The following is a 56,403-nucleotide window of genomic DNA, read 5'->3' on the forward strand; positions in this document are numbered from 1 at the left end:
CGACGAAAGAAAGTCTGGATTGCCGGGTCAAGCCCGGCAATGACAGGCGAGAGATAATTCAAGCCGGCGAAAGACTATTGGCGTCGGCCAAAGACCATCCGAGCAGAAGAGTGAGCAGCGCGACATGACCCTCCCCCGCCCCTATTGGCACGAAATGCAGGCCCCGGACTTTCTTGGTGGCGAGAAGAACTGGATCGCCGTCCTTCCCGTCTGCGCCATCGAGCAGCATGGACCGCATCTCCCCGTCTATACCGATCATTGCATCGGCGAAGGCATGGTGAAGCGCACGGTCGAGCTGCTGCCAGAAGGGCTGCCGGTGACGTTCCTGCCGATCCAGCCGATCGGCAAGTCGAACGAGCACATCGCGTCGCCCGGAACCATCACCTTCTCCTGGGAAACGGCGCTTCGCATCTGGATGGAAATCGGCGATTCGATCGCCCGCGCCGGTGTCCGCAAGCTCGTCATCGTCACCTCGCATGGCGGCAATGTTCCCGTCGCCGATATCCTGGCCCGCGAACTGCGCATCAAGCATAGCATGGTCGCGGTCTCGACCGGCTGGGCCGGTGCGGGTGAGCCGGCCGGCCTCGTGCCGCCCGAGGAAGACCTCTACGGCATCCATGGCGGCGATGTCGAAACCTCGATCATGCTGCATTTCAGGCCCGACCTCGTAAAGATGGACAAGGCCGAGGACTTCCGCTCGCAGCAGCTCGATCTCCTCAAGGAGTTCAAGCGGCTGCGCTTCCACATGGCGCCCGCGCGCATCGGCTGGCAGGCGCAGGATTTGAACCCCGCCGGAGCCGTCGGCAACGCGGCTCGCGCCACGGCAGAGCGCGGCCGCCTGATCGTCGATCATCAGGCCAGAGCGTTCATCGAACTGCTGGAAGAACTGGCGCGCTTCGACCGCTCACGCCTCTGGCATGCCGTGATCTGATACCGTTCAGCAGACCCCTCCACTCGAAGCGCTTTGGATGAACCGGGCGCGCGGCAAGTTTTAACTTGCTTTCGGTCGCCGCCTCGGCTCGATTTGAAGGTGATCGCCCGTTCGAGATCCACGACAGATGGATCCGATGCAGGGGCGAGACCGGATCGCGCCGTGTCGGCGCCCGCGTGAGGGGACTTTTGCGATGAAAAGACTGATGGGCCTTCTGGCTGCGACCATGCTGGTTGGCGGCCTCGCCGCAGGGGCAGAAGCGAAAACTCTGGTCTACTGCGCCGAGGGCAGCCCCGAGAATTTCAATCCGCAGATCAACACCACCGGAACCTCGTTCGACGCCGCGCGGCCGGCCTTCAACCAGTTGGTCGAGTTCGAACCGGGCACCACCAATGTCATTCCGGGCCTCGCCGAATCCTGGGACGTCTCGCCAGACGGGCTTGAGGTGACCTTCCATCTGCGCAAGGGCGTCAAGTTCCATTCGGTGAAAGGCTTCACGCCGACGCGCGACTTCAACGCCGACGACGTGCTGTTCTCGTTCAACCGCATGTGGAAGGAAGACAGTCCCTATCACAAGGTTTCCGGCGGCGCTTATGACTACTTCAACGACATGGGCATGCCGGATTTGCTGAAGTCGATCGACAAGGTCGACGACTACACCGTCAAGTTCACGCTGACCCGTCCCGAGGCGCCGTTCCTGGCCAATCTCGCTATGGACTTCGCCACGATCCTCTCGGGCGAATATGCCGATGCGATGCTGAAGGCCGGCACGCCCGAGCAGGTCGACCAGGTGCCGGTCGGCACCGGGCCGTTCGAATTCGTCGCCTACCAGAAGGACGCGGTCATCCGCTACAAGGCGTTCCCCGAATATTGGGGCGGCGCGCCGAAGATCGACCTCGTCTTCGCGATCACCAAGGACGCGACACAGCGCTGGTCGAAGGTTCAGAAGGGCGAGTGCCAGGTCATGCCCTATCCGAACCCGGCCGACCTCGAAGCGATCGGCAAGGATCCGAACGTCAACCTGATGCAGCAGGCCGGCCTCAATATCGGCTACATGGCCTTCAACGTCACCAAGAAGCCGTTTGACGACAAGCGCGTCCGCCTCGCCATCACCTATGCGATCGACAAGGACGCGATCCTCAAGGACGTCTATCTCGGCGCCGGCCAGCCGGCCAAGAACTTCATCCCGCCGACGATCTGGAGCTACAACGACGCGATCGTCGATTATCCGCATGACGTCGACAAGGCCAAGGAACTCCTGAAGGAGGCCGGGCTGGAGAAGGGTTTCGAAACCGACATCTGGTGGATGCCGGTGCAGCGCCCCTACAACCCGAACGCCAAGCGCGTCGCCGAGATCATCCAGTCCGATCTCGAAAAGGTCGGCATCAAGGCCAATCTCGTTTCCTATGAATGGGGCGAATATCGCAAGCGCATGCAGGCGGGCGAGCACCAGATGGGCCAGCTCGGCTGGACGGGCGACAATGGCGATCCCGACAACTTCTTCTTCCTGCTCGGCTGCGACGCGGCCCGCGACGGCGGCCAGAATATCTCGAAGTGGTGCAACAAGGACTTCGACGACAAGCTGAAGAAGGCCAAGAGCATCACCGACAAGGCCGAGCGCACCAAGCTCTATGAGGAGATGCAGGTCATCGCCCATGACGAGGTGCCGGTGTTCAACATCGCCCATTCGGTCGTGTTCGAACCGGTCCGCAAGGAAGTCGTCGGCTACAAGGTCAGCCCGCTCGGCCGGCACGAATTCGCCGCGGTCGACCTGAAATAGGCACGCGCGCGACGGCGGGGAGACGACTGCCCCGCCGCCGCCGCCGGTCACGCCCATGTTCGGATTCATCGTCCGGCGAACGCTTCTGGTCATCCCGACCTTCCTTGCGATCGCCTTCCTGACCTTCGTCGCGATCCGCCTCGTTCCGGGCGATCCCATCGAGGTGCGCACCGGCGAGCGTGGCATCTCGCCCGAGCGCCTGGCGGAGTTTCGTCATCAGCTCGGCCTCGACCAGCCGGTCTGGAAGCAGTTCATCGACTATCTCTGGCAGATCGCCCATGGCGATCTCGGCACGTCGATCTCGACACATGCGCCGGTGCTCCAGGAATTCCTGACGCTGTTCCCGGCAACGATTGAACTCGCCCTCTGCGCGATGATCTTCGCGGTCGTGCTCGGCATCCCCGCCGGCGTCATCGCCGCGACACGGCGCGGCACCTTCATCGACTATTCCGTCATGGGCGTCGCGCTCACCGGCTATTCGATGCCGATCTTCTGGTGGGGCTTGCTGCTGATCCTGTTCTTCTCGGTCCAGCTCGACCTGACGCCGGTCTCCGGCCGCATCGACCTGCTCTATTATTTCGAGCCGGTCACCGGCTTCATGCTCATCGACAGCCTGCTGTCCGACCAGGACGGCGCGTTCCTTTCGGCGCTCTCGCATCTCATCCTGCCGACCATCGTGCTCGGCACCATTCCGCTCGCCACCATTGCCCGCATGACGCGCTCGACGATGCTGGAAGTGCTCGGCGAAGATTATGTCCGCACGGCACGGGCCAAGGGCCTCTCGCCGTTCCGCGTCGTCGGCATCCATGCGCTGCGCAATGCGCTGATCCCGGTCGTCACCGTCATCGGCCTGCAAATCGGCAGCCTGATGGCCGGTGCCGTGCTGACGGAATACATCTTCTCCTGGCCCGGCATCGGCACATGGCTGATCGAATCCATCCAGCGCCGTGACTACCCGGTGCTGCAGGGCGGCATCCTGCTGGTCTCGGGCATGGTCATCCTGGTCAACATCTTCGTCGACGTCCTCTATGGCGTGCTGAACCCGAGGATCCGTCATGGCCGCTGATCGATCCCCCGCAGCCGATGCGGCCGTCGCCGCGGTCAAGCCGCCGCCCGGCGCCTTTGCCCCCTTCTTCCGCGACTTCTCCGAGAACCGTGCCGCGCTGATCGGTTTCATACTGCTCGGCCTGCTCGTCTTCATCGCCGTCTTCGCCAACTTCCTCGCGCCTTACGGACCGAGCGAACAGTTCCGCGACTTCGTGCGCGTGCCGCCGATGTGGGTCGAAGGCGGCACGGCCGCCTTCCCGCTCGGCACCGACGAGGTCGGCCGCGACATGCTTTCGCGGCTGATGTTCGGCGCCCGGCTGTCGCTGTTCATCGGCGTCGCGGTGGTCATCGCCTCGATGTTCGCCGGCATCGCGCTCGGTCTCGTGGCGGCGTTCGCGCCGGGCTGGCCGTCGATCGTCATCATGCGGGCGATGGACGTCATCCTGTCGGTGCCGAGCCTGCTGCTCGCCATCGTCATCGTCGCGATCATCGGCCCGAGTCTCACCAACACCATCGTCGCGATCACCGTCGTCTACCTGCCGAATTATGTCCGCCTCGTGCGCGCCTCGGCGCTCAGCGAGAAATCGCGCGACTATGTGATCGCGGCACGGGTCGCCGGCGCCGGCACGCTGCGCATCATGTTCCTGACGGTGCTGCCCAATTGCATGGCGCCGATCATCGTGCAGGCGGCGCTGACCATTTCCAACGCCATCCTCGAAGCCGCCGCGCTCGGCTTCCTCGGCCTCGGCGCGCAGCCGCCCTCACCGGAATGGGGCGCGATGCTCGCCTCGGCGCGCGAGTTCCTGCAGTCGGCGTCCTGGATCGTCACGGAGCCGGGCCTGGCGATCCTCATCACCGTCCTCTCGATCAATCTCGTCGGCGACGGTCTTCGCGACGCCCTCGACCCGAAGATGCGGAGGAGCTGATGGCGCTTCTGGAAATCAACGATCTCTCGGTCGATTTCGCCACCGCCTCCGGGCAATTCCGCGCCGTCGACGGCGTTTCGCTCAGCGTCGATGCCGGCGAGATCCTGGCGATCGTCGGCGAATCCGGTTCCGGCAAATCGGTCGCGATGCTGGCGGTCATGGGGCTGCTGCCCTGGAGCGCGACCGTGACGGCAAAGCGGCTCGCCTTCGACGGCCGCGATCTGCTGACGCTGACGTCGCGCGAGCGGCGGAAGCTCGTCGGCAAGGACATGGCGATGATCTTCCAGGAGCCGATGTCGAGCCTCAACCCGTGCTTCACGGTCGGCTTCCAGATCGGCGAGGCATTGAAAGTGCATCTCGGCCTCGACAAGGCCCAGCGCCGACAGCGGACGATCGAGCTTCTGGCGGCGGTCGGCATTCCCGATCCGGAGCGGCGGCTCACCGCCTTCCCGCACCAGCTTTCAGGCGGCATCAGCCAGCGCGTGATGATCGCCATGGCGCTCGCCTGCCGGCCGAAACTCATCATCGCCGACGAGCCGACGACGGCGCTCGACGTCACCATCCAGGCACAGATCCTCGATCTCCTGATCGCCCTGCAGCGGGAGACAGGTACCGGCCTTGTGTTGATCACCCATGACATGGGCGTCGTCGCCGAAACCGCCGAGCGTGTATCGGTGCACTATGCCGGACAGAAGATCGAGGAACAGCCGGTCCGGCCGCTGTTCGACGATCCGCATCATCCTTATACCGCCGCCCTCCTCGCCGCGCTGCCGGAACGCGCCAAAGGCCGCTTCCTGCCATCGATTCCTGGCACCGTTCCGGGTCAGTTCGACAGGCCGCCGGCCTGCCTGTTCGAGCCGCGCTGCCGCTTCGCCACTGATCGCTGCCGGGAAAAAGTGCCGCCGCGCCAGGGCGCCATCGCCGGTTTCGCGCTCTGCCACTACCCGCTTGTCCACGGCCGGCCGCTCGGCCATCCCCGGCCGGAAGGGCGCGAGGTGGCGGCATGAACACGGTGATGAACGATGACCGCACGGTCCTGACGGCGCAACACCTGGCGCGCCATTACGAAGTCGGAGGCGGCGCTTTCCGCAAGGGGGCGACGATAAAGGCGCTTGCCGATGCGAGCTTCACGCTGGAGGCCGGGCGAACGCTGGCCGTCGTCGGCGAATCCGGCTGCGGCAAGTCGACCCTCGCCCGCCTCGTCACGATGATCGAGCCGCCGACGGCCGGCTCGCTCACCATTGCCGGCGTCGATATCGTCGGCGCCGACCGCGCGGCGCTCGCCCGCCTGCGCTCACGCGTGCAGATCGTATTCCAGAACCCCTATGGCTCACTCAACCCGCGGCAAAAGATCGGCGCGGCGCTGGCCGAGCCGCTCGTCATCAACCGCAAGGACATGAGCGCGGACGACCGGCGCACCGCCGTGCTTGAGATCCTGCGGCTGGTCGGCCTGCGTCCGGAGCATGCCGATCGCTATCCGCACATGTTCTCGGGCGGCCAGCGCCAGCGTATCGCCATTGCCCGGGCGCTGATGCTGCGTCCGGATATCCTCGTCCTCGACGAGCCTGTGTCAGCGCTCGACGTGTCCGTGCAGGCGCAGGTGCTCAATCTGCTGGTCAAGCTGCAGGAGAGCCTCGGCCTCGCTTATCTCTTCATCAGCCACGGCCTCTCGGTCGTCCGGCACATGGCCGATGAGATCGTCGTCATGTATCTCGGTCGGATCGTTGAGCAGGCGCCGCGCGACGTCCTGTTCGCCGGCCCGCTTCATCCCTATAGCCGCGCGCTCCTCTCGGCGACGCCGGTCGCCGATCCGGCGCGGGAGCGCGAGCGCGTGCCGCTGAAGGGCGAATTGCCCTCGCCTTTCAATCCGCCGCGCGGTTGTGCCTTCCACACGCGCTGCCCGCTCGCTTTCGACCGCTGCCGTGTCGAGCGCCCGGAACTCACCTGGCACGGCGAGACCAAGGTCGCCTGCTGGGCCGTCGAGCGCGACGACGCCTAGCGGGCCGGCACGAACATGCGCCGGAGCGTGCCGTCCTTCAGCCAGAGCTGGTGATAGAGCGCGCCGAGCACATGCAGCGCAATCAGCACGATGAAGGCCGGCTTGCCGAGCTCATGAATTTCGCCGACCTCTGGCCAGACATAGACCGCGAGCAGGCCGGTGACAGGCATGGCGACGAGCAGGATATAGAACAGCCAGTGCGCGGCATGCGCCAGCGTATCGAGCACGGGCGTTCCTGAGGATTGCGGGTCAGGCGCACCGCCGGCGAGCCGCACGGCGAGGCGCAAGGCTACGAGCACGAGGATCGCGATGCCGACCCAGTAATGCGCCGAGGCAAGCGTCGCATCGGTCGGATCGAGTTCCGTACCGCGCCGCGCGGCGCGGGTTGCCGTCGACATGCTTTCGCCGAAAATGAGCTGGAAGAAAACCAGCGCTGCGATGACCCAATGCAGCAGAATCTGCACGCTCGAATATCCACCGATGGTCCGGCCGTTCACGGCAATCTCCCCGAATGTCAGGAGATAGCGGCCTACCCGCCACCACCCGTAAGCTGGAAGAGTTCTAAACTGTGGACAGTACCGATGGAAGCTTCTTCCGGTTGAAGACTGATGCAATCGGGCCTGACATCCCCTATATCACCTGCCTCTGACCCCATCCTTCAAGCGGCGCCAGGCGCCGCCCCGGAGATTGCCTCATGACGGAAACCCAGGCCACGGTCACTCAGGTCCCGGTCACCGTGCTCACCGGCTATCTTGGCGCCGGCAAGACCACGCTTCTGAACCGCATTCTCTCGGAGAACCACGGCAAGAAATACGCCGTCGTCGTCAACGAGTTCGGCGAAATCGGCATCGACAACGACCTCATCGTCGAGAGCGACGAAGAGATCTACGAGATGAACAACGGCTGCATCTGCTGCACCGTGCGCGGAGACTTGATCCGCGTCGTCGAAGGGCTGATGAAGCGGCCCGGCAATTTCGACGGCATCCTGGTCGAGACCACCGGCCTCGCCAATCCGGCCCCGGTTGCGCAGACCTTCTTCATGGACGAGGACGTGCGCGCCAAGTCGCGGCTCGACGCCGTCATCACGGTTGCCGACGCGCTCAACCTCCTGAAGCGGCTCGACGATGCCCCCGAGGCTGAGGAGCAGATCGCCTTCGCCGACGTCGTGCTGCTCAACAAGATCGATCTCGTCAGCCCGGAAGAGCTCGCCAATGTCGAGCGCCGCATCCGCGCGATCAATCCGCACGCCACGATCCACCGGACCGAGCGCTCTGCCATCGACCTCGACAAGGTGCTCGACCGCGGCGCCTTCGACCTCGACCGCATCCTCACGCTCGACCCGGAATTTCTCGAGGGCGAGGATCATGACCATGATCACGTCCATGACGAGAATTGCGGCCACGACCACCACCATCATGATCACGACCATGCCCATCACGGCCATGATCATGACCATCACCACGATCATACGCGCCACGACAATTCGGTGTTCAGCGTCTCGCTGCGCGGCGGCGTGCTCGATCCGCAGAAGTTCTTCCCCTGGATCCAGGAGGTGACGCAGGTCGAGGGTCCGAACATCCTGCGTCTGAAGGGCATTCTCGCCATGGACCGCGACCCGGATCGCTATGTGATCCAGGGCGTGCACATGATCATCGAGGGCACCCATCAGCGGCCGTGGCGCGACGACGAGAAGCGCGAGAGCCGCATGGTCTTCATCGGCCGCAAGCTGAATGAAGAGGCGATCCGCAAGAGCTTCGAAGCCTGCCTCAAGGCAGCCTGAGCAAGCGAGTGATGGAAAGCGCGGACACCATACCGACGCTGGTTGACTGGGCGGGCGGCGTTGAGCCGTTTCGCAGGCTGACCGCGCTTTTCTACGCGAAGGTGCCCAAGGATGCGATCCTGGGGCCGATCTTTGCCGGCATGGACCCGCATCACGCCGAGCATGTCGCGGCCTTTGTCGCCGAGGTGCTCGGCGGACCGCCCGACTATACGGCGAGCGGCGGTTCGCATCGCGCGATGATCGTCCGGCATATGGGGCGACATCTCACCGAAACTCAGCGTCGGCGCTGGATCGACATGATGCTGGACACACTCGACGAGGCCGGGCTTCCGGCCGACCCGGAGTTCCGCGCAGCGGTCGTCGGCTATCTCGAATGGGGCACTCGCCTCGCGGTGATCAACTCGGCCGACGGCGCCGTGCCGCCCCCGGAGGGCGCGCCGATGCCAGGCTGGAACTGGGGACCGCCCGGCGGCCCTTATCGCGGTTAGTTTCAAAGGCACCATGCCCAGCATCCAGTCCTTCCCCCTCGGCGCCTATGTCGTCGCCGCCACCTTTCTCGGTGATCGTCCTCTCGTCGCGCTTGGCGATGGCAAGGTCGCGCTGATCGACGGCGCGGCCGCCGAAACGCTCGGCGTTCACGCCGGCGGCCTGCTCGCCGCCGCGCGCACTGAAGCCCGCGATCACCTGATCACATCCGGTGACGACGGACGGGTCATGTCGATCGATGCGAGCGGCACCCTCCATGAGATAGCCACGCGGCCGAAGAAATGGATCGACCAGGTCGCGACAGGCCCCGGCGGCGTCATCGCCTTTGCCGGCGGGCGCGAGGCGGTCGTCGTGTTCCCCGACGGCAAGGAGAAGCAATTCGCGCATGAGCGCACCGTGGCCGGCCTCGCCTTCGCGCCGAAAGGCGTTCGTCTGGCCGTGGCGCGCTACAACGGCGTCTCGCTGTGGTGGGTCGGCACGGACGCGAAGCCGACCGAGTTCGAATGGAAGGGCTCGCATATCGGCGTCACCTGGTCGCCGGATGGACGCCATGTCGTGACCGCGATGCAGGAGAACGCACTGCATGGCTGGCGCGTCGCCGATGGCGGCGGCAACATGCGGATGTCGGGCTATCCCGGCAAGGTCAAGTCGATGTCCTGGTCGACCAAGGGCCGCTTCCTTGCCACCTCAGGCGCCGAAATGGCCGTGCTCTGGCCGTTCCACTTCAAGGACGGCCCGATGGGCAAGCAGCCGCTGCAGCTCGGGTTGAGCGCACAAAGCGTCGTGACGCAGGTCGCCTGCCACCCGACCGAGGATGTCGTGGCAATCGGCTACAAGGACGGCTCGATCATCGCGGCGCGCTTCGCCGATGGCGACGAGGCGCGGCTGCGCAAGGCCGAGGGCGGCCCGGTCAGCGCGCTCGGTTGGGACGCCGCGGGCATCCGCCTCGCCTTCGGCACCGAGGACGGGACCGCCGGCATCGTCGATCTCGCGGGCTGACACCCTCCCCGCTTGATCGCCGCGCGGCGAGGCGGCAGCATGGCCCGACCTTCAGGACCGGCCATCCATGCTGCGAGCCATGCTTCCGATCATGCGACGGTCCTGCCTTTGGCTGGCCGCGGCGGTCCTATGCGCGATGGCTCTTCCGGGCCTCGCGGTGGCAGCGGCTGAGGAAACGACCGAGGAAACAATCTGCCGGCTGATCGAGCAGGCGGCCGGGCAAAAGGCGCTGCCGGTCGATTTCTTTACCCGGCTGATCTGGCGCGAAAGCAGCTTCCGCCCCGGCGTCACAAGCGGCGCGGGCGCGCAGGGCATCGCGCAATTCATGCCCGGCACCGCAACCGAGCGCGGCCTCGACGATCCGTTTGATCCCGAACAGGCCATTCCCGCCTCGGCCGGCTATCTTTCGGAACTGCGCCTGCGCTTCGGCAATCTCGGCCTTGCGGCAGCTGCCTACAATGCCGGCCCGACGCGCCTTTCCGGCTGGCTTAGAAATGGCGGCTGGCTGCCGGCCGAGACCGAAGACTACGTGCTCTTCGTCACCGGCCGCAGCGCTGCCGACTGGCGCGACAATGGCATCCGTCCGCCAGACGACGACAAGGAACGGGGCAAGGACGACTGCGGACGGATCGTCGCTTCGATCCGCACTTATGCGCCGCGGCTGATCGAAGGCGCTTATGCGCCCTATGGCGTGCAGCTGTCCGGCAATTTCTCCAAGGCGCGCGCCATCGCCTCCTATCAGCGCATGGTCGGCCGCTTTCCTGCAGTCCTCGAAGGCCGGCCGACGCTGATCCTCGGATCGCGTCTCGCCGGTCGCGGCCGGCGGGCCTTTTATCGCGTGCGACTGCCTGCGCCTACGATGAGAGAGGCCGCCGGAATCTGCGCGAGCCTGCGCAGGGCCGGTGGCGCCTGCGTCGTCCTCCGCAACTGATTGCGCCGCCTGATCGACAGGCCGCCCATTAAATTCGATCAAATTTCATCTGCGTGTTTACACATCGTCATCTCACCATTGGCAAAATGAGATGGCCATTCAAAGTGAATCGCGCGATGCGGAAAGCAGCGCTCAAGCTTAGTGCCTCTGAGGGGAAAGACCATGTGCATCAACTGCGGACTGAATGAGGTGCTCGGCGCGTTCGTGGCGGCCAATCCGGGCCCGCTGGCATCGCGCTTTGCCGTCAGCCGGCGTGGTTTCGTCCGCGGCGCGCTGGCCTGCACGGCCGCGCTTGGTGCCAGCAGCATTCCTGCATTCGCCGCGACCGACGGCAAGCCGACCTTCATTTTCCGCGGCGGCAAGGTCTATACGCAGAACGACGCCCTGCCCTGGGCGGAGGCCGTCGCGGTGGATGGCAAGACGATCATGGCGGTCGGCACCAATGATGAAATCGACAAGCTGAAGGGGCCATCGACCAAGGTCGTCGAACTGGACGGGCGCCTCGTGTTGCCAGGATTTGTCGAGGGTCACATCCACCCCTTCCTCGGCTCATTTCTGACGTCGGGCGTCGATCTGCAGTTGCCGGATCTCGATGCCGTGATCGCCGCCATCGACAGCTATGCCAAGGCCCACCCGAAGGGGCCGATCCGCGGCTTCGGCTGGCGCGTCGACATGTTCCCGCCTGAGGGGCCGACCCGGCAGATCCTCGACAAGATCATCTCGGATCGCCCTGCCTTCTTCTTCGCTATCGACGGTCACAGCCTCTGGGCGAACACCAAGGCGCTGGAGATCGCAGGCATCAACAAGGACACGCCCGACCCGATCCCGCGCTTCAGCTTCTATGCACGCGACAGCGACGGCTATCCGACCGGATATGCGCTCGAAGTGAACGCCGTGCTGCAACTGGTCAATGCGGTGCAGCCGATCGCGCCGGCCGCCATGGGCCAGTTGATGGAGGAGTGGCTGCCCAAGGCCTCCGCCGCCGGCATCACAGCCATCTTCGACGCCGGCGTGCCGCCGATCGGCTCGGACCAGGCCGCGGTGCTGTCGATGTACACCAATCTCGACAAGCAGGGCCGCCTGCCGTTCCGGGTCGTCGGCTCCTATATCGTCAAGTCGCCGCCGGTCGACACTGCCGTCAAGGAACTGGAGGCGCTGCAGAAGACCATCAAGTCCGAGCTCGTCGAAATCTCCGTCATGAAGATTGTCGGAGACGGCGTGCAAGGCGGCTATACCGCATGGCTGGTCGAGCCCTATGCCGACAGGCCTGATTACCGCGGCGGCTCGCCCTTTTCGCTGGAGGAGTGGCATTCGCTGGTCGGGGCCACCGACGCCGCCGGCTATGACGTGCATATCCATGCCTGCGGCGAGGGTACGGCACGGATGGGGCTGGATGCGATCGAGAAGGCGATCGCCACCAACCCCCCGCGCGAGCGGCGCCACACCATCGCCCATCTCGTCTATGTGACCGACGAGGACATGCCGCGCTTCGGCAAGCTCGGCGTCAACTCGCAGTTCTCGGCCAACTGGTTCTCCGCCGATCCGGACACGCTCATCAACATGAAGCAGCGCTATGGCGCACGGGCGGATCTCATGTACCGGGCGAAGTCGGCGCTTGAGGCCGGCGGCACCATCTCCTTTGGCACCGACTGGCCGGCGGCGGGTTATTTCTCCACGTACAAGCCACTCGACTCGATCCAGATCGCGGTGACGCGGCAGCTGATCGGCAACAAGGACAATCCGATCCTGGTGCCGCTCGACGAGCGGCTGTCGCTCGCCGAGGCCGTTCACGCCAATACGATGGGCGCGGCCCGGCAGATCCGCCTCGACGACAAGATCGGATCGATCGAGGCCGGCAAGATGGCCGACCTCCTCGTGCTCGAACGGAACATCTTCGAGGGCGACGTGCATGACATCGCCAGCACGCGGATTGATCTGACGCTGATGAACGGCAAGATTGTGCATGGCAGCGCGTGAAGGAGCCAATGACGCCGGCGATCATTGAACCTCCATCAGGGAGCCCTCAATGATCGGACGGACCGCACTGCTCGCCGCCGCAGTCTTCGGCGGCGTCGTTGCCTCGCAGGCGCCGGAGTTCGCCCAGCAATATCGACAGCGTCTCGGCGGCGCTGTCGACGAGCTGCGCCGCGTCGTGGCCGATTTCGACCGCGACGCCGCAACGGCTGGCATGGATCGCGAGCGGGCGATCGCCAGTCTTCTCAGCGACGACACGAAGCTGGTGCAACTGCGCGGCGCCAGCACCGAGGCGTCCGTCGAGCGCTATGAACGCCTCAGTGCCCAGCAGGCAGCGTTCGAGGCGAGCGGCCCGCTCGGCCGTGTCGAGGCGGTGGTACGGGCGCCGGATCGCGAACTGGTCGACGCGACATGGCAGACCTATGAGCCAGCCGTTCCGACGACGACGGCCGGCGCGGTCACCGCGGCCATAGGCTTCGTGGCCGTCTACATTCTCGCAGCCTGCTGCCGTCTCGCCGCCGTGCCATTCAGGCGCCGGCGGCGGATGCGGGAGCGTCGCGAGATGGTGTAACCTCGATCAGCCGAGGCCGTGCACCAGCACGTTGCGGAACTGCCAGGGGTCGCTGGTATCGATGTCCTCAGGGAAGAAGCCAGGACGATCGGTGAGCGGCGTCCAGTCGGTGTAGACGCCCTCGACCGTGCCGAGATACGGCCGCTGGATGCGCAGGCAGAAGTGATAGTCCATCTCGTCCGCCTCGACGATGCCGGCGGCCGGATGCTCAAGTGCCCACACCATGCCCGCGACGACGGCTGAGGTCACCTGCATGCCGGTGGCGTTTTGATAGGGCGCGTTCTGCCTTGCTTCGTCGATCGTCAGGCGCGAGCCATACCAATAGGCATTCTTGGCATGGCCGTAGAGCAGCACGCCGAGCTCGTCGCGGCCGGCGATGATCTCCTCTTCCGAGAGGATGTGCTGCTTGGCCTGGCGTTGGCCTGACCGGCCGAACAATTCATGCAGCGACAGCACCGCATCGTTGGAAGGGTGATAGGCATAATGGCAGGTCGGCCGGTAGACCACCTCGCCTTCCTCGCGCACCGTGAAATGATCGGCGATCGAGATGGCCTCGTTATGCGTCACCAGGAAGCCGAGCTGCGGTCCCGGCGTCGGGCACCAGGAGCGCACGCGCGTATCAGCGCCTGGCCCAAGCAGAAAGATCGCAGCGCCCGAACCGGTGTCATGCGCGCGGGCATGATCGGGGACCCATTTCTCATGCGTGCCCCAGCCGAGTTCCGCCGGCTGCAGGCCCTCCGACACGAAGCCGTCCACCGACCAGGTGTTAACGAAGGTGTCGAGCGGCTTCGGATTGCGCGAACGCTGCGTGTCGCGCTCGGCGATGTGGATGCCCTTGACGCCGGTGGCGCGCATCAGCGCGGCCCATTCGCGGCGGCTCTTCGGCTCCTCGAAATCGATGCCGAGATCGCGCGCGACATCGACCAGCGCATGCTTGACGAACCACGAAACCATGCCCGGATTGGCGCCGCAGCACGAAACCGCGGTCGGCCCGCCCGGATGGGCGCGCTTTTCGGCCAGGAGTTCCTCGCGCAGCGCATAGTTGGAGCGCGAGGCCGGATCGGCCTTGTGGTCGTAATAGAAGCCCGGCCAAGGCTCGATCACGGTGTCGATATAGAGGCTGCCGAGCTCGCGCGTCAGCTTCATGATGTCGAGCGAGGACGTGTCGACCGAGAGATTGACGCAGAACGCCTGTCCCTCCCCGCCCGTCAAAAGCGGCGTCAGCACCTCGCGATAGTTTTCACGCGTCAGCGCGACGCGAACATGGCGCGCGCCGAAGGTGGCGAGCAGTCCGGCGTTCTCGTCGCCAGGCTCGACAACGACGATCTGCGCGCGATCAAGCGCGAAATGACGCCGAAGCAAAGGCAGGATGCCGCGTCCGATCGAACCGAAGCCGATAATGACCACGGGGCCATCGATACGACCATAGACCGGCCAACTTGCCATTTGCTCATTCTCCTTCATTCAACCCAACAGAACGCGGCTAACCTACAGTCCTTCTGTGACGAACTGAACCTTCATGAAAAAAGCCCGGCCGCTCCCTCGCGGGAACGGCCGGGCTCTGTCGTTTCGGCGAAGGTCAAGCTGCGAGGCGCAGCGGCTCCAGCACCTCGAAATCCGGTCCGACCAGCGACGGCGTCGCGAAATCGCCCGTTGGGAGCAGCATGCCGGCGGCACCCGACAGAGCGCCTTCCGCGAATTCGAGCGCCATGAAGCGACGACGGTCGACGGGCCCAGGCATCAGCAGCCGCGTCGTGAGCGCGACCGAAAAGCCGAAGCGGCTGTAATAGTCCGCGTCGCCGACGAGGATCACGGCCTTGTGGCCGAGCATCGCCGCGCGGTTCAGCGCTGCGCGCATCAGCTTGGAGCCGAGGCCTTCGCTCTGGCGCTCCGGCGCCACGGCGAGGGGGCCAAGCAGCAGCGCGTCGCGGCCGCCGGCCGCAACGTTCCACAGCCGCACCGTGCCGACCAGCGCATCGCCATCGCGCGCAGTGAGAGCGAGGCCGGCAGCCGGAAGACGGCCTTCGCGCAGGCGTTCGGAGCTCTTCAGGAAGCGGTCCGGACCCATCGCGCGGTCGAGCAGGAGTTCACGGGCGCCGGCTTCCGCCGGCGCCTCTGCGCCAATCACGATCATGATGCGATGCCTTCAGATCACGTAGGAGGCAAGCGGCTCAAAGCCGTTGAAGGCGACGGCCGAATAGGTCGTCGTATAGGCGCCCGTACCCTCGATCAGGACCTCGTCGCCGATCGAAAGCGTAACGGGCAGGTTGTACGGGGTCTTCTCGTAGAGCACGTCGGCCGAATCGCAGGTCGGGCCAGCGAGGATGCAGGGCGCGACGGTATCGCCGTCATGCGTCGTGCGGATCGGGTAGCGGATCGATTCGTCCATCGTCTCGGCGAGGCCGCCGAACTTGCCGATGTCGAGATAGACCCAGCGCGGATCATCCTCGCGGTCGCTCTTCTTGGAGATAAGCACGACCTCGGACTTGATGATGCCGGCATTGCCGACCATGCCGCGGCCCGGCTCGATGATCGTCTCCGGAATGCGGTTGCCGAAATGCCGCTTCAGCGCCTGGTCGATCGACGAGCCATAGCTCTCGACGCCGGGAACTTCCTTGAGGTAGCGGGTCGGGAAACCACCGCCGAGATTGACCATCGACAGCTGGATGCCACGCTCGGCGAGCGTCTCGAAGATGCCGGCAGCCGATGCGAGCGCGCCGTCCCAGGCTTCCGTGTTGCCCTGCTGCGAGCCGACATGGAAAGAGATGCCATAGGCGACGAGACCGAGGCGCTGGGCATGCTCGAGCACGCCGACAGCCATTTCGGGCTCGCAGCCGAACTTGCGCGACAGCGGCCATTCGGCGCCGGCGCCATCGCAGAGGATGCGGCAGAACACGCGCATGCCGGGAGCGGCGCGCGCGACCTTCTCGACCTCGGCTTCGCAATCGACCGAATAGAGGGCAATGCCGCGCGAGAAGGCGGCGGCGATGTCGCGCTCCTTCTTGATCGTGTTGCCATAGGAGATGCGGTCGGGCGTCGCGCCGGCGGCCAGCGCCATGTCGATTTCAGCCACAGAGGCGCAATCGAAGCACGAGCCGAGCGAGGCGAGCAGACGCAGCACTTCCGGCGCCGGGTTTGCCTTCACCGCATAGAAGATGCGGGTGTCAGGCAGCGCATGCGCGAAGGCCAGGAAATTTTCCCGCACGACATCGAGATCGACCACGAGGCAGGGGCCATCGGGACGTCGGGTGTTGAGGAAGTCGATGATGCGAGCGGTCATGGACATGATCCCAAGGGCCGAGCGAAGGCCCACTAAGCGTTGCGAAACGGCGAAGCGGAGCAGAGCCTTCGCGCCAACCGCTATGGACGCGGTGGGAACGTTGACAGAGCGCCGTTTTGCCGGCTAAGCCGGCAGATTTCGCGGGTGGCGGTCGCGGCTGGAACTCTCTCGAGTTTCGTGAGCGCCGCCGTCGCTTGGAACGGGAAGACCCGATCCGCACGCCCGGCAAGGATGTAGTGCCTCTTCAGTGACCACGGCCGATGGAGAGCCGGTAGAGACCAAAAAAGCCCGCTACGTCGTTGCTTCAAGTCGCGTCCTCCGCGGAGACGGAGTTCACCGGTTCGCTTTCCGGCTGCCGACCTTTCCAGGATCACTCCTGGACTCCTTCGTGGCCCTTTCGGGATCCACATGGGCGTCGCCCCGGCCTCTTGTCCGGAGCCCCACCGGTCGGCACGCAACCACAGGCACGTGCGATAATTGGGCAAGGCGTACGTATGATGATCGACCGTCGCATTCAAGCGGTTTTTGGTCTCGCGGCCAGAAAATTGCGGAAGGCGGCGCCGGCACCGCCCAAATCCGGAAAATCGCCCCGCGCGTGACACGAAACCGTCGCATTTCCCGCCGGAACACACGGATTTCATGCCCGCCGCTTTGTTGGGCGGTGCCTGCCCGATCGACATGCAGCGTGCTGATTCGGCCTTTTGAGCGGACCCGCTTTCGCTTAAGCACGAGGACACGGAAACGGGAGAGCGGCATGAGCGAAACGGTCGTCGGCGAAAAGGGCATGGTGGTGGCGCCACACAGGGCGGCCGCGGAGGCCGGCGCCGAGATCCTGCGGGCCGGCGGCAATGCCATCGAGGCGATGATCGCCACTGCGGCCACCATCGCAGTCGTCTATCCGCATATGAATGCAATCGGGGGCGACGGCTTCTGGCTGATCCGCGAGCCGGGCAAGGAACCGCGCTATATCGAGGCCTGTGGCGGAGCGGGCGCGAAGGCAACCATCCGCGCCTATCACGACAAGGGTCACGAGCGCATTCCCGTGCGCGGCCCCGACGCCGCCGTGACGGTTGCTGGTGCCGTCTCGGGCTGGGATCTCGCCTTCCAGCTCTCGCAAAGCTTCGGCGGCGCAATCGACCGCCGCACGCTGCTGGCCGATGCCATCGCGAGGGCCAAGAACGGCATCGCGGTGACACGGTCGCAGGCGCATCTCACCAAGGTCCATCGGGACGCACTCGCCGCCGCCCCCGGCTTCTCGGACGTATTCCTCAAGAACGGTGAGGCACCGGATCTCGGCGATACAATCTGCCAGCCGCGACTAGCCGAGACGCTCGACCAACTCGCCCATGCCGGCTTTCCCGATTTCTACCGAGGCGACGTCGCACAGGTCATCGCCGATGATCTCGAGCGCATCGGCGCGCCGGTGACGCGGGATGATCTTGCCCGCCACGAAGCGCGCTTCCGCTCGCCGCTCTCGGTCCGCCTTGGCGATGCGACCGTCTACAACGCCCCGCCGCCGACGCAAGGCCTCGCTTCGCTGATCATTCTCGGCATATTCGAGCGGCTCGGGGTCAAGCGCGGCGAAACGTTCGACCATGTGCACGGCCTCGTCGAGGCGACGAAGCGCGCCTTCATGATCCGCGACCGCGCCGTGACCGACCCGCTCTTTGCCGGCGACGTCTCGGTGCATCTCAGCCCGCGCGCGCTGGAACGCGAGGCAGCGGCTGTTGACATGAAGCGCGCCCTGCCCTGGCCGCAGGTAGCCAACAAGGGCGATACGGTCTGGCTGGGCGCGATCGACGCGAACGGCCTCGCCGTCTCCTATATCCAGTCGATCTTCTTCGAATTCGGCTCGGGTTGCGTCCTGCCGCAGACCGGCATCACCTGGCAGAATCGCGGCTCGAGCTTTTCGCTCGATCCGGGCGCGGTCAATCCGCTGGAGCCTGGCCGCAAGCCCTTCCACACGCTCAATCCGGCGATGGCGCGCTTCGACGACGGCCGCATCATGAGCTATGGCACCATGGGCGGCGAAGGCCAGCCGCAGACGCAGGGCGCCGTCTTCACCCGCTATGCGCGTTTCGGCATGGACCTCGCGGCGGCCATCGACGCGCCACGCTGGCTGCTTGGAAGAACCTGGGGTTCGGATGCCACAAATCTTCGCCTCGAAAACCGCTTCGATCCCGACCTCGTCATCGCCCTCCAGCGCGCCGGCCATGACGTCGAGGTGATCGATGAAGCCTATTCCGATGTGATGGGTCATGCCGGCGCGATCGTTCGCCGCAAGGATGGCCGTCTCTTCGGTGCATCGGACCCGCGCTCCGACGGCGCAGCCGTGCCGGCGTGATCTGAGCCGGCACGAGAATTGGCACAGGTCCGCAAATAAGGCTATGAAACGAACCATCGGCGGCCATGCCGATATCTTCCAGCCGAGCGAGCGTATCCTGATGCCAAGTGCCAACGATCCGGTCGATGCCTTCGTTGACTACGATGCGATTTCCGTCGCGTCGGCCAAGACGGGGCCTCTCGCGGGGCTGAGGTTGGCGGTCAAGGACCTCTACGACGTTGCCGGCTATCCAACAGGTGCCGGCCACCCGCTGGTTCGCCAGCAAAGCGCGATCAAGACCGCCAACGCGCCCGCCGTCCAGGCACTGCTCGACGCCGGCGCCGCCTTTGTCGGCAAGACGCATACCGACGAATTCGCCTATTCGATGAATGGCGAAAACGCGCATTACGGCACCCCGATCAATGTCCGCGCTCCCGGCCGCATTCCGGGCGGCTCGTCCTCGGGCTCGGCCGCGGCTGTCTCCGCCGGCCTCGCCGATATCGCCCTCGGTTCCGACACCGGCGGTTCCATCCGCGCGCCGGCCTCCTATAACGGCCTCATCGGCCTGCGCCCGACCTTCGGCCGCATCGACATCTCCAACGTGTTTCCGCTCGCCCACTCCTTCGACACCGTCGGTTGGTTCGCGCGCGATGCCGAAACCTTTGCCCGGGTCGGCGACGTGCTGCTCGGTCCCGACGCGACCGACACGCCGCTGACGCGTTTCATCGTCGGCGACGACATCCATGCTTTGCTCCTCGGCGATCTCGAGGAGGCCGCTGTCCGTTCCGCGACGCCGCGCATCGCCGTTCATCTCGAGCCCGCTGGCGCAGTGATCGTCGCGCAGGAAGGCCTCGCATCCTGGCGCATGATTTTCCGCACGATCCAGGCCTATGAGGCGTGGCAGGCCCACGGCGCCTGGATCACGGCCAACAACCCGGAATTCGGCCCCGGCGTCCGCGAGCGTTTCGAATGGGCGAGCCATGTCGCGGACGACGAATATGCGAGCGCCGGCGCCCGGCGCCGCCAGGTCCGCGAAAGGCTGACCGCGCTGCTCGGCGACGACACCGTCCTCGCCATTCCCACGACGCCGGGCATCGCGCCGCTCCGCGGGCTCGAGGGCGAGGTACTCGATTCCTATCGCAACCGCGCACTGTCGATGCTCTGTTCCGCTGGTCTTGCCGGGCTGCCGCAGATCAGCCTGCCGCTGGCGGAGCATCTCGACTGCCCGCTTGGCGTCTCGCTCGTGGCACCCGCGGGTCGCGACCAGGCGCTGATCGACCTCGCCCGCCGCATCATGGCAGGCTGAGCCCATGGACACGCTGACGCGGATGCGCACCTTCGTCGAAGTCGTCGAAGCTGGCGGCTTCTCGGCCGCCGCGCGCAAGATGGGACGATCGAAGGCCCTGATTTCGAAATATGTGCGCGAACTGGAGGACGAGCTCGGTGCCCGCCTCCTGAACCGCACGACGCGAACGCTCTCGCTGACTGAGGTCGGCCAGACCTATGCCCGCGACGCGACCGAAATTCTCCAGCGCATCGATGACCTGCAGACCTCGGTCGGCGATGCCCATGCCGCCGCGCGCGGTCGCCTGAAAGTCAGCGCCCCGCGCACCTTCGGCGACGGCGAACTCGGTCGCGCCATCATGGATTTCGTGATGGAGGAGCCGGATATCAGCCTTGAGCTGCATCTCGAGGACCGCTTCGTCGATCTCGTCGACGAGGGCTTCGACGTCGCCATCCGCATCTCCTCGCTCGGCGATTCAAGCCTCATCGCTCGGCGCCTCTCGGCCTTCCGCATCGTCTGCTGCGCCTCGCCCGAGGTCATTGCGCAATACGGCCTGCCGGAATACCCGATCGACCTGCTGGACCGCCCCTGCATCATCGACTGGAACGTCAATCGCGGCCATTGGCCTTTCATGGTCGAAGGCGAGCGCGTGACGATCCCCGTCAAGGGCCGCGTCGAGATCAACAGTCCGAGCGTCGGCCGCCAGGCAGCGCTCGCCGGTCTCGGCTTCCTGATGGTGCCCTACCTCGTCGTGCGCGACGACATCGAAAGCGGCCGGCTCGTTGCCGTGCTCGAGCCGTTCGAGACCTCGGCGGTTGCGATCCACGCCGTCTATCCGCACCGCCGCCATCTCTCCGGCAAGGTACGGGCCTTCATCGATTTTCTCGTGCGCTGGTTTGACGGCAAAGGCCCGCCCCCGGGTGGCTGCTGACCGGTCCGACACGATCTGGCCGCAGTTGTCGGGCGAAGTCTCCCCGTTCGTCGTTTCCGGAACGATTCATGCTCAGACGCCGCCTTCTGCTCGCTGTCGCGCTTCTTTCCGCCGGAATGGCGACCGCCAGCGCTCATCCGCATGTCTTTGTCGATGCCCGCGAGGAAATCGTCTTCGACGCCACTGGTAAGATGACGGCGATCCGGCATAGCTGGCAATTCGACGAAGCGTTTACCGCCTTTGCGGTGCAGGGCCTCGATGCCAATGGCGACGGCAAGCTCTCCGACGACGAACTGCAGCCCCTCGCCAAGGTCAATGTCGATTCCCTCAAAGAATACCGCTACTTCACCAATCTGAAGGTCGGCAACAAGCATGTCTCCGTGGACTTTCCGAGCGAATACTGGCTCGATTTTCACGGTGGCCGGCTCACCCTTTTCTATACGCTGCCGATCAGGACACCGATCGCGCCCGGCGCGCACGCGACGCTTGAAGTGTTTGACCCGGAATATTTCGTGGCCTTCAGCTTCGTGAAGAACCATGAGATTGCCCTCACCGGCGCTCCGGCCGGATGCAAGGCGAGCGTCCGTCCGCCGCATGAGCTCGACGACGCCACGATGGCACAGCTCGCCGCGATCCCTGCCGACCAGCACGACCTGCCGCAGGAGCTCGCCGACGCCGCTTCGAGCCTTGCGACGCTGATCACGATCGGTTGCTCATGAAACGCGCGGCCGCCTTTCTCGCAGCCCTGCTGCTCGCGCCGAGCACGTCCTTCGCCGTCAGCAGCCCGTTCGGTATCGCAACGCCGGATGGCGGCGGCGCGCTCGGCTGGGCAGGTCCGTTCCGCGGCTTCTTCGTCTGGATCGCCGCCGAGCAGTCGAGCTTCTACCGGTCGCTGACCGGCGCCTTGTCGGAACTGTCGCAAAGCAGCCATGCCGCCTGGTTCCTGATCGGTCTTTCCTTCGCCTATGGCGTTTTCCATGCCGTCGGACCTGGCCATGGCAAGGCGGTCATCGCCTCCTATCTGCTCGCAACCGGCGACACGCTCAAGCGCGGCATCGCCATCTCCTTCGCGTCGGGCTTCGTCCAGGGATTGACGGCGATCGTCGTCGTCGGCATCGGGACGATCCTGCTCAAGGTCACCGCTGTGACGATGACCCGCGCCACCGACGCTCTGGAGATCGCCAGTTTCGCGATGATCGCGCTCTGCGGTGTCTGGCTGCTGTGGTCGAAGACAGTCGGCCGGCATGAGCATGGCGGCGGATCGACGGCTGGGGCAGGCACGCATGTCCATGACGCCTCCTGCGCGATCCACGGCCATGGCCGGCTCGGGCTCGACCGGAGCGGGATCGGCCAGCGGGACATGACCGCCGCGCCGGCGCGGTTCAGCGCCGCGACGCTCGGTCAGCCGCGACTCGCCTACAGCGGCTTTTCCGCGACATCGGCCACCACCAGCGTTGATCTCAGCTGCGATTGCGGCCATGCGCATATCCCCGACCCAGCGACGCTGACCATGCCGCTGACCTTCAGAAGTGGTCTCGCGGCCATCTTCGCGGTTGGGATCAGGCCCTGCTCCGGCGCGGTGATCGTGCTCGTCTTCGCCCTGGCGCAGCAGCTCTGGTGGGCCGGCATCCTCTCGGTTCTGGCGATGTCGCTCGGCACCGGCGCCACGGTCTCGGCACTCGCGATCCTCGCCGTGAAGGCCAAGGACATCGCCGTACGGTTCACCGGCAACGGCCGCTCGGTCTTGGCCAACCGCGTGTTGCGAGGGTTCGAACTCGCCGCGGCAGGCGGCATCCTGCTCTTCGGGCTCGCGATGCTCGGCGGGGCGCTCGCGAGCGGCTGAAACTACTCGGCAGCGACCTTGTAGCCGCCGCGCGCCTGCATGCGCGTCCGCATCGCATCACCGAAGGCGCGGAAGAGCCGCCCGGACGGCGCATCGGTCGCGACCCAATATTCCGGATGCCATTGCACGCCGACGGCAAAGCCCGCCGCACCTGTGACGCTCACCGCCTCGACGGTACCGTCAGGCGCCACCGCCTCGACGGTCAGCCCGTCGGCAAGCGTGCCCACCGCCTGCCGATGCAGCGAGTTGACCTTGAACGCCTCGGCTTCAACGATGCGGCCGAGGCAGCCGCCCGTGGTAATCACGACATCCTGGCGGATAGCGAAGCGCTCCGCCTGATCGTCGGAGACCGGCGCGCGGTGATCATTCCGCCCGGGCAGGTCCTGGACTTCCGAGATCAACGTGCCGCCGAGCGCGACATTCAGCTCCTGGAAGCCGCGGCAGATGGCGAGCAGCGGCACGCCATGGCGGATCGCGGCGCGAATGAGCGGCAGCGTCGTGGCATCGCGCGCATGGTCATAGGGCTCTGACGCGGCGTCCGCCGCGGCGCCATAGAGCGGCGGATGAACATTCGACCGGCTGCCGGTAACCAGCACCCCGTCGACCCGCTCCAGCAGCCGCTCGATGTCGAGCCCATCGCCGAGCGAGGGAACGATCACGGGAATGCCGGCAAGGCCGACCGTCACTGCCTTCACATAAGTCTCGGCCGCCGCATGCCAGCGATAGTTCTCGACATCCTTGACGTCTGCCGTGACGGCGACGATCGGCGTGAGCTGGGGCGACTGGGTCATGACGGTCTCTGATGGCTCGAAGACGATGCGATCTCTATCGCTGAGAAAGAGTTGGCGAAATTACGCCATGTCTGCAACAGGCACACGTTCGGAAACGGGATCGGGACCTTCCTCCGTCGGCCCGTCCTCATCCTCGGGCTGAGGCACGAGGGCCAGGAAGGCGCGCGCGGCGGCATTGGAAGGCCCGTCCTTGTGCTCGCTCGCAACATGCATCAGGGCCAGTTCCCAGCAGATCGACTCGCCGGACAATTCGGCAATGGCGATCGGCAGCTTGCCTGTCTCGGCCGCGCGCGCCTCGGCGACCGCCTGCGGCATCAGGGCGATGCCGAGCCCGCGCGCAACGAGGTCCAGCAGCGTCGCGAGATCGTTGACCTCGAAAGCGATGCGTCGCGCGACGCCCGCCTCTGCGAACGCCGTATCGACCAGCCGCCGCGTCGACCAGTCGGCCTGGAAATCGACGAAGGTCGCGCCGGCGAGATCGGCAATGCGGAGATTGCGGCGTCGCGCCAGTGGATGACCCTCGGCCGCGACCAGCACCATCTCCTCGCAGGCGACGATCCGCGCGGCCATGCCTTCGAGAGGCTCGCCGAAAAACGGCACGAAGGCGAGATCGACCCGGCCGTCGCGCAGCTTCGCCGTCATGTGCTCCGATCCGGCCTGGCAGAGATGGATCTCGATCGAGGGATGGGCCGCATGAAAGCGGGCGAGCAGGTCCGGCAGGTCGATGAACGGCGCGGGCGACTGCACGAGGCCGATCGACAGACTGCCGCGCACCAGCCCCTCGACATCGGCGAGCGCCTGCCGCGCCTCGCGCGCCGTCGCCAACACCCGCTTCGCGTGGGTGAGAAACACCGTTCCGGCTGTCGTCAGATCGACACGGCGCGTCGAGCGGCGAAAAAGTGACGTTCCAAGCTGCGCCTCCAGCGCACGGATCGAGGCGGAGAGCCCCGACTGCACGATGTTGAGGCGTTGCGCGGCCCGCGTGAAATGCTGATCCTCAGCGACGGCGACGAAATGCTCGAGCTGGCGCAGATCCATCGCTGAACTCCGGGCGCGCTAGAGGTCGGTAGCGGAACGCGGCCGGCTTCTGCGGATTGATCCTTGGTCCTGCTGAATATCAGCTCAGATTTCTATTGGAAAGATCAATGGCGCGTGCTGATCATGCGCGCCGACAGTTCCCGGAGATTCCTAATGCCCAAGACGACGCTTCCCACCCGCCCGCTCGGCAAGACTGGCCTCGACATCACGCCCGTCGGCTTCGGCGCCTGGGCCATCGGCGGCGATGCCTGGGGACCGCAGGACGACAGCGCCTCGATTGCCGCCATTCGCCATGCGGTTTCTGCCGGCGTGAACTGGATCGACACGGCTGCCATCTATGGCCTCGGCCATTCCGAGGAAGTCGTCGCGGCAGCGCTGAAGGACATTCCAAAATCCGAGCGGCCCTACGTCTTCACCAAATGCGGCCTCGTCTGGCCGCCGGCAGATCGTGACCGCACCAATGTCCGCCGCTCGGGCAAGCGGGACAGCATCCGACGCGAGGTCGAGCTGTCGCTGAAGCGCCTCGATGTCGAGGTCATCGATCTCTACCAGATGCATTGGCCGGCGCCCGACGCGCCGATGGAGGAATACTGGCAGGCGCTGCTCGACCTCAAGCAGGAGGGAAAGGTGCTGCATGTCGGCCTGTCCAATCATGACGAGACGCAGCTCGAAACCTGCGAGGCGCTCGGCCATGTCGAGACGCTGCAGCCGCCCTTCTCGATGATCCGCCGCGATGTCGGCGCTGCGATCCTACCCTGGTGCAAGGCGCATGGCACCGGCACGATCGTCTATAGCCCGATGCAGGCCGGCCTGCTGACCGGCACCTTCTCGGAAGAACGGGCGGCCAAGCTTCCCAGCAATGACTGGCGCAAGAAGGACGGTCAGTTCACGGGTGAGACGCTGAAGAAGAACCTCACCCTCGTCGAGGCGCTGCGGCCGATTGCCGACAAGCATGGCGCCACGGTCGGTTCGGTCGCGCTGGCCTGGGCGCTTGCCTGGCCGGGCCTGACCGCCACCATCGTCGGTGCCCGCGCGCCGGAGCAGATCGATGGCTGGATCGGCGCAGCAAAGCTGACGCTCGACGATGCCGACTTTGCGGCGATCGACAAGGCGATCGCCACCACCGGAGCCGGCACCGGTCCCGCCCACGCCGCCTGACGGATCGATTCGCCGCATCCGGCCAACTCACCGGCCGGATGCGGCGGTTTCGACCTATTTCTCGACGATGCGACCCTCGACCTTTGGCGCGATCGTCTTTTTTGCCGCAACATAATCGATGACCTGGCTCGCCATGATCTGGGCATCGATCGGCCCCAGCAGCACCTTGGCATCGCGGAACATCGCATAGCCGTCGCCGCCACCCGCCATGAAGTCGTTGGTGGCAAGCGTATAGGTCGCGGCGGGATCAAGCGGCTTGCCGTCGACCATCACCGAAAGCACGCGGTCGCTCGGCCGCTTGGAGAGATCGACGTCGACCGTCATGCCCGAAATCTGCGGGAAACGGCCGGCGCCCATATCGGCCTGACTGAAGCCATTGGTCAGCGCGTCCTTGAGGGTCGCCCCGGAAACCTCGAGCTTCACCGTCTTGTTGCCGAACGGTAGCTCCGCGAAAATATCAGCGCGGGTCAGCACAGTGCCGGCGGGATATTCGCGATCGGCGCGGATGCCGCCGCCATTGGTGATCGCGACATCGGCCTCGACAGCCGCGCGCATCGCATCGGCGAAGAGATTGCCGATCGCAGCCTCCTCCTCGCGCACGGTGGCGCGGCGGCTGTCGAGCGGGGTCTCCGTCGTGCCGATATCGACCTTCAAGGCCTCATCAAGCTTGTCCTGATAGCCCTTTACCACCGCCGCGATCTTGGGATCGGGCGTGACGTCGGCCGTGTCGACAATGTCGAAATGCGGCGTCCAGGTGACGCTCGTCTTGCCGTCCTTCTCGGTCTTGTCGAGTTTGACGGTGGTGACGACGACGCTGTCGCCCTGCGAACCGGACTCGGTCAGCACCGTCTTGCCGTCATAGAAGGCGAGGAGGTGCTCGTCATGGCCCGAAAGCACGAGATCGGCGGCATGGGCGCGCGTCAGCGCCATGTCGACGGAGAGCGGCGTGTGCACCACGGCGATGACCAGATCTGCACCGGCCTCGCGCAGCGCTTTAGCGCGCGCCTTACCTGTCTCGATCGAGGAATTAAACACCATGTCGCCCGGACTTGAGACAACCGGCGTATCCTCCGTCGTCAAGCCGTAGAAGCCGAGCTTGATGCCATCGACCTCGACGATCTTCGTATCGAGCGTATTCGGCGGCTGGCTGCCATCAGGCTCGCGCATGTTCGAGGTCACGACCGGGAATTTGGCGGCGGCGATCTGCGTCTCGAAATTCGCCTTCCCGAAATCAAATTCGTGGTTGCCCGGCGTCATGGCATCGACGCCCATCTGATTGAGGATGTCGACGATATGCGCGCCCTTGTCGATGCCGGACAGCAACGAGGGCGACAGCGTATCGCCTGAATGCACGAAGAAGGTCGGCCCCTTGGCACGCTCGGCGGCGACGACGGCCGCAACGCGGGCAAAACCGCCGCGCCCCTTTTCGTCCTGCATCCGGTCGATGTCGTTGGTCTGCACAAAGCGCAGCGTCACCGTTTCGGCGAGCGCCGCCGCTGGCAACAGGCCGGCGATGAGCAGCGCAGCGGCCGTGTGACAGAGCCGGGCACGCAGCCTGTCGGCATTCAGACGGGAAATGACGGGCATCGGATGCTCCTCTTGAACGGGGCGGGGGATGAGCGGGTGCATCTTAGGCGTTCAATGTGTCAATCGCGCCGCGCCCTGTCACGCCCAAACGACCGCGGCGGCATATTGGCCACAGCGCTCTCGGGGGTTTGAGAAGCGTCTGCGGAACCCTATTCTCTGCCGCGACCCATCGATCAGGAAGACGAGAGCTCCATGACCGCCGCACCGACCGAACTTTCCGCCCTGCCGCCCGGCCATCCGCCGGTAGCGCGGGGCCGCATCGGCGTGCTGCTCGTCAATCTCGGCACGCCCGACGCCACCGACTACTGGTCGATGCGCCGCTATCTGAAGGAATTCCTGTCGGACCGCCGCGTGATCGAGGTGCCGAAGCTCATCTGGTGGCCCATCCTCAACCTGGTCATCCTGAGCTTCCGGCCGAAGAAGTCAGGCCACGCCTATGCGTCGATCTGGAACAAGGAGCGCAACGAATCCCCGCTACGCACCATCACGCGGGCGCAGGCGGAAAAGCTGGCGCCCCGCTTTGCGGACGATAAGCGCATCCTCGTCGACTGGGCGATGCGTTACGGCACACCCTCGATTCCCGAGCGGCTGACGGCAATGAAGGAAGCCGGCTGCGAGCGCATCCTGATCGCGCCGCTCTATCCGCAATATGCCGCCTCGACGACCGCGACGGTCAATGACAAGGCTTTCGAGGTGCTGAAGGCCATGCGCTGGCAGCCGGCGATCCGCACGCTGCCGCCGTATCACGACGATCCCGTCTATATCGACGCCTTGGCGCGCTCGATGGAGAAGTCGATCGCGGCGCTCGATTTCGAGCCGGAACTGGTGCTGGCCTCGTTCCACGGCCTGCCGAAGGAATATCTCGACAAGGGCGATCCGTATCACTGCCATTGCCAGAAGACGGCGCGGCTGCTGCGCGACCGGCTCGGCTGGGCCAAGGACAAGTTGAAGCTCACCTTCCAGTCACGTTTCGGTCGGGCCGAATGGCTGCAGCCTTATACGGATGTCACGGTCGAGGCGCTGGCGAAGAGCGGCGTCAAGCGGCTTGCCGTGATCAGTCCCGGCTTCGCCGCCGATTGCGTCGAGACGCTGGAGGAGATCGCCATGCAGAATGGCGAGATCTTCCATGAGCATGGCGGCGAGCATTTTGCCGCCCTGCCCTGCCTCAACGACAGCGAAGAGAGCATCGCCCTCTTCGAACATCTCGTCCGCCGCGAACTCGCCGGCTGGATCTGACCCAGAGGCGGATCAGCCGGACGCTGCTTCCTTCATCAGCGGATAGTAGCGCTGCCAGAGTGCATAGCGCGCCTCATAGGCTGCCGCGAGAGCCGGATCCGGCGTGAACGTCCTGAGTCGCTTCGGCGGCGGGCAAACTTCGCGCGGCGAGAGACCGGTTGCCGCGATCCGCGCCAGCCGCGCCGCGCCGAACGCGCCGCCGATCTCACCGTCCTCAACGGTGTGAACCGGAATGCCGAGCACATTCGCCATGATCGAAGCCCAAAGCGCCGAGCGCGAGCCGCCGCCGACGAGATCGATCTCGGCGACATGGCTGCCGGCTGCCTCGAGCACTGCCTGGCAGCTCCGCGTCGCAAAGGCAACGCCTTCGAGCACCGCCTGCGTCAGCACCGCGCGATCATGCTCATGCGCGAGCCCGATGAAAGCGCCACGCGCGCCGACATCGTTATGCGGCGTCCGCTCGCCCGAGAGATAGGGCAGGAACAGAACCGGCGCCGGCGCGGCCACAGTCTCGCCCAGCGCCGCGAGCAATTCGCCTTCCTTGACGCCGACGAGGTTTGAATACCACGAGAGCGCCGAGGCGGCCGAGAGCATGACGCCCATCTGGTGCCAGGTTTCGGGGATGGCGTGGCAGAAGGCATGCACGGCCGAGGCCGGGTTTGGCAGGAAGCGGTCGGTCGTGACCCAGAGAACGCCAGATGTGCCGAGCGAAAGGAACGCTGAGCCGGCCGCGATCGCGCCGAGCCCGACTGCCGCGGCGGCATTGTCGCCGGCACCGCCGGCCACGACCGGCGGTGTCGCCATGCCCCAGCGCTTGGCGAGGCCCGCATCAAGCGGCCCGCCCGACTGCGAACCCTCGACGAGGCGCGGCATGAAGCTGCGATCGAGGCCGGTCGCTGCGAGCACCGCATCCGACCAGTCGCGCTTGCCGACATCGAGCCAAAGCGTGCCGGAAGCGTCGGACATCTCGTCGACCATCTCGCCGGTCATCCGGTAACGCACATAGGCCTTCGGCAGCAACACGCTGCGCGTGCGGGAGAAGATCTCCGGTTCGTGCTTGCGCACCCAGATGAGCTTCGGCGCCGTAAAGCCCGGCATGGCGAGATTGCCGGTGATGGCGTGCAGATCGGGGCATGCCGCCTCGAGCTCGGCGCATTCCGCCGCCGCGCGCCCGTCATTCCAGAGAATGCAGGGCCGCAGCACGGCGCCGTTTTCGTCCAGCAGCGTCGCACCATGCATCTGGCCCGAAAGCGCGATGCCCTGCGTCGCCGCCATCTCGGCCGGGAAGGTCGCCGCAAGGGCGTCCATGGTCTCGAGCGTCGCGGTCCACCAACTCTCCGGATCCTGCTCGGACCAACCAGGCTCGGGGCGCTGAACGGCCAGGGGGCGCGATTCCGATCCGAGGACCACGCCATCGCCTGACATCAGCACTGTCTTGACGCTGGACGTCCCTATGTCGATCCCGACGAACATCTCTTTCTCCTCCTGCCGTGCCGCGCGCGGTCACCCGACAGCCCGCCGCCACGCTTCCATTTTTGAGTTGCGTACCGCAAATCGCGATCGTATACCACCACCTGCAGGCGTCGAGCCGCCGGCAAAGTGGCCTTTGATTGACTTTATTTATTTGATTATCAAATCAAATATCTCATTCCTCAAAGCCGCTTGCTCCATGACGTACGCCCCTCATTGTTGAGAGGCTCTCGCTCCGCCATTCGTTTTGAGCGCCTCTCCTATCGAGGTGCCATCGCTTAACTGAGGAGGAAATGCCCATGGCTCCGTTCTTCACCCAGAAGGACACCATCACGTTCGAAGGCCCGGATGCAACCTCTCCGCTGGCCTTCCGCTGGTACGACAAGGATCGGGTTGTCTTCGGCAAGCGCCTTGAGGATCACCTGCGCTTTTCGGTCGCCTATTGGCACTCGTTCACCTGGCCGGGCGGCGATCCCTTCGGCGGCGAGACGTTCATGCGCCCCTGGATGCATGGCAGCGACCCGCTGACGCTGGCGAAGCAGAAGGCGGACGTCGCCTTCGACATGTTCCGCCTGCTCGACGTGCCCTTCTTCGCCTTCCACGATGTCGACGTCGCACCCGAGGGCGCAACGCTCGCCGAGTCGATCGACAATCTGAAAGCGATCACCGACATCTTCGCGAAGAAGATGGAGACCGAGAAGGTCCGCCTGCTCTGGGGCACGGCCAATCTCTTCTCGCATCGCCGCTACATGGCCGGCGCGGCGACCAACCCCGATCCCGATGTCTTCACCTATGCGGTCGGCCAGGTGCGCGCGGCGATCGAGGCGACACACAAGCTCGGCGGCGCCAACTATGTCTGCTGGGGTGGCCGCGAGGGCTACGAGACGCTGCTCAACACCGACATGAAGCGCGAACTTGATCAGCTCGGCCGCTTCCTCAACATGCTGGTCGAGCACAAGCACAAGATCGGCTTCAAGGGCCCGATCCTGATCGAGCCGAAGCCGAAGGAGCCGACCAAGCACCAGTACGACTATGATGTCGCGACGGTGTACGGCTTCCTCGAGCGTTACGGCCTCGCCAAGGAAGTGAAGCTCAATATCGAGCAGAACCACGCCATCCTTGCCGGGCACTCGTTCCACCATGAAGTGATGCTGGCCTTCGCGCTTGGCATCTTCGGCTCGCTCGATATCAACCGCGGCGACAATCTGCTTGGCTGGGACACCGATCAGTTCGCGATGGATGTCGGCGAACTCGTGCCCGTCTTCCATGAATTCCTGAAGGGCGGCGGCTTCACCACCGGCGGTCTGAATTTCGACGCCAAGATCCGCCGCCAGTCGATCGATCCGGACGATCTGCTGATCGGCCATGTCGCCTCGATGGACGCCTGCGCCCGTGCACTGATCGGAGCGGCCCGCATGCTCGAGGAAAAGGGCCTCGAAGGTCCTCTGGCCGCACGCTATGCCGGCTGGGACAGCGCCGAGAGCAAGAGCATCCTTGCTGGCGAGAAGAGCCTCGATCAGGTTGCCGATCGCGCGCTTTCCATGGCCGACCCGCAGCCGCGCTCGGGTCGCCAGGAATTCCTCGAGGGCGTCGTCAACCGCTACCTCTGAGCGGAACGCCCTACCTTGTGACGCGGGAACGGCCTCCGGCCGTTCCCTTTTTTCTGCGTCGATTGCCTCCCTGCCGCGAAGATCGTAAAGCTCGACCCGGCAAAGTGGAGGCGCGACATGGACGTTCTGGGTTTCAACGCGACCATTCTCGTGCTGGTCGTCCTCGTCGTCCTGGTGCTGGCCGCCGGCATCAAGACCGTGTCGCAGGGCTTCAACTATACGATCGAGCGTTTCGGCCGCTATACGCGCACGTTGAAGCCTGGCCTCAACCTCATCGTTCCCTTCGTCGACCGCATCGGCGCGAAGATGAACATGATGGAACAGGTGCTGGACGTTCCGACGCAGGAAATCATCACCAAGGACAACGCGACCGTCAGCGTCGATGGCGTCACCTTCTATCAGGTGCTCGATGCTGCGCGCGCCGCCTATGAGGTGCAGGGTCTCGAGAACGCGCTGCTGAACCTGACCATGACCAATGTGCGGACGGTCATGGGATCGATGGACCTCGACCAGCTCCTCTCGCATCGCGACGAGATCAACGACCGCCTTCTGCGCGTCGTCGACAGCGCGGCCGCCTCCTGGGGCATCAAGATCACCCGCATCGAGATCAAGGATATCGTGCCGCCGGCGGACCTCATCTCCTCGATGGGTCGCCAGATGAAGGCCGAGCGCGAGAAGCGCGCCCAGATCCTCGAGGCTGAGGGCCTCCGCCAGTCGGCAATCCTGCGCGCCGAAGGCGAGAAGCAGGCGCAGATCCTGCAGGCCGAGGGCCGCCGCGAAGCCGCCTTCCGGGACGCCGAGGCGCGCGAGCGTGCTGCCGAGGCCGAGGCCAAGGCGACCGAGCTCGTCAGCCGCGCTATCGCCGCCGGCGACGTGCAGGCAATCAACTATTTCGTGGCGCAGGGCTACACCAAGGCGATCGAGGCGCTCGCCTCGGCACCGAACCAGAAAGTGCTGATGATGCCGGTCGAGGCCGGCGCGCTGCTCGGCTCGATCGGCGGCATCGCCGAGATCGCCCGCGAGGCCTTTGGCGGCGAGACCGCCGCCTCACGTAACCAGCCCCGGCGCAGCCCGTCAGTTCCGCGCACCGGCGATGGCACCTGAGATGGCCGCATGGTTCGCCGCGCTCGGCACCTGGAATTGGGTGATCGTCGGACTGGTGCTGCTCGCCCTCGAACTCTTTGCGCCCGGCGCGTTCCTGATGTGGTTCGGCCTCGCCGCTATCGCGGTCGGGCTGCTGTCGCTCGCCATCATGATTCCCTGGCAGCTGGCGGCGGTGATCTTCGTCGTTCTGGCGGTCATTTTCGTGCTGATCGCCCGCCGGATGGCGCTTCGCCGCGCCGATGCCGAGGACGATCTCCGCCTCAACGACCGTGCTTCACGCCTGATCGGCCGGACATTCGTACTGAACGAGGCCATCCGCGAAGGGCAGGGTCGCATCCGCGTCGACGATTCAAGCTGGGGCGTAGAAGGGCCGGACCTGCCGGTCGGCACGCTGGTGCGGGTTATCGGCCATGACGGCACCCGCCTGAAGGTGATCGCAGCCTAGGTTCGGGGCGGCTCGGACGGTGCGAGGCCGTCGCGGCCCGGCGTCGCGGCCAGGATATCGGAGAGCGTCGCGAAGATGCGATCCGTCTCCTGCTCGCTGATCGGATTGGCGTCGAATATCTGCAGGCAGCGCAGCCCCTCGACCACCAGAAAAGTCATCAACGCGATTTCCGGCTCGCGCGCCTGCCTGAGACAATCGACGATGCGCTGATTGTGATCGCGGATCGGCTCCAGCAATTCCGGCGTCTCGGCGAGCGCAGCGAGAAAGCCCTGGGCGCCCCCCGGCTTGGCCGCCGGCGTCGCGCAGAAGGCGCGCATGAGTGCCACGGCGGTCAGGCTGCCATCCGGCGGCGGCGCGCCGGCCTCGATGCCAGCCGACCGCGCGACCGTTTCGAGGTGACGCTCGATGACTGCTTTGATCAGCGACGCCTTGGTCGGGAAGTGATAAAGTAGACCGCCTTTGGAAACGCCCGCCTTTTCGGCGACGGCATCGAGGGACAGATGGGCGGGGCCCACAGCATGGGCAACGGCGGTCGCCGCTTCCATGATGCGGTCGCGCGTATTGGCGCGCTGGGCCTTGGGCGATTTCTCCGCGTCCACTCTGTCTCCTAGGTTCGGGCAAGCGTTGCCAGGTTGCAACGCGGCGGCACCAGATTCGCTGCCGCAGCGCAGCATATTGACTTGACCGTCCAGACGGTACACTCTTTTGTGCTGTGCGATCAAGGATGCTGCTGAGAAGCGCTCCGTCATTGATCGATGCAGAAGCGGTTGCCGATTGGGCGGCAATCCGAAACGCTGGATAGCCTCATGCTGCGTGCCATCATCGCCACGGTGTTCCTGCTGATCGTGGGCGCAATCTGCGGCCTGCTGATTTTCATGAACGTCTTCTTCGACAAGGCGACGGCGCAGTTCTTCGCCAACATGAAACGCCCGGTCGTGACGGTTTCGGCCATCGAGGTAAAGCCGTCGACATGGAAGCCCGGCATCAGCGCCGTCGGCACCGTCGCCGCCTCGCAGGGCGTCGACGTCGCGGTCCAGGCCGGCGGCATCGTCGAGCAGATCCTGTTCAAGGCGAACGACAAGGTCCAGAAGGGCCAGCTCCTGGTTCAGATCGATGACGCCGTCGATCGCGCCGGTCTTGCCAGCGCCAAGACATCGGTTTCCGTGTCGCAGGACGCCCTGACCCGCTCGCAGGCCCTGCTTGACCGCAAGGTCGGCACGATCGCCTCGCAGCAGGACGCCCAGAACGCACTCGACAAGGCCAAGGGCGCGCTGCAGCAGATCGAGGCAACGGTCGACCAGAAGGCGATCAAGGCGCCGTTTGCCGGCACGATCGGCATTCCGAAGATTGACGTTGGCCAATATGTCCAGCCCGGCACGGTCATCGCCACGCTGCAGGACCTCGACACGATGAAGGTCAACTTCACCGTTCCCGAGCAGCAGCTCAGCTCGTTGAAGATCGGCCAGACGGCGAAGTTCGGCCTCACCGAGGACAACCTCAACTATACCGGCCAGATCACCGGCATCGATCCCAAGATCGACCAGGCATCACGCCTTGTGACGCTTCAGGCTTTGGTCAGCAATTCCGATGGCGCATTGCGCCCCGGCATGTTCATCCATGTCCGCGTCGACCTTCCGGTCGAGGACAATGTCATCGCCGTGCCCCAGACCGCCGTGACGATCAGCCTTTACGGCACCTACGTCTACGTCCTCGACAAGCCGCAAGCCGCCGCGGCCACGCCTGCGGCCGCCACCGACGATAAGGCCGCCGCCGCGCCGCCGGCAGCCGCCGGCCCCGATCTCGTCGCCAAGCAGGTCTTCGTCACCACCGGTCGCCGCTCGGGCGATTCGATCGAGGTGCTCAAGGGCCTCGAGGCTGGAGAGATGATCGCGACGTCTGGCCAGAACAAGCTCTCGCCCGGCAGTCCCGTCGCGATCGACAAGGATGGCGAGCCGCCGCAGGGCGCCGTGAAGCCGGCGGGAGCGCTCTGACAATGGGTTTCTCCGAACTCTTCATCCGCCGCCCGGTCCTGTCGACGGTCGTCAGCCTGATGATCCTGCTGCTCGGCGCCCAGGGCATCCTGTCGATGTCCGTCCGGCAATATCCCAAGGTGGACGAGACCGTGATCACGGTCACGACCGCCTATCCGGGCGCCAGCTCGGACGTCATCCAGGGCTTTATCACCTCGACGATCACCAAGTCGGTCTCGGCCGCCGAGGGCGTCGATTATGTGACATCATCGAGCGCGCTCGGCCTTTCGACCGTCTCGGTCCACATGCGTCTCAACACCGACCCTGACAAGGCACTGACCGAGGTCATCGCCAAGGTGCAGCAGGTACGCGGCGACCTTCCGACCGAAGCGAAGGACCCTGTGATCCAGAAGGGCACCGGCTTCTCCTTCGCGCTCATGTATCTTGCCGCGCGCAGCGATACGATGAATGCGCAGCAGCTGACGGATTACCTGATCCGCGTGATCCAGCCACGCTTTGCCACCGTCAACGGCGTCGCCAACGCCGACGTGCTCGGCGCGCAGGAATTCGCGATGCGCGTCTGGCTCGATCCGATGGAGCTCGCCTCACGCCAGGTGACGGCGACCGACGTGCTCAGCGCGATCACCTCGTCGAACTTCCTGTCGGCACCCGGCAAGACCAAGAACGAGTACTACGCCTATTCGATCGAGGCGAAGACGACGCTGCAGGATCCCGAGACATTCGGTGCCCTGCCGATCCGCACCAATGGCGACGAGGTGGTCCGCCTGCGCGATGTCGCGCGGATCGAACTCGCCGCCGCCTCCAACGATACGCGCGTTCGCTTCAACGGCGAGGACGGCGTCTTCCTCGGCATCTTCCAGACGCCGTCAGCCAACCCGCTCGACGTTTCGGCTGGCGTTCGCGCCGAGCTGCCGCTGATCCAGTCCTCGCTGCCAGCCGGGATGCATATCGAGCTCGTCTACGACTCCACCGAGGCGATCAGTGCCTCGATCGAGGAGGTGCTGCACACGATCGTCGAGGCGGCGCTCATCGTCGTCGTCGTGATCCTGCTGTTCCTCGGCTCGTTCCGCTCGGTGGTCATCCCGATCGTCACGATCCCGCTGTCGCTGATCGGCGTCTGCTTCATGTTGTGGGCGCTCGGCTATTCGCTGAACACGCTCACGCTGCTGGCGATGGTGCTGGCGATCGGCCTCGTCGTCGATGACGCCATCGTTGTGGTGGAAAACATCCACCGCCATATCGACGAGGGACTGCCGCCGATGAAGGCAGCAATCGTCGGCATGCAGGAGATCACGGGCGCCGTCATCTCGATGACGGTGACACTCGCCGCGGTCTACGCGCCAATCGCCTTCACACAGGGCGTCACCGGCGCGCTATTCCGCGAATTCTCGCTGACCTTGGCCGGTGCGGTGGTTCTTTCAGGCTTCATCGCGCTGACCATTTCACCAATGATGGCGGCCTATCTGCTGAAGCCCGGCGGCAGCCGCCTGCAGCATTTCATCGACCGGATTTTCTCCAGGTTCAGCGGCTGGTATGGCCGCCGGCTCGAGGGCTCGCTGCGGGTCCGCCCGATCACGCTCCTGATCGTCGTCGTCGTGATCGGCACGGTCGGTTTCCTCTTCGTGAATACCAAATCCGAGCTTGCGCCCGAAGAGGACCAGGGTGCGATGTTTGCGCTGATCAACGCACCGCAATATGCGACCGTCGATTACACGCAACATTATGTCGACCAGATCGCGCAGCGCACCAAGGATATCCCTGAGCGGCAGGCGCTGTTCTCGATCGCCGGCAGCGGCGCCGCCAACTCGGCTTTTTCCGGCATGGTACTGAAGCCCTGGGACCAGCGGACGCGTTCGCAGGCCCAAGTGCAGCAGGAAGTGCAGGGCCGGCTCGACAAGGTGGCCGGTGTGCAGGCCTTCGTCTTCGGCGTGCCCTCGCTTCCAGGCACCGGCGGCGGCCTGCCGATCCAGATGGTGGTGCAGTCGACCGCCGCGGCCGATCGCGTCTATGAGGTCGCCGAAGAGATCAAGAACCGCGCCCAGGCCTCGGGCAAGTTCATCGTGGTACAGAACTCGCTCTCCTTCGATACGCCGAAGGTCAATGTCACCATCGATCGCGCCCGCGCCGCCGCCCTCGGCGTCTCGATCGCCGATATCGGTAACACGCTGACCTTGCTGGTCGGCGAGAACGGCATCTCGAAATTCGACCGCGAGGCCCGCGCCTACGACATCATCACGCAGGTGCCGCAGCAGTACCGCAACAATCCCGAGAGCCTCGGCACGTTCTTCGTCCGCTCGCAATCGGGCAAGATGGTGCCGCTGTCGGCGGTGGTGACGATTTCCACCCAGGGTTCGGCACCGGCGATCGAGCAGTTCAACCAGCTCAACTCCGCGACGCTCTCGGCTTTGCCCGTACCCGGCGTCACCTCGGGCACAGGCCTTGCCGCATTGCAGGACATCGCCCGCGAGGTGATGCCGCAGGGCTTCTTCATCGAATATGCCGGCCAGTCGCGAACGGAAATCGAGACCGGCAACACGCTGCTGATCGTGTTCGGCCTCGCCATCGTCGTCATCTATCTCGTGCTGGCAGCGCAGTTCGAGAGCTTCCGCGATCCGCTCATCATCATGATGTCGGTGCCGTTGTCGCTGTTCGGTGCTGTTGCCGTGCTGAATGTCTGTTCGCGGCTCGGCAATTTCGTGCCGGCGCTCTCGGGTGGAACGCTCAACATCTACAGTCAGGTCGGGCTGATCACGCTGGTCGGCCTTATCACCAAGCACGGCATCCTGATGGTGGAGTTCGCCAACCAGCTGCGCGAGGAGCGTGGCCTCAACAAGCATGACGCGATCGTCGAATCGGCCCGGGTCCGCCTTCGTCCGATCCTGATGACCACCGCGGCCATGGTGTTCGGTGTCATCCCGCTGATCCTGTCGGTCGGCGCCGGCGCCAAGGCCCGGTTCGCGATGGGCATCGTCATTGCCTCGGGCATGTCGGTCGGCACGATCTTCACGCTGTTCGTGGTGCCGATGTTCTACACCTATCTCTCCAGCGCCCATCGCCGCCATACCGACGACGATGCCGCCGCGCCCGAGGCCGTCGCCCATCCCGAGACAAAGCTCGCCGACGGAACGCCCATGCCTCCGCCCGCGGCCGAGCCGCCGCCCGGCGCGCTGCCGGCGCACTGATCAATCAAAAGGCCGGCGCTCGCGCCGGCCTTTTGATTTCAGGGGGCATCCGGCATGATGCGCCCGCACTTCTTCCTGCCTGTCCTCAAGGAATGCACGACATGCTGAAACGGCTGATCCTGCCTGCCCTCCTCCTGATCAGCGCTGCCGCGCCGGGCTTCGCCGACGATACGGACGCAATGAAGTCCGCCGGCGCTACCGAAATGGCGCGGCCGGCCGGCGCCACCGAGGAGAGCACGGTCAAGATCACGCGCGGCGGCGAGACTATCGTTGGCACGCTCGAAATGCCGAAGGGCGCCGTGAAGCCGCCGGTTGTCCTGCTTTTGCACGGGTTCACCGGTTCGCGCGACGAGCTTGCGATCAAGGGCACCAATGAGGGCATCTTCTCGCGCACCGCGCGCATCCTTGCCGAACGCGGCATTGCCAGCCTGCGCATCGATTTCACCGGCTCGGGCGAGAGCTCCGGCAAATGGGAGGATATGACCGCGACGAGCGAAATCGCCGACGGCATCGCCGCCTTCGACTGGCTGAAGACGTCTGAACTCGTCGATCCCACCCGGATCCATGTGCTCGGCTGGAGCCTCGGCGGTCTGGTGGCCGCCCATGTCGCGGCCGAACGTCCCGTCGCCAGCGCGACGCTTTGGGCAGCTGCCGCCGATCCGACCTATAATTTCGCGCATTTCATCGGCCCGGAAGCGGTCGAGGCCGCCATCGCGGATCCCGATCCGGCGCGCGTCGTCGAGATGACGCTGCCCTGGGGCATCAAGACCAAGCTGAAGACCAACTTCTTCAAGTCATTGACGACGGTTGACCCGGTCGCGGCGATTACCCGCTACAAGGGCCCGCTCTTCGTCATCGTCGGCACCAAGGACATCATCGTCACGCCGCAGCCGGCTGCTGGCGAGATCTTCCTCACCTATCACGACGGCCCGGAGAAGATCATGATCCTGCCAACCGACCATGGCTTCGATGCCGTCACCGGCCCGGAGACGGTCGACACCATGGCCGCGGCGAGCCTCGCCTTCATCGAAGGCAAATAGCCCGGACGACGACAGGTCTGAAGGCCCGGACGGTCACCGCCGTCTGGGCGTTCTTCACTTATAGGGCGAAGCCGCCATCGGCTGAGAAGCACTGGCCGGTCGTGTAGCTCGCCTCGTCGGAGGCGAGGTAGACGGCGAGCCACGCGATCTCGTCCGCCGTGCCAAGCCGGCCCATCGGCTGCCGATCGACGAATTGCTGGCGGATTTCCTCGACGCTCTTGCCGGTCTTTGCCGCCTGATCGGCGATGCGGCCATCGAGCGACGGCGACTGGATCGTGCCCGGCGCGATGGCGTTCACGCGGACGCCCTGGCGGATATGGTCGGCCGCCACCGCCTTGGTGAGACCGATCACCGCTGCCTTCGAGGCGCCATAGGCATAGCGGTTGGCAAGTCCGCGGATCGAGCTGGCCCCCGAGGCGATATTGATGATCGAGCCCGCGCCGGAATCGAGCATGCCCGGCAGGAAGGCACGGATCGTTCGGTGCATCGACTTCACATTGACGTCGAACGAGAAGTCCCAATCCTCGTCTGACGTCGTCAGCGCCGACCCGTGATGGACGAAGCCGGCACAATTGAAGAGAATGTCGACCGGGCCGACATCGGCTGCGAGCGCCTCGACGGCCTTGGTGCTGCGCACATCGAGCGGATGGATCTCGGTGATGCCCTGCTCGGGCAGATCCGCCAGCAGGGTGCCGTTCAGATCGGTCGCGATCACGGTCGCGCCCTCGGCAGCGAAGGCAATGGCGGTGGCGCGGCCGATACCGGCGCCGGCGGCGGTGAGAAAGGCGCGCTTGCCTTCGAGACGGCGTGTCATGATGCTCCTCCCAGAGCGATGTTGGTGGTTGTTTGTCAGAGCGGTGGCGGGGTTTCCCCGCACAGTGCCTTCGCCATATGGACGCGGCGGCGCTGCCCGATCACCTCGATGCTCGATACAGCAAAGCCCTTGCGGCCATACCAGTCGATATTGAATGTCATCAGCGCATTGACCGTCAAAGAGATCTGGTCGCGCGATGATCGGAGCGCCCGGCTTTCGGCATGGGCGATCAGCTGGTTGCCGATGCCGCGCCCCTTGGCGCGCGGCGCGACCGCGATGCTCTCAATGTACAATTCATCAGGCCTAGGCTCGAGGATCAGCGCGCCGCAAAGGCCGTTATCGTCCTCTGCGAGCCAGACTTCCCACTGCTCCAGGACCGCGTCGTAGTCCCAGCCGAGCGGTGTCGGTACGCCGCCGATGATCGCCCGATTTGGCTCATAGGCTGCCATCTGCATGGCGACGAGCGCGTCCCGATCGCTGGGTTCGGCTCGCCGGAGGACGACCCGATCAGGCACTCCCCGTTCCCTCGCGCAGCGCTGCGAGGCTGGAGCGCTGGATGCCGTCCTCGCCGAAATTTTCCGGATCGAGCCATGCCTCGAACGCGGCCTTCGCGCGCGGCCATTCATGATTGAGCATCGAGAACCAGGCGGTATCCCGGTTGCGACCCTTGACGATCATGTGCTGACGGAACGTGCCCTCGTAGGTGAAGCCGAGACGGAGCGCCGCGCGCCGCGACGGCGCGTTGAGAGCGTTGCACTTCCACTCATAGCGCCGATAGCCGAGATCCTCGAAGGCGTGCCGCGCCATCAGGTACATCGCCTCGGTCGCGCCGCGCGTCTGCTGCAGCAGCGGCGAATAGAGAATGTTGCCGACTTCGACGACCCTGTCGGTCGGCGCGATCCGCAGATAGGTCGCGTGTCCGACGGCCGCCCCGCTCGCCCGATCGATGATCGCGAACAAGAGCGGATCGGATTTCTCCGCCGCCGCCGCATAATGCGCGGTGAAGCTGTCGAGATCGGGAAACGGACCTGATGCCAGATAGGCCCAGAGGTCATCGCGACCGGCGACCGCCTCGAACAGCGCAGGCGCATGCGCCTCGGCATCGAAAGGAACGAGATCGACGACGCTTCCCTCGATCGTCACGGGGCGCGGCGGCACAGCCGGCACAGGATCGACGAGATCGCCGAGCGGCACGCTGCCGACTGGTGCACTCGCCATGGTCTCCCGGCGCTTCGGCACCGGAACACCGCGGCGCTTCAGCTCCTGCTTGATGCTTTCGGGAATATCGCGACAGCCGCAATGCGCGGCGTGGTCGAGATGCCATGCGATACGCTGGTCAAGCGTCGCCTGGGGCGGCATAGGGTTGGCTTCATGCCAGGCCTTGTCGATCACGGCTCTCCCTCGGCGCTTCGATCGGCAGGACGTGGCCGTCTCAGAAGCGTGTTTCGATCTCCCAATCCGCGCCGAGTTCGTCCTTCAACGCCGCCGCGATCAGCTGGCCTTCGGCCCGCCAGACGATTTCCGCCTCCGGCGAGGGAAAACCCGTCGCCGGAGGCAGGGAATCATCGATCACCGCGTCAAAGGCATCGCCCCACGCTTCGATACGATCCGCCAGATCGTCCGAGATGTCGAGATCGTCGATCTCAATCGGCTGGGCCGGCTTCCGTTCCGGCACGAGCCAGAGATGGAGACCGATCCCTTCCGGGGCAATGCGCAAATGCGGCATGGAGGGTCGCTCAGTGATTGTCGCGCGGAATCCCCATTTCCTGCGCCACATGCTGGTACTTCACGGCCGGCTTCAGCACCATGCCCTCGTCGAACTGGTCGACCAGAACGCGCTGGATCTCCTGCCAGGGCGTCTGGTTGCCGGCGAAGTGATACCCGCCATGCTTCGAGAGCTCGGCCTTGCGCTCGGCATATTCCTCCGACGAGATCAGGATATCGGCCGTCCCCTTGGCGAGGTCGATCCGCACCCGGTCGCCGGTCTTGAGCAGCGCGAGGCCGCCATTGGCCGCCGCCTCGGGCGAGGCGTTGAGGATCGAGGGCGAACCCGACGTTCCCGACTGGCGGCCATCGCCGATGCAGGGCAGCGCATGGATGCCGCGCTTGATGAGCGCCGCCGGCGGCTGCATGTTCACGACCTCGGCCCCGCCCGGATAACCGATCGGCCCGGTGCCGCGCATGAAGAGCAGTGTGAATTCGTCGATCTCCAGCGAGGGATCGTCGATCCGGTGGTGATAATCCTCCGGCCCGTCGAACACGACCGCGCGGCCTTCGAAGGCATTCGGGTCATCAGGGTTGGAGAGATAGCGCTGGCGGAACTCGCCCGAGATCACGCTGGTCTTCATGATCGCGCTGTCGAAAAGATTGCCGCGCAGCACGATGAAGCCGGCATCCTTCACGAGAGGCGCGTCATAGGGGAGGATGACGTCGAGATCCTCGCTCTCGCGGCCGCGGCAATTATCGGCAAGCGTCTTGCCGTTCGCCGTCATCGCGTTGCGGATCTTGCCCTTCTTGACGAGCTCGTTGACGACGGCGGGAACGCCGCCGGCGCGATGGAACTCCTCGCCGAGATATTTGCCGGCGGGCTGCAGGTTGACCAGCAGCGGGATCTCGTACCCGACCTCCTGCCAGTCATCCATCTTGATCGGGACGCCGGCATGCTTGGCGATCGCATTGATATGGATCTGGGCGTTGGTCGAGCCGCCGATCGCCGAATTGACGACGATGGCGTTCTCGATCGCCTCGCGGGTGATGATGTCGGAAGGCTTCAGGTCTTCCCAGACCATCTCGACCGCGCGCTTGCCGGTCTCATAGGCGATCTGGCCGCGCTCGCGATAGGGCGCCGGAATGGCCGCGCAGCCCGGCAGCGTCATGCCGAGCGCCTCGGCCAGCGCGTTCATGGTCGAGGCGGTGCCCATGGTGTTGCAATGGCCAACCGACGGCGCCGAGGAGGCGACGATCTCGATGAATTCGTCATAGTCGATCTCGCCGGCGGCAAGCCGCTCGCGGCTTTTCCAGACGATCGTGCCGGAGCCGGCGCGCTCGCCCTTCCACCAGCCGTTCAGCATCGGCCCGCCCGAAAGGACGATCGCCGGGATATTGACGGTCGCGGCAGCCATGATGCAGGCCGGCGTCGTCTTGTCGCAGCCCGTCGTGAGCACGACGCCATCGAGCGGATAGCCGTAGAGAACTTCGACGAGGCCGAGATAGGCGAGGTTGCGGTCAAGCGCCGCGGTCGGCCGCTTGCCGGTTTCCTGGATCGGATGGACGGGAAACTCCATCGCGAGGCCGCCGGCCGCCGTGATTCCGTCGCGAACGCGCTTGGCGAGATCGAGATGATGACGGTTGCAGGGCGAAAGGTCCGAGCCGGTCTGCGCGATGCCGATGATCGGCTTGCCCGACTGCAGCTCGTGCCGCGTCAGGCCGTAGTTGAGATAGCGCTCAAGATAGAGCGCCGTCATGCCGGGATTGTCTGGATTGTCGAACCAGGCCTGAGACCGGAGTTTTTTGGATGTGGTAGAGGTCATGGGAATCTCCCGGTTCAATCGGTTTGATTTTGGCCGGAGGATGCGCTGAAACATCATACGAAATCAACAAGCGAGTATGCCGCGGCGCCCCTGCCGCAATGCCGCACCGAAGCTGAGGAACGCCAAGGATGTTCAGGACCGTCGCCCAATTCGACCGGATCGGCGAGGAAAACGCCTTTGCCGTGCTTGCCAGAGCCACGGCTCTTGCCAGGGCCGGCCGCGACATCATCAATCTCGGCATCGGCCAGCCGGACTTCCGCACGCCGGATCACATCGTCGAGGCAGCGGTCAAGGCGCTGCGCGACGGAGAGCACGGCTATACGCCCGCGACCGGCATCCTGCCGCTGCGCGAGGCCGTGGCCGCCGACGTCACGAAACGGACCGGCGCGCCTGTCTCGCCCGACAATGTCGTGGTCGTGCCCGGCGGCAAGGTGACGATGTTCGCGGCGATCCTGATGTTCGGCGAGCCGGGTGCCGATATCCTTTATCCGGATCCGGGCTTCCCGATCTACCGCTCGATGATCGAGTTCACCGGCGCGCGCCCGGTGCCGGTTCCGATCCGCGAGGAGAACGGCTTCGCCTTCTCCGCGGAAGAGACACTGGGGCTGATCACGCCGGCGACGCGGCTGATCATCCTGAATTCGCCCGCCAATCCCACGGGGGGCGTCACGCCGAAGGCCGAGATCGACAAGCTGGTCGCGGGCCTCGTCGACCGGCCCGACATCGCCATTCTCTCCGACGAGATCTACGGCCAGATGGTCTATGACGGCCTGCCGCACACCTCGCTGCTCTCCTATCCCGAGATCCGCGACCGCGTGATCCTGCTCGACGGCTGGTCGAAGACCTACGCGATGACCGGTTGGCGCATGGGTTATGCCGTGTGGCCGGAAGCACTCGTCGACAAGGTGCGGAAGCTCGCCGTCAATTGCTGGTCCTGCGTCAATGCGCCGGCGCAGTGGGCAGGCCTTGCCGCGCTCACCGGGCCACAGGACGCCGTCTCAGTCATGGTGGCGGAATTCGACCGCCGCCGCCGCGTCGTGGTGGAAGAAGCCAACAAGCTCCCCGGCGTCTCCTGCGCCACGCCGAAAGGCGCCTTCTACGCCTTCCCGAATATCAGCAGGACCGGATGGAAGGCGAAGCCACTCGCCTCGGCACTTCTGGAAGAGTCAGGCGTCGCAACCATCGGCGGGCCGGATTTTGGTATCCATGGCGAGGGCTATATCCGCCTCTCCTATGCCAATTCGACCGAGAACATCCTGAAGGCGATGGATCGCATCGGGACGTTCCTCGCGAAGAACGCAAAGGCGGCGTGAGAGGGCATCGCTTCGCCAAGCCCTCCCCCGCACGCGGCAGAGTGAGCCTGAACCGCAATCTTCATCGACGCAGTTTCCGATCAATAGCGTCCCCTCTCCCGCGTGCGGGGGAGGGGCTAGGGAAGGGCTCCGCTGTTCCCCAGTCGCTTTACGCCGCGGCGCTCGCGACGGTCTGTTCGATCGCGGTCTTGAGGCCCGGTTCAATTCCTAGCCGCGCGGCGAGCATGTCGAGATAGCCGCGCTCGGCCGGCTGGTCCGCATTGATGGCCAGCAGCGAGGCGGCATAAAGCTGGATCGCATGTTCCTGGCTGGTCGCAAGCCCCACCACGCGATTGAAATCGAGCGGCGCGGCGAGTTCCCGGTCCAGGAAAGCCTGCTCTTCGGCGGTGAGGCCGTTTTCCGACAATTTGCCGAGGATCTTCTGCCGTTCCTCGTCGTCGACATGGCCGTCGGCCTTTGCGGCGGCGATCATGGCGATGATGATCGACAGCGCGGCAGCATCCTCGGCCGTTGCGGTCGACTGCGTCACGGCAGGCGGCAGGCTCGCTCCGGCTGGCGCCGGCGCGGGCGCGGCAGGCGCTGCGGGATTATTGACCTGATATTGCTGATAGGCCTTGTAGGCGAGCGTACCGAGCGCCGCGAGACCGCCGAGCGTCAGCGCATTCGGCTTCAGCTTGGAGCCGCCGCCCATCAGCACCGAAGCAAGACCGCCGGCAATGACGGTCGACATGCCGGGATTCTTTTTGGCGTAGTCGGTCACCTGACCGAGAACACCACCGAGGCCGCCAGAGGCGCCACCGCCCGTGAGACCGCCGAGGAGGTCACCGAGCCCGCCGAGGCCGCCGGGCATGCCGGAGCCGCCCAGGGGGGCGCCGCCGGATGATCCGACCCCCGTCGGAACGCCTGAGCGTCCCGCTTCCGCCCCGAGAAACTGATCTAGAAGCTTCTTGCCGTCGATCATGCCCGTCTCCCCACCTTTGTTCAAACCAACCGATTGAACGTAGGGAGCAGCAACTGCCGCCGCAAGCCGCGTCAGGCGGCCTTGAGCGCAGCAGCCTCTGCGGCGAGCGTGGTGATCGCCGCCCAGTCGCCGGCTGCGACGGCCGCGGCCGGAGCCACCCACGAACCGCCGACGCACATGACATTCGGCAGCGACAGATAAGTCGGCGCGTTCTTGAGGCTGACGCCGCCGGTCGGGCAGAACATCAGGCCGGGGATCGGCGAGGACAGCGCCTTCAGATAGGGCGCGCCGCCGGCCTGCTCGGCGGGGAAGAATTTCGCGGCGCCATAACCGGCTTCCAGCAGCGCCATCGCCTCGCTGGCGGTCGCAATGCCCGGCAGGAGCGGCACGGGCGATCCGTCCGCATGCGCCAACAGGCGCGGCGTCGCGCCGGGGCTGACGAGGAAGGTCGAGCCCGCCGCAACCGCGGCATCGAACTGCTTTTCATCGAGGATCGTGCCGGCGCCGACATTGGCGCCCTCGACCTCGGCCTTGATCGCGCGGATGCATTCGAGCGCGGCCGGCGTGCGCAGCGTCACCTCAAGCGCTGTCAAGCCGCCAGCGACCAGCGCGCGGGCCAGCGGAACGGCCGTCTTCACACCCTCGATGATCAGCACCGGGACGACGGGAGCGGCTTTGACGATAGGAAGGAGAGCGGCGAGGTTCTGGGTCATGCGCGATTTGTAGCCAATGACGCGCCGCAGCGAAAGAGGCAGCAGCGCGCGATCCGGGAGCGGCAGCCATCCGGGCGCATCGGCGATTGACCCGGCGAAGGGTTGGCTCTATCGCATGCGGCATTGCACCATCCCTTGGGGGACGCCGGATCGGCATGATCGCGCTTGACGCCGTGAGCCATGATTTCGACGGCCGGCCGGTCCTTGCGGGGATCAGCCTCTCGCTCGCCGAGCAGCGCATCGGCATCGTCGGCGCTAACGGCTCGGGCAAGAGTACCTTCGCGCGGCTTCTCAATGGTCTCGTGATCCCGCGCGCCGGCCGTGTCACCATCGACGGCCTCGACACCGCAGAGGACGTCAAGGCTGTCAGGCGCAAGGTTGGGTTCGTGTTCCAGAACCCGGATCACCAGATCGTCATGCCGATCGTCTCCGAGGACCTCGCCTTCGGTCTCAAGGCTCGCAAGGTGCCGAAAGCGGAAATCACCGAGCGTATCGACGCCGCCCTCGCCCGCTATGGCCTCGGCCATCTGCGCGAGCGGCCGGTGCACCAGCTTTCGGGCGGCGAGAAACAGCTCGTCGCGCTGTCGGCCGTGCTCGTCACCGATCCAGACATTCTCGTCTTCGATGAGCCGACGACACTCCTGGATCTCAGGAACCGCAACCGCGTCGCCGCCGCCATCGCGGCGCTGCCGCATCAGGCCGTGCTGGTCAGCCATGACCTCGACCTCGTCGCCGCATGCGAACGCGTGCTGATGATCGAGGACGGCCAGATCGCCGCCGATGGCGCGCCCGGCGATGTGCTCCCCTTCTACCGCGAGCGGATGCAATGACGATCGGCCTCTACGCAGCCGGACGCTCATGGCTGCACCACCTTCCCGCCGGAGCGAAGGTGAGCGGCCTGCTCGCCGCCTCGCTGGCGCTCTTCCTGGTCGCCTCGCCTGCCGTGGCGATCTGCGCCGTGCCCGTCGCCGCGGCGATCTATCTTTCGACCGGCACGCCGTGGCGGCGCTTGATCAGCGATCTTCGCGGCCCGGCGGTTCTGGTCGGCTTCGTCTTCCTGTTTCATCTGGCCTTCGGCTCGGCCGAGGATGGCGCCCTCGCAGTCGGTCGTTTCGCGACGCTGATCCTCCTCGCCGGCGCCGTCACGCTGTCGACACCGGTCTCTGAAATGGCGGAACTGGTCGAATGGTTGCTCGGCCCGCTGGCCCGCTTCGGCTTCAGGCCCGAAAAGGTTGGCCTCGCAATCGGGCTCGCCATCCGCTTCATTCCGGTCATCGCCGAGGAATACCGTCATATCCGCGAAGCGCAGGCGGCGCGTGGGCTCGGCCGCAATCCACTTGCTCTCATCGTGCCGCTGGTGATCCGAACGCTGAAAGCAGCCGATGCGCTCGCCGATGCGATCGACGCACGGGGCTATGACGCTTGAAGCCGCCCGCATCAGGGCGAATGATCCAACCGGATGAATGGGGGCCATGAACCGATGACCAGAGACGTTTCCACCCGCGACATCGTCTATATCGCGCTGTTCGCCGCGCTGATGGCGGCGGTCAATCTCGTTCCGCCGATCTATCTCGGCTTTCTCCCGGTGCCGATCACGGCCGGGACGCTCGGCGTCATGCTGGCCGGCTGCCTGATCGGCGCCAAGCGCGGCGGCCTTGCCATCCTGCTGTTCGTGCTGCTTGTCGCCCTCGGCCTGCCCTTGCTTGCGGGCGGCCATGGCGGCCTCGGCGTCTTTTTCGGCCCCTCGGCGGGCTTCATCATCGCCTGGCCGATCGCCGCCTATGTCACCGGCTGGCTGACCGAAATGAACTGGAAGCGGATGAACGCCGTCTGGTTCTTCGTCTTCTCGGTGATCGGCGGCATCGGTGTCGTCTATCTCATCGGCATCCCCTGGCTTGCCGTCGTCGCCAAGCTCTCGCTCTTCGACGCCGCCAAGGGCTCGCTGGTCTTCGTGCCCGGCGATGTCATCAAGGCCATCGCCGCCGCGCTCATCGCCGAGACCGTGCGCCGCTCCTATCCGCTGATGCAGGCCGCGCGCTGACATGAAAAAGGGCCGGCGCTGACGCCGGCCCTTTGAACTCCAGAACGCCGCCGCCTCAGCGGGCGACGCGGACGCCGATCGAAACCGGCTCATCCAGCAACTTGGTCTCCGAGACGAAGCCTTCCGGCGTGCCATCGGTCGGGCGCATGGTCTCGGCCAGTGTCTCGGCTTTCACCGTCGCCTCATGCGCGAATACGGCGTCGCCGGCGCCATTGGCGAACTTCACCTCGATATGGATGCGGTCCGCGATGTTGAGCCCGGCATCCTTGCGCGCCACCTGCACGAGGCGGATGAAATCGCGCGCGATGCCCTCGCGCTCGAGCGCTTCGTCAACATGCGTGTCAAGCACGACGACACCGGCGGCACCATCGAACGACACAGCATCGAGGCCGTCATTGGCCTTGAAGCGCAACTCGTATTCGCCGGGCTCGATCGTCTCGCCGGCCACGGCATAGCGGCCTTCGCCGAGCGCGGTCCACTGCCCCGCGCGCGCCGCGGCGAGCACATCCTTGAGCGCCTTGCCGAGCCGCTTGCCGATCTTCGGATCGACGGCGAGCACGATCGCGCCAAACGCTGAGGGATCGGCCGAGAGCACGACCTCCTTGACGTTGACCTCGTCAGCAATGACGTCCTTGAGCAGCGCCAGCTTCTCGAAGCCCGGATGGGCGACGGTCAGCGAGCGCAGCGGCAGGCGCGTGCGCAGGTTCTTGACGGTGCGGATCGACGCCGCCGCCGAGGCGACGGTTCGCGCGAGATCCATCCGCTCCACCAGCGCCGCATCGGCGACGAGGGCCTGCGCATCCGGCCAGTCGGCGAGATGCACGCTTTCGCCATTCACAAGCGCACGGTGGATGTGCTCGGTCAGGAACGGCAGGAACGGCGCCAGCGCGCGCGTCATGGTGACGAGCACGGTATAGAGTGTGTCATAGGCCGCCTGCTTGTCGGCGTCCTTCTCACCCTTCCAGAACCGTTCGCGCGAGCGGCGGATGAACCAGTTGTTCAGCGCCTCGATGAAGGGCGGGAACGCATTGGTCGCCCCGGCAAGGTCGAGTTTCTCCATCGAGACCTCGATGCCGCGGATGAGATCGCCTGTCTTCGCCAGGATATAGCGATCGAGCTCCGCCTCGGCGGAGGTGACCATCCGCCCCTTGATGCCGTCGATATTGGCGTAGAGCGTGAAGAACGAATAGGCGTTCCAGATCGGCAGCATCACCTGGCGCACAGTCTCGGCGATGGCGCGGCCATCCTTCGGCATCGCGAGATCGCCGCCCGAGAGCAGCGGCGAGGACACGAGATACCAGCGCAGCGCGTCGGCGCCATAGGTATTGAAGACGTCGATCGGGTCCGGATAGTTCTTCAGCCGCTTCGAGAGCTTCTGCTTGTTCTCGTCGAGAACGACGCCATGGCAGATGACGTTGCGGAACGGCGCCCGATCGAACAGGGCGGTCGACATCACCATCAGCGTGTAGAACCATCCGCGCGTTTGCGCGACATACTCCACGATGAAGTCGGCCGGCGAGTGAGCGTCGAACCAGTCCTTGTTCTCGAACGGGTAATGCACCTGCGCGAACGGCATCGAGCCGGACTCAAACCAGCAATCCAGCACGTCCTCGACGCGGCGCATCACCGACTTACCGGTGGGATCGTCGGGGTTCGGACGGGTCAGGTCGTCGATATAGGGGCGGTGCAGGTCATGCGGGCGCACGCCGAAATCCCGCTCGATCTCGTCGATCGAGCCATAGACGTCGAGTCGCGGATAGTTCGGATCGTCCGACTTCCAGACCGGGACCGGCGAGCCCCAGAAGCGGTTGCGGCCGATGTTCCAGTCATGCGCATTGGCAAGCCACTTGCCGAACAGGCCGTCCTTGACGTGCCCCGGCACCCAGTCGATGCCCTGGTTCAGCTCGACCATCCGGTCCTTGAAGGCTGAAACCTTCACGAACCAGGAGCGCAGCGCCTTGTAGATCAGCGGCTGGTCGGTGCGCCAGCAATGCGGATAGTTGTGGTCATAGGTCTCATGACGAACGACGACGCCGGCCTGGTGCTTCAGGTCGCGGATGACGTCCTTGTTCGCGTCGAACACGTTCATGCCGGCATAGGGGGGCACGAGGTCGGTGAAATTGCCTGCGAAATCGACCGGATCGACGACCGGGATGCCGTTCGCCAGCGCCAGGGCCATGTCGTCCTCGCCGAAGGCGGGCGCGATATGGACGACGCCGGTACCGTCGGTCATCTCGATGAACGAACCTGCATGGACGCGGAACGCCCCGGCGGCGCGCTGACCTTCAAAGAAGGGGAACAGCGGCTGGTAGGTGCGGCCGACGAGATCCGCGCCCTTGACGGTCGCGACCTCGACGAAGCCTTCCAGGTCGTTCTCGTAATTGGCGACAAGCGGCGCGCCGATGATGACGCGCGCGCCGTTCTTCTCGAGCACCGCATAGTCGGCGTCCGGCGCGACAGCCAGCGCCATGTTGGACGGCAGCGTCCAGGGCGTGGTCGTCCAGGCGACCAGCCGCGTCGGCGAAACCTCGCCGGGCAGCGGATCGAGCATGAAGCCGACCGTCAGCGCCGGGTCCTGGCGCATGCGGTAGGAATTATCGAGCCGGGTCTCGAAATTCGAGAGCGGCGTCTGCGCCGCCCAGGAATAGGGCACGACGCGATAGCCCTCATAGATCAGCCCCTTGTCGTGGAGCTGCTTGAAGGCCCACATGGTGCTCTCCATGAAGGAGAGATCCATGGTCTTGTAATCGTTCTTGAAATCGACCCAGCGCGCCGAACGGGTGACATAATATTCCCAGTCCGCCGTGAACTGCTGCACCGAGGTGCGGCAATGCTCGTTGAAGCGGGCCATGCCGTATTTCAGGATCTCAAGGCGGCCGGAGACGCCGAGTTCCTGCTCGGACTGCAACTCGGCCGGCAGGCCGTGGCAATCCCATCCGAAGCGGCGATCGACCACCTTGCCGCGCATCGTCTGGTAGCGCGGAACGAGATCCTTCACGAAACCGGTGACGAGATGGCCGTAATGCGGCAGGCCATTCGCGAAGGGCGGGCCGTCATAGAACACGAATTCGGCCGCGCCCTGGTCACGCCGCTGCGCAATCGAACGCTCGAAGGTCTCGTTCTCCTTCCACCACGCGCCGATCGCTTCCTCGATCTTCGGGAAGGACGGCGAGGGCTCGGCGGCGGGATAAACGGACTTCGCAGCGGTCTTGGCAGCTGTCATGGCGGATCGTCTTCGATGAAAGGGCGGAAATCGGCGCCTTCGATAGCGCCTTTGAGCGGCGGGCGCCACCCCTTGGGGGCAGGCATGGCGCGCCGGACGGTCGCATATGGGGTCGCGGCCCGCCGATTGGAAGGCGGATTGGATCAGCCGCGCTTCGGGCTGATCCGGTTCACATGACCCATCTTGCGGCCAGGCCGGCTCTCGGCCTTGCCATAAAGATGCAGCCGCGCGCCGGGCTCGGCGGCGAACCTCTGCCAGTCATCGGCGTCAGCGCCGATGAGATTGGTCATGACCGTATCGGAGTGGCGCGCGGTGGACGCCAACGGCCAGCCGGCAACGGCGCGAATGTGATTCTCGAACTGCGAGGCACCGGCGCCGTCCTGCGTCCAGTGGCCGGAATTGTGGACGCGCGGCGCGATCTCGTTGACGACCAGCCGCTCGAATGTCCCCTCCTCGACCACGAACATCTCGACGGCCAGGACGCCGACATAATCGAGCGCCTCGGCGATGCGGATGCCGAGCGCGCGCGCCTCTGCGGCGGTCTCCGGCCGGATCACCGCGGGAACGGTGGAGGTATAGAGGATGTGGTTGCGGTGAACGTTCTCGGTGATGTCATAGACGGCGGTCTCTCCGCCACGGCCGCGAACCACCAGCGCCGAGACCTCGCGGACAAAAGAGACGAAGCCTTCGAGCACGGCCGGACGTTGGCCGATTGACTCATAGGCGGCAGCCGCATCATCGCCGGGCATGAGCTTGGCCTGACCTTTGCCGTCATAGCCGAAGCGGCGCGTCTTGAGGATGGCAGGCCGGCCGAGCGCCTCAAGCGCCGCTTCGAGATCGCCAAGGCTATCGACGGCCGCGAAGGGCGCGACATCGATACCGAGCGAGCGAATCAATTCCTTTTCGGCAAGCCGATCCTGCGAGGCCGCCAGCGCAGTGACGCCTGGCAGCACCGCGACCTGACCGCTCAGGACCTCGGCTGTGCTCGCCGGAACATTCTCGAATTCATAGGTGATGACATCGACCGAGCCGGCAAAGGCAGCAAGCGCCGCCTCGTTCTCATAGGACGCGACCGTGCGCGCGGCCGCGACGTCGAAGGCCGGGCTTTCCCCGTCCGGGCAATAGACGTGGCAGCGAAAGCCGAGTTCGGCCGCCGCTACGGCGAGCATGCGCCCAAGCTGTCCGCCACCGAGAATGCCGATGGTCGAGCCGGGCTTCAGGCCATTCTCATGCATCGCGAACCGGCTCCTCGGCAACCCGCGCGGTCTGGTCCGCCCGCCACTGATCGAGGCGCGCCGCCAGTGCAGCGTCCTGGAGCGCCAGGATCGCCGCTGCGAGCAGCGCGGCATTGACCGCGCCGGCCCGCCCGATCGCCAGCGTCCCAACAGGGATGCCGGCGGGCATCTGCACGATGGAAAGCAGGCTGTCCTGGCCGGAAAGGGCCTTCGATTCGACGGGCACCCCGAGAACCGGCAGCGGCGTCATCGCCGCGCACATGCCTGGCAGATGGGCAGCGCCGCCGGCACCGGCGATGATGACCTTGTGGCCAGCATCACGCGCGCCACCCGCGAAGGCGACCAGGCGATCGGGTGTGCGATGCGCGGAGACGATGCGGTCGTCATGGCGGATGCCGAGCGCGTCGAGGGTTTCGGCGGCGGCCTTCATGGTCTGCCAATCGGATTGGCTGCCCATGATGATGGCGACCGGCGCAGCGGATCCTGCCAAGCGCGTCTCTCCATGTCGTCGTGATGCGGCGGACACTATAAAGCTCGACCCTCGCGCGCAAGCACGCGCCGGAAAAACTGCGGCGGCGGCACCCCTCGTCGGCGCTAAGGAATTGCGAAACCTACGCAAACAACTTGCTTCGCCCGCATCGTTAACCGAAGCTGAACCAAATTGGTCACACCATTCCTTTTATGCCAGACCCGCGCATCGCCCCTCCCCTGCCGCAGCGTTCTCCCGAGCTGGAACGCCCGTCACGTCGCATGACCGTCGCGGCGGAGGATGAGCTCGCCGCCGTCCCGGTCGAACAGCGCGCCCTGGTGGTCCGGCTCTCGCAGGAGGTGGCGGCGCTTCGCGCGGCGCTCGACATGAGCCGCCATCGCATCGCGACCCTCGAGGTCGAGGCGGCGGTCGATCCGGTGTCCGGGCTCCTCAACCGCCGCACATTCGACCGCGAGGTCGAGAAGGCGTCAGCTTTTCGCAGCCGCTATCAGACGCCGGCCGTCGGCGTGCTGATCGCCATCGATGGTCTGGCTTCCGTTGCCGAGCGCCACGGGCAGCAGGTGGCCAACCGTGTCCTCGGGACGATCGGCGCGCGCCTCAAGGGCGTCATGCGCTCCTGCGACGTCGCAGCCCGCATCGATCCCTATCAGTTTGCGCTCGTCCTGTGGAATGCCGACGCCGCGGATTGCCAGCCGAGGCTCGACGCCCTGCGGGCGGCTGTCGGCGGCATGGACCGCCTGCTGGAAGGCCGCGTCGCCTCCGTCAGCGCGCGCATCGCGGCGGCCCAGATCGAGGCGGGCGAAACGCCGGACGGGCTCATCACGCGGATCGAGACGCTGCTCGGCGCACGGCGCCGGGGGCCTCGCGGCTGACCCGGATCAGGCGATGATATCCGGCAGCAGCTGATCCTCGAGCACCGCAATCCGGTCCTTCAGCGCCAGCTTCTTCTTCTTCAGCCTTTGAATGCGCAGCGGGTCGATCTTGCCGGTTTCCGACATCACGGAGATCGCCGCATCGAGATCGCTGTGCTCCTGCCTGAGACGTGCCAGCTCGAACCGGATCTCCTGCTCTTCTTCTTCCGTCATACGCGCCCAACCCCGCCGCGCCGCCGCCGGGGGGCGGCCGCTGCTCTCGCCCGCGACGATACATGCTCGCCCGATCCCTTGCGAGCCGTTTCACCGGAAGGCCCTTGAACGGGGCTCCGGCACCTACACATCAGGAGAGGGAGTTTGTCAGCCGGCGGCGTCACGAAAGCGTCATCAAGGCACCGCGGCGTTCGACACCCCCAGGACTTTGTGGCACCATCCGAGGTGCCGTCATCGTAAGCGAAGGGAGGCATTCCATATGTCCATGCTGTCGCATCTTGAAGCGCTGGAGCGTCGTCACGAGGCGCTCGACAAGGAAATCGAGGATGTGATGAAGACTCATCCCAGCATCGATCCGCTTGAGATCAAAGCGCTCAAACGCAAGAAGCTTCAGGTCAAGGACGAGATTGCCAGACTGAAGGACGACCCAACGATGCATTGAGCATCGGGCGACCTCGCGAATTTTGGAAAGCGCCGCGTCATCACGCGGCGTTTTCTTTTTGAGCGCTACTCCGCCGGCTCGAGTCGCCGGACGGCAAGGGGCGACCGGCCTTCGGCAGGCTGCGTCCGCGGCTTGGCGCCGGGCTTCGTCCAGTCGAGCAGTTGCGCCAGCGCAAACAGCATCGCCCCGCCGACAACGACGATCACGCAATCGACCGCGAAGGACTTCGCCGTCAATATCGGATCGTTCGGCAGCATGAACACGTCCTCGCGGATGATGTGCCCGATGACCGCAAGCAGCGTCGACAGCCAGAAGACAGGCAACGTGTTGCGGCCGAGGCTGACGATCCAGTTGTCATGCGTCAGCCTTGCCCGCAGAAACGCCGGGATCGGGCTGCACAGGACGACATAGACGAGCGCCAGCAGGTGGAACAGGCGGAAGAGACCGACCCAGCTCTTGTTGAAGCCCGAGATCCAGATCCATTCCGGCATCACCGGGAAACGGTCCCAGAGCGGCAGCATCACCAGGAGCGCCGCCGCGATCAGATAGGCCAGCGAAGCGCCGTAAAGAACCGGTGACGGAGCGACGCGCGTGCCGCGCCGCAGGTGGACGCCGCCGCAGAAGCCGATCGTGAAGATCAGCTGCCAGGTGAGCGGGTTGAAATACCAGATCCCGGTGCCCGGAAAATTGGGCGGTCCGAAGTGAAACACATTCGCCACGAGCCAGAGGAGCGCGCTGCTTGCCAGCGCCAGCAGGAGGCTGATCCGCGCCAGCATCATGATGAAGGGCAGCATCGCAAGCATGCCGATATACATCGG

General features: G+C 65.4%; 52 protein-coding genes (1 of these 52 only partly in view). 31 read left to right on the forward strand and 21 right to left on the reverse strand.

Annotation, left to right across the window (positions count from 1 at the left end; genetic code table 11):
* Positions 1-124 precede the first annotated feature (124 nt).
* From LB518_RS22305 to LB518_RS22330, 6 genes are all read left to right on the forward strand, one after another.
* On the forward strand, positions 125-931 hold the full coding sequence (locus tag LB518_RS22305) for a creatininase family protein (protein WP_224580036.1): 807 nt from the start codon (positions 125-127) through the stop codon (positions 929-931).
* A 193-nt stretch (positions 932-1,124) separates the two neighbouring features.
* Positions 1,125-2,711: an ABC transporter substrate-binding protein gene (locus tag LB518_RS22310; RefSeq protein WP_224580037.1), complete on the forward strand. Its 1,587-nt coding sequence runs from the start codon at positions 1,125-1,127 to the stop codon at positions 2,709-2,711.
* Positions 2,712-2,766: 55 nt separating this feature from the next.
* Entirely contained in the window at positions 2,767-3,777 is a 1,011-nt protein-coding gene (locus tag LB518_RS22315) for an ABC transporter permease subunit (RefSeq protein ID WP_224580038.1), read from the forward strand.
* Positions 3,767-4,684 carry an ABC transporter permease subunit gene (locus tag LB518_RS22320; RefSeq protein WP_224580039.1) on the forward strand — a complete coding sequence of 306 codons (918 nt, stop codon included), beginning with the start codon at positions 3,767-3,769 and terminating at the stop codon, positions 4,682-4,684. Before LB518_RS22315 ends, LB518_RS22320 begins: the two co-directional genes overlap by 11 nt.
* Positions 4,684-5,691 (forward strand): ABC transporter ATP-binding protein, encoded by a 1,008-nt coding sequence (locus tag LB518_RS22325; RefSeq protein WP_224580040.1) that lies wholly within the window; start codon positions 4,684-4,686, stop codon positions 5,689-5,691. The genes LB518_RS22320 and LB518_RS22325 overlap by 1 nt, the downstream gene beginning before the upstream one ends.
* Positions 5,688-6,683, forward strand: coding sequence for a dipeptide ABC transporter ATP-binding protein (locus LB518_RS22330; RefSeq protein ID WP_502845870.1), 996 nt, complete (start codon positions 5,688-5,690; stop codon positions 6,681-6,683). Before LB518_RS22325 ends, LB518_RS22330 begins: the two co-directional genes overlap by 4 nt.
* On the opposite strand, the gene LB518_RS22335 is transcribed toward LB518_RS22330, so the two are convergent.
* Positions 6,680-7,180, reverse strand: coding sequence for a cytochrome b (locus LB518_RS22335; protein ID WP_224580041.1), 501 nt, complete (start codon positions 7,178-7,180; stop codon positions 6,680-6,682). The genes LB518_RS22330 and LB518_RS22335 overlap by 4 nt on opposite strands.
* Before the next feature lie 197 nt (positions 7,181-7,377).
* Here LB518_RS22335 and LB518_RS22340 point away from each other — a divergent pair, with 197 nt between their 5' ends.
* The 6 genes from LB518_RS22340 to LB518_RS22365 all read left to right on the forward strand — a co-directional run bounded on the left by LB518_RS22340 (position 7,378) and on the right by LB518_RS22365 (position 13,424).
* A complete protein-coding gene (locus LB518_RS22340; protein WP_224580042.1) occupies positions 7,378-8,463 on the forward strand; it encodes a CobW family GTP-binding protein in 1,086 nt (361 codons plus the stop codon).
* An 11-nt stretch (positions 8,464-8,474) separates the two neighbouring features.
* A complete protein-coding gene (locus LB518_RS22345) occupies positions 8,475-8,951 on the forward strand; it encodes a group II truncated hemoglobin (protein WP_224580043.1) in 477 nt (158 codons plus the stop codon).
* Positions 8,952-8,964: 13 nt separating this feature from the next.
* Positions 8,965-9,948 (forward strand): WD40 repeat domain-containing protein, encoded by a 984-nt coding sequence (locus LB518_RS22350; RefSeq protein ID WP_224580044.1) that lies wholly within the window; start codon positions 8,965-8,967, stop codon positions 9,946-9,948.
* 67 nt (positions 9,949-10,015) lie between these two features.
* Positions 10,016-10,879 carry a lytic transglycosylase domain-containing protein gene (locus tag LB518_RS22355; protein ID WP_502845871.1) on the forward strand — a complete coding sequence of 288 codons (864 nt, stop codon included), beginning with the start codon at positions 10,016-10,018 and terminating at the stop codon, positions 10,877-10,879.
* A gap of 162 nt (positions 10,880-11,041) precedes the next feature.
* Positions 11,042-12,856, forward strand: a complete 1,815-nt coding sequence (locus LB518_RS22360; RefSeq protein ID WP_224580046.1) for an amidohydrolase — start codon at positions 11,042-11,044, stop codon at positions 12,854-12,856.
* Positions 12,857-12,905: 49 nt separating this feature from the next.
* A complete protein-coding gene (locus LB518_RS22365; RefSeq protein ID WP_224580047.1) occupies positions 12,906-13,424 on the forward strand; it encodes a DUF2937 family protein in 519 nt (172 codons plus the stop codon).
* A gap of 6 nt (positions 13,425-13,430) precedes the next feature.
* On the opposite strand, the gene LB518_RS22370 is transcribed toward LB518_RS22365, so the two are convergent.
* From LB518_RS22370 to LB518_RS22380, 3 genes are all read right to left on the reverse strand, one after another.
* Positions 13,431-14,870, reverse strand: coding sequence for a homospermidine synthase (locus LB518_RS22370; protein ID WP_224580048.1), 1,440 nt, complete (start codon positions 14,868-14,870; stop codon positions 13,431-13,433).
* 133 nt (positions 14,871-15,003) lie between these two features.
* Positions 15,004-15,558: a GNAT family N-acetyltransferase gene (locus LB518_RS22375; RefSeq protein WP_224580049.1), complete on the reverse strand. Its 555-nt coding sequence runs from the start codon at positions 15,556-15,558 to the stop codon at positions 15,004-15,006.
* 12 nt (positions 15,559-15,570) lie between these two features.
* A complete protein-coding gene (locus LB518_RS22380) occupies positions 15,571-16,704 on the reverse strand; it encodes a type III PLP-dependent enzyme (protein ID WP_502845872.1) in 1,134 nt (377 codons plus the stop codon).
* A 754-nt stretch (positions 16,705-17,458) separates the two neighbouring features.
* Here LB518_RS22380 and LB518_RS22385 point away from each other — a divergent pair.
* The 5 genes from LB518_RS22385 (at position 17,459) to LB518_RS22405 (ending at position 23,086) form a co-directional block, all read left to right on the forward strand.
* Positions 17,459-19,048 carry a gamma-glutamyltransferase family protein gene (locus LB518_RS22385; RefSeq protein ID WP_224580051.1) on the forward strand — a complete coding sequence of 530 codons (1,590 nt, stop codon included), beginning with the start codon at positions 17,459-17,461 and terminating at the stop codon, positions 19,046-19,048.
* 43 nt (positions 19,049-19,091) lie between these two features.
* Positions 19,092-20,333, forward strand: a complete 1,242-nt coding sequence (locus tag LB518_RS22390; RefSeq protein ID WP_224580052.1) for an amidase — start codon at positions 19,092-19,094, stop codon at positions 20,331-20,333.
* A gap of 4 nt (positions 20,334-20,337) precedes the next feature.
* A complete protein-coding gene (locus LB518_RS22395) occupies positions 20,338-21,243 on the forward strand; it encodes a LysR family transcriptional regulator (protein ID WP_224580053.1) in 906 nt (301 codons plus the stop codon).
* Between the two features lie 68 nt (positions 21,244-21,311).
* Positions 21,312-21,962, forward strand: a complete 651-nt coding sequence (locus LB518_RS22400) for a DUF1007 family protein (protein WP_224580054.1) — start codon at positions 21,312-21,314, stop codon at positions 21,960-21,962.
* A complete protein-coding gene (locus tag LB518_RS22405) occupies positions 21,959-23,086 on the forward strand; it encodes a nickel/cobalt transporter (RefSeq protein WP_224580055.1) in 1,128 nt (375 codons plus the stop codon). Before LB518_RS22400 ends, LB518_RS22405 begins: the two co-directional genes overlap by 4 nt.
* 2 nt (positions 23,087-23,088) lie before the next feature.
* Here the strand turns inward: LB518_RS22405 and LB518_RS22410 are convergent, their stop codons facing one another.
* Together LB518_RS22410 and LB518_RS22415 are read right to left on the reverse strand one after the other, a co-directional pair.
* Positions 23,089-23,877: a gamma-glutamyl-gamma-aminobutyrate hydrolase family protein gene (locus tag LB518_RS22410; protein ID WP_224580056.1), complete on the reverse strand. Its 789-nt coding sequence runs from the start codon at positions 23,875-23,877 to the stop codon at positions 23,089-23,091.
* 60 nt (positions 23,878-23,937) lie between these two features.
* Complete coding sequence (locus LB518_RS22415) at positions 23,938-24,915, reverse strand: LysR family transcriptional regulator (RefSeq protein ID WP_224580057.1); 978 nt, start codon at positions 24,913-24,915, stop codon at positions 23,938-23,940.
* 153 nt (positions 24,916-25,068) lie between these two features.
* Here LB518_RS22415 and LB518_RS22420 point away from each other — a divergent pair, with 153 nt between their 5' ends.
* A complete protein-coding gene (locus LB518_RS22420; protein WP_224580058.1) occupies positions 25,069-26,073 on the forward strand; it encodes an aldo/keto reductase in 1,005 nt (334 codons plus the stop codon).
* Positions 26,074-26,127: 54 nt separating this feature from the next.
* Here LB518_RS22420 and LB518_RS22425 read toward each other — a convergent pair whose 3' ends face one another.
* On the reverse strand, positions 26,128-27,660 hold the full coding sequence (locus LB518_RS22425) for a bifunctional metallophosphatase/5'-nucleotidase (RefSeq protein WP_224580059.1): 1,533 nt from the start codon (positions 27,658-27,660) through the stop codon (positions 26,128-26,130).
* A gap of 192 nt (positions 27,661-27,852) precedes the next feature.
* Here LB518_RS22425 and hemH point away from each other — a divergent pair, with 192 nt between their 5' ends.
* On the forward strand, positions 27,853-28,896 hold the full coding sequence (hemH, locus tag LB518_RS22430) for a ferrochelatase (RefSeq protein ID WP_224580060.1): 1,044 nt from the start codon (positions 27,853-27,855) through the stop codon (positions 28,894-28,896).
* Positions 28,897-28,908: 12 nt separating this feature from the next.
* Here the strand turns inward: hemH and xylB are convergent, their stop codons facing one another.
* Positions 28,909-30,369, reverse strand: coding sequence for a xylulokinase (gene xylB / locus LB518_RS22435; protein ID WP_224580061.1), 1,461 nt, complete (start codon positions 30,367-30,369; stop codon positions 28,909-28,911).
* A 296-nt stretch (positions 30,370-30,665) separates the two neighbouring features.
* On the opposite strand from xylB, the gene xylA reads away from it, so the two are divergent.
* The 3 genes from xylA to LB518_RS22450 all read left to right on the forward strand — a co-directional run bounded on the left by xylA (position 30,666) and on the right by LB518_RS22450 (position 33,525).
* Positions 30,666-31,976, forward strand: coding sequence for a xylose isomerase (gene xylA / locus LB518_RS22440; RefSeq protein WP_224580062.1), 1,311 nt, complete (start codon positions 30,666-30,668; stop codon positions 31,974-31,976).
* 117 nt (positions 31,977-32,093) lie between these two features.
* On the forward strand, positions 32,094-33,080 hold the full coding sequence (locus LB518_RS22445) for an SPFH domain-containing protein (protein ID WP_224580063.1): 987 nt from the start codon (positions 32,094-32,096) through the stop codon (positions 33,078-33,080).
* A 1-nt stretch (position 33,081) separates the two neighbouring features.
* Positions 33,082-33,525 (forward strand): NfeD family protein, encoded by a 444-nt coding sequence (locus LB518_RS22450; RefSeq protein WP_224580064.1) that lies wholly within the window; start codon positions 33,082-33,084, stop codon positions 33,523-33,525.
* Here the strand turns inward: LB518_RS22450 and LB518_RS22455 are convergent.
* On the reverse strand, positions 33,522-34,274 hold the full coding sequence (locus tag LB518_RS22455; RefSeq protein ID WP_224580065.1) for a TetR/AcrR family transcriptional regulator: 753 nt from the start codon (positions 34,272-34,274) through the stop codon (positions 33,522-33,524). The genes LB518_RS22450 and LB518_RS22455 overlap by 4 nt on opposite strands.
* A gap of 57 nt (positions 34,275-34,331) precedes the next feature.
* Between LB518_RS22455 and LB518_RS22460 the strand changes: the two genes are divergently transcribed.
* From LB518_RS22460 to LB518_RS22470, 3 genes are all read left to right on the forward strand, one after another.
* Positions 34,332-35,516 carry an efflux RND transporter periplasmic adaptor subunit gene (locus tag LB518_RS22460; RefSeq protein ID WP_224580066.1) on the forward strand — a complete coding sequence of 395 codons (1,185 nt, stop codon included), beginning with the start codon at positions 34,332-34,334 and terminating at the stop codon, positions 35,514-35,516.
* A 2-nt stretch (positions 35,517-35,518) separates the two neighbouring features.
* Complete coding sequence (locus LB518_RS22465; protein WP_224580067.1) at positions 35,519-38,698, forward strand: efflux RND transporter permease subunit; 3,180 nt, start codon at positions 35,519-35,521, stop codon at positions 38,696-38,698.
* 101 nt (positions 38,699-38,799) lie between these two features.
* Positions 38,800-39,738 carry an alpha/beta hydrolase family protein gene (locus LB518_RS22470; RefSeq protein WP_224580068.1) on the forward strand — a complete coding sequence of 313 codons (939 nt, stop codon included), beginning with the start codon at positions 38,800-38,802 and terminating at the stop codon, positions 39,736-39,738.
* Between the two features lie 58 nt (positions 39,739-39,796).
* Here the strand turns inward: LB518_RS22470 and LB518_RS22475 are convergent, their stop codons facing one another.
* From LB518_RS22475 to LB518_RS22495, 5 genes are read right to left on the reverse strand one after another with little or no spacing between them, the layout of a single operon-like run.
* Entirely contained in the window at positions 39,797-40,552 is a 756-nt protein-coding gene (locus tag LB518_RS22475; protein WP_224580069.1) for an SDR family oxidoreductase, read from the reverse strand.
* A gap of 35 nt (positions 40,553-40,587) precedes the next feature.
* Positions 40,588-41,067, reverse strand: coding sequence for a GNAT family N-acetyltransferase (locus LB518_RS22480; protein ID WP_224580070.1), 480 nt, complete (start codon positions 41,065-41,067; stop codon positions 40,588-40,590).
* Complete coding sequence (locus LB518_RS22485) at positions 41,060-41,944, reverse strand: GNAT family N-acetyltransferase (RefSeq protein ID WP_224580071.1); 885 nt, start codon at positions 41,942-41,944, stop codon at positions 41,060-41,062. The genes LB518_RS22480 and LB518_RS22485 overlap by 8 nt, the downstream gene beginning before the upstream one ends.
* Positions 41,945-41,984: 40 nt before the next feature.
* Positions 41,985-42,278: an immunity protein CdiI family protein gene (locus LB518_RS22490; protein WP_224580072.1), complete on the reverse strand. Its 294-nt coding sequence runs from the start codon at positions 42,276-42,278 to the stop codon at positions 41,985-41,987.
* A gap of 10 nt (positions 42,279-42,288) precedes the next feature.
* Positions 42,289-44,082, reverse strand: coding sequence for an IlvD/Edd family dehydratase (locus tag LB518_RS22495; protein WP_224580073.1), 1,794 nt, complete (start codon positions 44,080-44,082; stop codon positions 42,289-42,291).
* A gap of 128 nt (positions 44,083-44,210) precedes the next feature.
* Here LB518_RS22495 and LB518_RS22500 point away from each other — a divergent pair, with 128 nt between their 5' ends.
* A complete protein-coding gene (locus LB518_RS22500; RefSeq protein ID WP_224580074.1) occupies positions 44,211-45,395 on the forward strand; it encodes a pyridoxal phosphate-dependent aminotransferase in 1,185 nt (394 codons plus the stop codon).
* Between the two features lie 148 nt (positions 45,396-45,543).
* Here the strand turns inward: LB518_RS22500 and LB518_RS22505 are convergent, their stop codons facing one another.
* Complete coding sequence (locus LB518_RS22505) at positions 45,544-46,356, reverse strand: tellurite resistance TerB family protein (protein WP_224580075.1); 813 nt, start codon at positions 46,354-46,356, stop codon at positions 45,544-45,546.
* A gap of 71 nt (positions 46,357-46,427) precedes the next feature.
* The gene (locus tag LB518_RS22510) at positions 46,428-47,069 is read right to left on the reverse strand and encodes a 2-dehydro-3-deoxy-phosphogluconate aldolase (RefSeq protein ID WP_224580076.1); all 642 of its coding nucleotides are present in this window, start codon (positions 47,067-47,069) and stop codon (positions 46,428-46,430) included.
* Positions 47,070-47,218: 149 nt separating this feature from the next.
* On the opposite strand from LB518_RS22510, the gene LB518_RS22515 reads away from it, so the two are divergent.
* The 3 genes from LB518_RS22515 to LB518_RS22525 are packed head-to-tail and all read left to right on the forward strand — an operon-like array spanning position 47,219 to position 49,110.
* A complete protein-coding gene (locus LB518_RS22515) occupies positions 47,219-47,899 on the forward strand; it encodes an energy-coupling factor ABC transporter ATP-binding protein (protein WP_502845873.1) in 681 nt (226 codons plus the stop codon).
* Complete coding sequence (locus tag LB518_RS22520; RefSeq protein WP_224580078.1) at positions 47,896-48,495, forward strand: energy-coupling factor transporter transmembrane component T family protein; 600 nt, start codon at positions 47,896-47,898, stop codon at positions 48,493-48,495. Before LB518_RS22515 ends, LB518_RS22520 begins: the two co-directional genes overlap by 4 nt.
* Positions 48,496-48,549: 54 nt before the next feature.
* Positions 48,550-49,110 (forward strand): biotin transporter BioY, encoded by a 561-nt coding sequence (locus LB518_RS22525; RefSeq protein WP_224580079.1) that lies wholly within the window; start codon positions 48,550-48,552, stop codon positions 49,108-49,110.
* Positions 49,111-49,165: 55 nt separating this feature from the next.
* On the opposite strand, the gene ileS is transcribed toward LB518_RS22525, so the two are convergent.
* The 3 genes from ileS to purE all read right to left on the reverse strand — a co-directional run bounded on the left by ileS (position 49,166) and on the right by purE (position 54,025).
* A complete protein-coding gene (ileS, locus tag LB518_RS22530) occupies positions 49,166-52,333 on the reverse strand; it encodes an isoleucine--tRNA ligase (protein ID WP_224580080.1) in 3,168 nt (1,055 codons plus the stop codon).
* A 143-nt stretch (positions 52,334-52,476) separates the two neighbouring features.
* Complete coding sequence (locus LB518_RS22535; protein WP_224580081.1) at positions 52,477-53,568, reverse strand: 5-(carboxyamino)imidazole ribonucleotide synthase; 1,092 nt, start codon at positions 53,566-53,568, stop codon at positions 52,477-52,479.
* On the reverse strand, positions 53,561-54,025 hold the full coding sequence (gene purE / locus LB518_RS22540; RefSeq protein ID WP_224580093.1) for a 5-(carboxyamino)imidazole ribonucleotide mutase: 465 nt from the start codon (positions 54,023-54,025) through the stop codon (positions 53,561-53,563). The genes LB518_RS22535 and purE overlap by 8 nt, the downstream gene beginning before the upstream one ends.
* Positions 54,026-54,318: 293 nt before the next feature.
* Between purE and LB518_RS22545 the strand changes: the two genes are divergently transcribed.
* Positions 54,319-54,930, forward strand: coding sequence for a GGDEF domain-containing protein (locus LB518_RS22545; RefSeq protein ID WP_224580082.1), 612 nt, complete (start codon positions 54,319-54,321; stop codon positions 54,928-54,930).
* A 6-nt stretch (positions 54,931-54,936) separates the two neighbouring features.
* Here the strand turns inward: LB518_RS22545 and LB518_RS22550 are convergent, their stop codons facing one another.
* A complete protein-coding gene (locus LB518_RS22550) occupies positions 54,937-55,143 on the reverse strand; it encodes a YdcH family protein (protein ID WP_073056767.1) in 207 nt (68 codons plus the stop codon).
* 259 nt (positions 55,144-55,402) lie between these two features.
* Here LB518_RS22550 and LB518_RS22555 point away from each other — a divergent pair, with 259 nt between their 5' ends.
* The gene (locus LB518_RS22555; protein WP_224580083.1) at positions 55,403-55,585 is read left to right on the forward strand and encodes a YdcH family protein; all 183 of its coding nucleotides are present in this window, start codon (positions 55,403-55,405) and stop codon (positions 55,583-55,585) included.
* A gap of 65 nt (positions 55,586-55,650) precedes the next feature.
* On the opposite strand, the gene LB518_RS22560 is transcribed toward LB518_RS22555, so the two are convergent.
* Positions 55,651-56,403 carry the 3' portion of an OpgC family protein gene (locus LB518_RS22560; protein WP_224580084.1) on the reverse strand. It continues 444 nt past the right edge of the window, so the window shows 753 of its 1,197 coding nt (coding positions 445-1,197); the start codon falls outside the window, past its right edge — the gene reads right to left on this strand; it ends in the stop codon at positions 55,651-55,653.

The sequence above is a fragment of the Mesorhizobium sp. BR1-1-16 genome (assembly GCF_020165495.1).
GTDB lineage: Bacteria > Pseudomonadota > Alphaproteobacteria > Rhizobiales > Kaistiaceae > Kaistia.

Excerpts from the sequence above, each read along its gene's own strand:
- LB518_RS22305 (WP_224580036.1), top strand. The coding sequence starts at position 125 with ATGACCCTCCCCCGCCCCTATTGGCACGAAATGCAGGCCCCGGACTTT.
- LB518_RS22310 (WP_224580037.1), top strand. The coding sequence starts at position 1,125 with ATGAAAAGACTGATGGGCCTTCTGGCTGCGACCATGCTGGTTGGCGGC.
- LB518_RS22315 (WP_224580038.1), top strand. The coding sequence starts at position 2,767 with ATGTTCGGATTCATCGTCCGGCGAACGCTTCTGGTCATCCCGACCTTC.
- LB518_RS22320 (WP_224580039.1), top strand. The coding sequence starts at position 3,767 with ATGGCCGCTGATCGATCCCCCGCAGCCGATGCGGCCGTCGCCGCGGTC.
- LB518_RS22325 (WP_224580040.1), top strand. The coding sequence starts at position 4,684 with ATGGCGCTTCTGGAAATCAACGATCTCTCGGTCGATTTCGCCACCGCC.
- LB518_RS22330 (WP_502845870.1), top strand. The coding sequence starts at position 5,688 with ATGAACACGGTGATGAACGATGACCGCACGGTCCTGACGGCGCAACAC.
- LB518_RS22340 (WP_224580042.1), top strand. The coding sequence starts at position 7,378 with ATGACGGAAACCCAGGCCACGGTCACTCAGGTCCCGGTCACCGTGCTC.
- LB518_RS22345 (WP_224580043.1), top strand. The coding sequence starts at position 8,475 with ATGGAAAGCGCGGACACCATACCGACGCTGGTTGACTGGGCGGGCGGC.
- LB518_RS22350 (WP_224580044.1), top strand. The coding sequence starts at position 8,965 with ATGCCCAGCATCCAGTCCTTCCCCCTCGGCGCCTATGTCGTCGCCGCC.
- LB518_RS22355 (WP_502845871.1), top strand. The coding sequence starts at position 10,016 with ATGCTGCGAGCCATGCTTCCGATCATGCGACGGTCCTGCCTTTGGCTG.
- LB518_RS22360 (WP_224580046.1), top strand. The coding sequence starts at position 11,042 with ATGTGCATCAACTGCGGACTGAATGAGGTGCTCGGCGCGTTCGTGGCG.
- LB518_RS22365 (WP_224580047.1), top strand. The coding sequence starts at position 12,906 with ATGATCGGACGGACCGCACTGCTCGCCGCCGCAGTCTTCGGCGGCGTC.
- LB518_RS22370 (WP_224580048.1), bottom strand. The coding sequence starts at position 14,870 with ATGGCAAGTTGGCCGGTCTATGGTCGTATCGATGGCCCCGTGGTCATT.
- LB518_RS22375 (WP_224580049.1), bottom strand. The coding sequence starts at position 15,558 with ATGATCGTGATTGGCGCAGAGGCGCCGGCGGAAGCCGGCGCCCGTGAA.
- LB518_RS22380 (WP_502845872.1), bottom strand. The coding sequence starts at position 16,704 with ATGACCGCTCGCATCATCGACTTCCTCAACACCCGACGTCCCGATGGC.
- LB518_RS22385 (WP_224580051.1), top strand. The coding sequence starts at position 17,459 with ATGAGCGAAACGGTCGTCGGCGAAAAGGGCATGGTGGTGGCGCCACAC.
- LB518_RS22390 (WP_224580052.1), top strand. The coding sequence starts at position 19,092 with ATGAAACGAACCATCGGCGGCCATGCCGATATCTTCCAGCCGAGCGAG.
- LB518_RS22395 (WP_224580053.1), top strand. The coding sequence starts at position 20,338 with ATGGACACGCTGACGCGGATGCGCACCTTCGTCGAAGTCGTCGAAGCT.
- LB518_RS22400 (WP_224580054.1), top strand. The coding sequence starts at position 21,312 with ATGCTCAGACGCCGCCTTCTGCTCGCTGTCGCGCTTCTTTCCGCCGGA.
- LB518_RS22405 (WP_224580055.1), top strand. The coding sequence starts at position 21,959 with ATGAAACGCGCGGCCGCCTTTCTCGCAGCCCTGCTGCTCGCGCCGAGC.
- LB518_RS22410 (WP_224580056.1), bottom strand. The coding sequence starts at position 23,877 with ATGACCCAGTCGCCCCAGCTCACGCCGATCGTCGCCGTCACGGCAGAC.
- LB518_RS22415 (WP_224580057.1), bottom strand. The coding sequence starts at position 24,915 with ATGGATCTGCGCCAGCTCGAGCATTTCGTCGCCGTCGCTGAGGATCAG.
- LB518_RS22420 (WP_224580058.1), top strand. The coding sequence starts at position 25,069 with ATGCCCAAGACGACGCTTCCCACCCGCCCGCTCGGCAAGACTGGCCTC.
- LB518_RS22425 (WP_224580059.1), bottom strand. The coding sequence starts at position 27,660 with ATGCCCGTCATTTCCCGTCTGAATGCCGACAGGCTGCGTGCCCGGCTC.
- hemH (WP_224580060.1), top strand. The coding sequence starts at position 27,853 with ATGACCGCCGCACCGACCGAACTTTCCGCCCTGCCGCCCGGCCATCCG.
- xylB (WP_224580061.1), bottom strand. The coding sequence starts at position 30,369 with ATGTTCGTCGGGATCGACATAGGGACGTCCAGCGTCAAGACAGTGCTG.
- xylA (WP_224580062.1), top strand. The coding sequence starts at position 30,666 with ATGGCTCCGTTCTTCACCCAGAAGGACACCATCACGTTCGAAGGCCCG.
- LB518_RS22445 (WP_224580063.1), top strand. The coding sequence starts at position 32,094 with ATGGACGTTCTGGGTTTCAACGCGACCATTCTCGTGCTGGTCGTCCTC.
- LB518_RS22450 (WP_224580064.1), top strand. The coding sequence starts at position 33,082 with ATGGCCGCATGGTTCGCCGCGCTCGGCACCTGGAATTGGGTGATCGTC.
- LB518_RS22455 (WP_224580065.1), bottom strand. The coding sequence starts at position 34,274 with ATGACGGAGCGCTTCTCAGCAGCATCCTTGATCGCACAGCACAAAAGA.
- LB518_RS22460 (WP_224580066.1), top strand. The coding sequence starts at position 34,332 with ATGCTGCGTGCCATCATCGCCACGGTGTTCCTGCTGATCGTGGGCGCA.
- LB518_RS22465 (WP_224580067.1), top strand. The coding sequence starts at position 35,519 with ATGGGTTTCTCCGAACTCTTCATCCGCCGCCCGGTCCTGTCGACGGTC.
- LB518_RS22470 (WP_224580068.1), top strand. The coding sequence starts at position 38,800 with ATGCTGAAACGGCTGATCCTGCCTGCCCTCCTCCTGATCAGCGCTGCC.
- LB518_RS22475 (WP_224580069.1), bottom strand. The coding sequence starts at position 40,552 with ATGACACGCCGTCTCGAAGGCAAGCGCGCCTTTCTCACCGCCGCCGGC.
- LB518_RS22490 (WP_224580072.1), bottom strand. The coding sequence starts at position 42,278 with ATGCCGCATTTGCGCATTGCCCCGGAAGGGATCGGTCTCCATCTCTGG.
- LB518_RS22495 (WP_224580073.1), bottom strand. The coding sequence starts at position 44,082 with ATGACCTCTACCACATCCAAAAAACTCCGGTCTCAGGCCTGGTTCGAC.
- LB518_RS22500 (WP_224580074.1), top strand. The coding sequence starts at position 44,211 with ATGTTCAGGACCGTCGCCCAATTCGACCGGATCGGCGAGGAAAACGCC.
- LB518_RS22505 (WP_224580075.1), bottom strand. The coding sequence starts at position 46,356 with ATGATCGACGGCAAGAAGCTTCTAGATCAGTTTCTCGGGGCGGAAGCG.
- LB518_RS22510 (WP_224580076.1), bottom strand. The coding sequence starts at position 47,069 with ATGACCCAGAACCTCGCCGCTCTCCTTCCTATCGTCAAAGCCGCTCCC.
- LB518_RS22520 (WP_224580078.1), top strand. The coding sequence starts at position 47,896 with ATGACGATCGGCCTCTACGCAGCCGGACGCTCATGGCTGCACCACCTT.
- LB518_RS22525 (WP_224580079.1), top strand. The coding sequence starts at position 48,550 with ATGACCAGAGACGTTTCCACCCGCGACATCGTCTATATCGCGCTGTTC.
- ileS (WP_224580080.1), bottom strand. The coding sequence starts at position 52,333 with ATGACAGCTGCCAAGACCGCTGCGAAGTCCGTTTATCCCGCCGCCGAG.
- LB518_RS22535 (WP_224580081.1), bottom strand. The coding sequence starts at position 53,568 with ATGCATGAGAATGGCCTGAAGCCCGGCTCGACCATCGGCATTCTCGGT.
- purE (WP_224580093.1), bottom strand. The coding sequence starts at position 54,025 with ATGGGCAGCCAATCCGATTGGCAGACCATGAAGGCCGCCGCCGAAACC.
- LB518_RS22545 (WP_224580082.1), top strand. The coding sequence starts at position 54,319 with ATGACCGTCGCGGCGGAGGATGAGCTCGCCGCCGTCCCGGTCGAACAG.
- LB518_RS22550 (WP_073056767.1), bottom strand. The coding sequence starts at position 55,143 with ATGACGGAAGAAGAAGAGCAGGAGATCCGGTTCGAGCTGGCACGTCTC.
- LB518_RS22555 (WP_224580083.1), top strand. The coding sequence starts at position 55,403 with ATGTCCATGCTGTCGCATCTTGAAGCGCTGGAGCGTCGTCACGAGGCG.